General features: G+C 54.4%; 44 protein-coding genes (1 of these 44 running past the window's edge). 27 read left to right on the top strand and 17 right to left on the bottom strand.

Annotated elements, in window-relative coordinates; translation table 11 throughout:
* The 5 genes from ACYVHB_RS00220 to ACYVHB_RS00200 all read right to left on the bottom strand — a co-directional run.
* Positions 1–956, bottom strand: partial view of a SusC/RagA family TonB-linked outer membrane protein gene (locus tag ACYVHB_RS00220; protein WP_461048478.1) — the 5' portion only. Its footprint begins 2,197 nt before the window's first position; the window shows 956 of its 3,153 coding nt (coding positions 1–956); the start codon lies at positions 954–956; its stop codon lies off the left edge, out of view.
* Positions 957–979: 23 nt separating this feature from the next.
* Positions 980–1,918 (bottom strand): carbohydrate kinase family protein, encoded by a 939-nt coding sequence (locus ACYVHB_RS00215; RefSeq protein WP_461048476.1) that lies wholly within the window; start codon positions 1,916–1,918, stop codon positions 980–982.
* A gap of 12 nt (positions 1,919–1,930) precedes the next feature.
* Complete coding sequence (locus ACYVHB_RS00210) at positions 1,931–3,256, bottom strand: sugar porter family MFS transporter (RefSeq protein ID WP_461048474.1); 1,326 nt, start codon at positions 3,254–3,256, stop codon at positions 1,931–1,933.
* Between the two features lie 279 nt (positions 3,257–3,535).
* Positions 3,536–4,678, bottom strand: coding sequence for a DUF3616 domain-containing protein (locus ACYVHB_RS00205; RefSeq protein WP_461048472.1), 1,143 nt, complete (start codon positions 4,676–4,678; stop codon positions 3,536–3,538).
* Between the two features lie 160 nt (positions 4,679–4,838).
* Complete coding sequence (locus tag ACYVHB_RS00200) at positions 4,839–7,580, bottom strand: substrate-binding domain-containing protein (protein WP_461048470.1); 2,742 nt, start codon at positions 7,578–7,580, stop codon at positions 4,839–4,841.
* 89 nt (positions 7,581–7,669) lie between these two features.
* On the opposite strand from ACYVHB_RS00200, the gene ACYVHB_RS00195 reads away from it, so the two are divergent.
* From ACYVHB_RS00195 to ACYVHB_RS00140, 12 genes are all read left to right on the top strand, one after another.
* Entirely contained in the window at positions 7,670–8,437 is a 768-nt protein-coding gene (locus ACYVHB_RS00195; RefSeq protein ID WP_461048468.1) for a sulfite exporter TauE/SafE family protein, read from the top strand.
* Between the two features lie 193 nt (positions 8,438–8,630).
* Positions 8,631–8,981 carry a PadR family transcriptional regulator gene (locus tag ACYVHB_RS00190; RefSeq protein ID WP_461048466.1) on the top strand — a complete coding sequence of 117 codons (351 nt, stop codon included), beginning with the start codon at positions 8,631–8,633 and terminating at the stop codon, positions 8,979–8,981.
* 10 nt (positions 8,982–8,991) lie between these two features.
* Positions 8,992–9,516: a hypothetical protein gene (locus ACYVHB_RS00185; protein ID WP_461048465.1), complete on the top strand. Its 525-nt coding sequence runs from the start codon at positions 8,992–8,994 to the stop codon at positions 9,514–9,516.
* Positions 9,517–9,623: 107 nt separating this feature from the next.
* Positions 9,624–11,501: a serine hydrolase domain-containing protein gene (locus ACYVHB_RS00180; RefSeq protein ID WP_461048463.1), complete on the top strand. Its 1,878-nt coding sequence runs from the start codon at positions 9,624–9,626 to the stop codon at positions 11,499–11,501.
* 507 nt (positions 11,502–12,008) lie between these two features.
* Positions 12,009–13,952 (top strand): KUP/HAK/KT family potassium transporter, encoded by a 1,944-nt coding sequence (locus ACYVHB_RS00175; RefSeq protein WP_461050000.1) that lies wholly within the window; start codon positions 12,009–12,011, stop codon positions 13,950–13,952.
* A 105-nt stretch (positions 13,953–14,057) separates the two neighbouring features.
* Positions 14,058–15,119 (top strand): NAD-dependent epimerase/dehydratase family protein, encoded by a 1,062-nt coding sequence (locus tag ACYVHB_RS00170; RefSeq protein ID WP_461048461.1) that lies wholly within the window; start codon positions 14,058–14,060, stop codon positions 15,117–15,119.
* 598 nt (positions 15,120–15,717) lie between these two features.
* Positions 15,718–16,473: an SAM-dependent methyltransferase gene (locus tag ACYVHB_RS00165; RefSeq protein WP_461048460.1), complete on the top strand. Its 756-nt coding sequence runs from the start codon at positions 15,718–15,720 to the stop codon at positions 16,471–16,473.
* Between the two features lie 67 nt (positions 16,474–16,540).
* Entirely contained in the window at positions 16,541–18,031 is a 1,491-nt protein-coding gene (locus ACYVHB_RS00160) for a Gfo/Idh/MocA family protein (RefSeq protein WP_461048459.1), read from the top strand.
* 220 nt (positions 18,032–18,251) lie between these two features.
* Positions 18,252–19,040, top strand: coding sequence for an OBAP family protein (locus ACYVHB_RS00155; RefSeq protein WP_461048457.1), 789 nt, complete (start codon positions 18,252–18,254; stop codon positions 19,038–19,040).
* 79 nt (positions 19,041–19,119) lie between these two features.
* Positions 19,120–19,824, top strand: a complete 705-nt coding sequence (locus tag ACYVHB_RS00150; protein ID WP_461048455.1) for a TIGR04282 family arsenosugar biosynthesis glycosyltransferase — start codon at positions 19,120–19,122, stop codon at positions 19,822–19,824.
* 99 nt (positions 19,825–19,923) lie between these two features.
* Entirely contained in the window at positions 19,924–22,959 is a 3,036-nt protein-coding gene (locus ACYVHB_RS00145) for a TonB-dependent receptor (protein WP_461048454.1), read from the top strand.
* Positions 22,960–23,071: 112 nt separating this feature from the next.
* A complete protein-coding gene (locus ACYVHB_RS00140) occupies positions 23,072–24,064 on the top strand; it encodes a nucleoside hydrolase (RefSeq protein WP_461048452.1) in 993 nt (330 codons plus the stop codon).
* A gap of 105 nt (positions 24,065–24,169) precedes the next feature.
* Here the strand turns inward: ACYVHB_RS00140 and ACYVHB_RS00135 are convergent, their stop codons facing one another.
* Positions 24,170–25,309: an FG-GAP repeat domain-containing protein gene (locus tag ACYVHB_RS00135; RefSeq protein WP_461048450.1), complete on the bottom strand. Its 1,140-nt coding sequence runs from the start codon at positions 25,307–25,309 to the stop codon at positions 24,170–24,172.
* A 72-nt stretch (positions 25,310–25,381) separates the two neighbouring features.
* Here ACYVHB_RS00135 and ACYVHB_RS00130 point away from each other — a divergent pair, with 72 nt between their 5' ends.
* The 10 genes from ACYVHB_RS00130 to ACYVHB_RS00085 all read left to right on the top strand — a co-directional run bounded on the left by ACYVHB_RS00130 (position 25,382) and on the right by ACYVHB_RS00085 (position 38,644).
* Positions 25,382–26,404: a glycoside hydrolase family 113 gene (locus ACYVHB_RS00130; protein WP_461048448.1), complete on the top strand. Its 1,023-nt coding sequence runs from the start codon at positions 25,382–25,384 to the stop codon at positions 26,402–26,404.
* A gap of 115 nt (positions 26,405–26,519) precedes the next feature.
* On the top strand, positions 26,520–27,311 hold the full coding sequence (locus ACYVHB_RS00125) for an META domain-containing protein (RefSeq protein WP_461048446.1): 792 nt from the start codon (positions 26,520–26,522) through the stop codon (positions 27,309–27,311).
* Positions 27,312–27,473: 162 nt separating this feature from the next.
* Entirely contained in the window at positions 27,474–30,941 is a 3,468-nt protein-coding gene (locus tag ACYVHB_RS00120) for a ThuA domain-containing protein (RefSeq protein WP_461048445.1), read from the top strand.
* Positions 30,942–31,088: 147 nt separating this feature from the next.
* Complete coding sequence (locus ACYVHB_RS00115) at positions 31,089–31,817, top strand: DUF6503 family protein (RefSeq protein ID WP_461048443.1); 729 nt, start codon at positions 31,089–31,091, stop codon at positions 31,815–31,817.
* Between the two features lie 436 nt (positions 31,818–32,253).
* Positions 32,254–32,736: a GNAT family N-acetyltransferase gene (locus tag ACYVHB_RS00110; protein WP_461048441.1), complete on the top strand. Its 483-nt coding sequence runs from the start codon at positions 32,254–32,256 to the stop codon at positions 32,734–32,736.
* A 446-nt stretch (positions 32,737–33,182) separates the two neighbouring features.
* Positions 33,183–33,767 carry a DUF6624 domain-containing protein gene (locus ACYVHB_RS00105; RefSeq protein ID WP_461048439.1) on the top strand — a complete coding sequence of 195 codons (585 nt, stop codon included), beginning with the start codon at positions 33,183–33,185 and terminating at the stop codon, positions 33,765–33,767.
* A 633-nt stretch (positions 33,768–34,400) separates the two neighbouring features.
* On the top strand, positions 34,401–34,724 hold the full coding sequence (locus ACYVHB_RS00100) for a TfoX/Sxy family protein (RefSeq protein WP_461048437.1): 324 nt from the start codon (positions 34,401–34,403) through the stop codon (positions 34,722–34,724).
* A gap of 408 nt (positions 34,725–35,132) precedes the next feature.
* Positions 35,133–36,233, top strand: a complete 1,101-nt coding sequence (locus tag ACYVHB_RS00095) for a Nif3-like dinuclear metal center hexameric protein (RefSeq protein ID WP_461048435.1) — start codon at positions 35,133–35,135, stop codon at positions 36,231–36,233.
* A gap of 122 nt (positions 36,234–36,355) precedes the next feature.
* The gene (locus ACYVHB_RS00090) at positions 36,356–37,111 is read left to right on the top strand and encodes a zinc ribbon domain-containing protein (RefSeq protein ID WP_461048433.1); all 756 of its coding nucleotides are present in this window, start codon (positions 36,356–36,358) and stop codon (positions 37,109–37,111) included.
* Between the two features lie 60 nt (positions 37,112–37,171).
* Complete coding sequence (locus tag ACYVHB_RS00085; protein WP_461048431.1) at positions 37,172–38,644, top strand: tetratricopeptide repeat protein; 1,473 nt, start codon at positions 37,172–37,174, stop codon at positions 38,642–38,644.
* A 77-nt stretch (positions 38,645–38,721) separates the two neighbouring features.
* Here ACYVHB_RS00085 and ACYVHB_RS00080 read toward each other — a convergent pair whose 3' ends face one another.
* From ACYVHB_RS00080 to ACYVHB_RS00065, 4 genes are all read right to left on the bottom strand, one after another.
* Entirely contained in the window at positions 38,722–39,909 is a 1,188-nt protein-coding gene (locus ACYVHB_RS00080; protein WP_461048429.1) for a phosphoglycerate kinase, read from the bottom strand.
* 255 nt (positions 39,910–40,164) lie between these two features.
* On the bottom strand, positions 40,165–40,263 hold the full coding sequence (locus ACYVHB_RS00075; RefSeq protein ID WP_461048427.1) for a type II toxin-antitoxin system VapB family antitoxin: 99 nt from the start codon (positions 40,261–40,263) through the stop codon (positions 40,165–40,167).
* Positions 40,264–40,286: 23 nt separating this feature from the next.
* Positions 40,287–41,510 carry a hypothetical protein gene (locus ACYVHB_RS00070; RefSeq protein WP_461048425.1) on the bottom strand — a complete coding sequence of 408 codons (1,224 nt, stop codon included), beginning with the start codon at positions 41,508–41,510 and terminating at the stop codon, positions 40,287–40,289.
* Positions 41,507–42,484, bottom strand: coding sequence for a DUF2157 domain-containing protein (locus ACYVHB_RS00065; protein ID WP_461048424.1), 978 nt, complete (start codon positions 42,482–42,484; stop codon positions 41,507–41,509). The genes ACYVHB_RS00070 and ACYVHB_RS00065 overlap by 4 nt, the downstream gene beginning before the upstream one ends.
* A gap of 29 nt (positions 42,485–42,513) precedes the next feature.
* Between ACYVHB_RS00065 and ACYVHB_RS00060 the strand changes: the two genes are divergently transcribed.
* Positions 42,514–44,202 (top strand): VRR-NUC domain-containing protein, encoded by a 1,689-nt coding sequence (locus ACYVHB_RS00060; RefSeq protein ID WP_461048422.1) that lies wholly within the window; start codon positions 42,514–42,516, stop codon positions 44,200–44,202.
* Positions 44,203–44,242: 40 nt separating this feature from the next.
* Here ACYVHB_RS00060 and ACYVHB_RS00055 read toward each other — a convergent pair whose 3' ends face one another.
* From ACYVHB_RS00055 to ACYVHB_RS00040, 4 genes are all read right to left on the bottom strand, one after another.
* On the bottom strand, positions 44,243–45,640 hold the full coding sequence (locus ACYVHB_RS00055) for a glucoamylase family protein (RefSeq protein WP_461048421.1): 1,398 nt from the start codon (positions 45,638–45,640) through the stop codon (positions 44,243–44,245).
* Positions 45,641–45,755: 115 nt separating this feature from the next.
* Positions 45,756–47,273, bottom strand: coding sequence for a RagB/SusD family nutrient uptake outer membrane protein (locus ACYVHB_RS00050; protein ID WP_461048419.1), 1,518 nt, complete (start codon positions 47,271–47,273; stop codon positions 45,756–45,758).
* Between the two features lie 18 nt (positions 47,274–47,291).
* A complete protein-coding gene (locus tag ACYVHB_RS00045) occupies positions 47,292–50,435 on the bottom strand; it encodes a SusC/RagA family TonB-linked outer membrane protein (RefSeq protein WP_461048417.1) in 3,144 nt (1,047 codons plus the stop codon).
* A gap of 100 nt (positions 50,436–50,535) precedes the next feature.
* Entirely contained in the window at positions 50,536–51,279 is a 744-nt protein-coding gene (locus ACYVHB_RS00040; protein WP_461048415.1) for a class I SAM-dependent methyltransferase, read from the bottom strand.
* A gap of 174 nt (positions 51,280–51,453) precedes the next feature.
* On the opposite strand from ACYVHB_RS00040, the gene ACYVHB_RS00035 reads away from it, so the two are divergent.
* Positions 51,454–51,861, top strand: coding sequence for a c-type cytochrome (locus ACYVHB_RS00035; RefSeq protein WP_461048414.1), 408 nt, complete (start codon positions 51,454–51,456; stop codon positions 51,859–51,861).
* A 76-nt stretch (positions 51,862–51,937) separates the two neighbouring features.
* On the opposite strand, the gene ACYVHB_RS00030 is transcribed toward ACYVHB_RS00035, so the two are convergent.
* Entirely contained in the window at positions 51,938–52,402 is a 465-nt protein-coding gene (locus tag ACYVHB_RS00030) for a hypothetical protein (RefSeq protein ID WP_461048412.1), read from the bottom strand.
* A 220-nt stretch (positions 52,403–52,622) separates the two neighbouring features.
* Here ACYVHB_RS00030 and ACYVHB_RS00025 point away from each other — a divergent pair, with 220 nt between their 5' ends.
* On the top strand, positions 52,623–52,856 hold the full coding sequence (locus ACYVHB_RS00025) for a DUF3820 family protein (RefSeq protein WP_461048411.1): 234 nt from the start codon (positions 52,623–52,625) through the stop codon (positions 52,854–52,856).
* Between the two features lie 394 nt (positions 52,857–53,250).
* Here ACYVHB_RS00025 and rlmB read toward each other — a convergent pair whose 3' ends face one another.
* On the bottom strand, positions 53,251–54,075 hold the full coding sequence (rlmB, locus tag ACYVHB_RS00020; protein ID WP_461048409.1) for a 23S rRNA (guanosine(2251)-2'-O)-methyltransferase RlmB: 825 nt from the start codon (positions 54,073–54,075) through the stop codon (positions 53,251–53,253).
* Entirely contained in the window at positions 54,048–55,502 is a 1,455-nt protein-coding gene (locus tag ACYVHB_RS00015) for a GWxTD domain-containing protein (RefSeq protein WP_461048407.1), read from the bottom strand. The genes rlmB and ACYVHB_RS00015 overlap by 28 nt, the downstream gene beginning before the upstream one ends.
* Before the next feature lie 181 nt (positions 55,503–55,683).
* Between ACYVHB_RS00015 and ACYVHB_RS00010 the strand changes: the two genes are divergently transcribed.
* Both ACYVHB_RS00010 and ACYVHB_RS00005 read left to right on the top strand, forming a co-directional pair.
* Entirely contained in the window at positions 55,684–56,451 is a 768-nt protein-coding gene (locus ACYVHB_RS00010; RefSeq protein ID WP_461048405.1) for a class I SAM-dependent methyltransferase, read from the top strand.
* A gap of 88 nt (positions 56,452–56,539) precedes the next feature.
* Entirely contained in the window at positions 56,540–57,403 is an 864-nt protein-coding gene (locus ACYVHB_RS00005; RefSeq protein WP_461048403.1) for a sugar phosphate isomerase/epimerase family protein, read from the top strand.
* The last annotated feature ends 268 nt before the right edge of the window (positions 57,404–57,671 follow it).

Genomic DNA, 57,671 nt, shown 5'->3' with positions numbered 1-57,671 from the left:
TCCGTATCGCCGACGGGTACAGTCTGGTCGCCCCCCACGAACGGCTTCACGGTCACGCTGTTCAGGACTGGATTGGTGAAGTCTTTGTTCCAGTCGAACCCGTAGATGTCGCCGTAGCCCGACGCCGGATCAACTTTATCATTGACGGAAGCCTGCCACAATGCCCGCCCCCGGTCAACCGCGTTCAGCACCTTGAACCGTTGGGGTTTCTCGGACTGCGCCGAAATGCTGGTGTTGAACTGCACGTTCAGCCGACCGTCAGTATTAGCGCCGTTTTTGGTCGTCACGACAATAACCCCATTGGAGGCCCTCGATCCGTAAATAGACGATGAAGAGGCATCTTTGAGCACCTGAATCGACTGAATCGCCGTGGGATTCAGGCTCTGGAACACCTGCGACCGCTTGGTTGGCATCCCGTCGATGATATAGAGCGGATCGTTGTTGCCCAGCGAGTTAGCGCCCCGGATGAGAATGCGGCTGGCCTCGCCCGAGGGCGTTCCCGACTTTTCGATGTACAGCCCCGGCACCCGGCCCTGCAACGCCTGCATGGGGTTGCCCGACGTGGTATTTTTGGTCGCGGCCACCTCCACAATAGCCACCGCCCCGGTCAAATCTTCCCGGCGGGCGGTGGTATAACCCAACACGACGACCTCGGCCAACTGCCCGCCTTCCGCCAACAAAATCGTGACGTTCGTGACACCCCTGACCGGCACCTCCTGCGCAGCATAACCAATGAAGGAAGCCGTCAGGCTGCTGGCACTCTCGGGCACCGAAATCGAGAAATTCCCCTTAGTATCGGCAACTGTACCGGTGGTCGTTCCCGGAATGATGATACTGGCTCCAATGAGCGGCTCCTTCGTCTTGGCGTCCTGGACGCTCCCCGTAATGGTGCGCTGGGCCAGCGCCAATGACACCGTCAGCAGCCAGGCCAGTAGAGTCGATAAAGAATTTTTCATGAGTTTATTGGGACGGTTATGCGTTAGTTGATCGGATTCAGAGAAAGCTCATCTTCGCGCGGTGCGGTCAAAAAAGGTTGGCTATCAATCGTTTGCTCAGTAAACGTGGGCGTAGCGCCCGGCTGCGTGGCAACGTAGGCACCCATCGCACAGGCGAATTCCAGCGTCTTTTTCGGGGATTCGCCCTGTAGGGTTTTATGGAGAAAAGCGGCCAGAAAGGCATCCCCACTGCCAATAGTATCCGCCACCTCGACCGGGAAGCCCACCTGACTGTGTAAGCCTGTTTCATCCAGGAGTACGGCTCCGTCTTCGCCCAGCGTCACGCACAACGTATTGAGGCAGTACCGGTCGCGCAGTTGCCGCATGGCGTTGTGCAGGTCCGCCTGCCGCAGGTCGTTTTCTTCGCCATACCACCCGGACAGTTCGCCCAGCTCGTGCTCATTCAGTTTAGCGATGTCGGCCTGGTGCAGCAACTCCTCAACCGTAGCGCGGTCGTAGTGGGGTGCACGCAGATTTACATCGAACACCTTCCGGCGGGCCACCGCCAGCAACGCCAGCAGGGTTGCGCGGGTTTGGGGACTGCGGGCCGCTAAGCTGCCGTACACGAACAGGTCGCTTTCCCGAACGACGTTCAGCAAGTTTGGTTCGAGCTGGATGTAATCCCAGGCCACAGGCTGGACGATTTTGTACGTCACCTCGTTAGCGTCGGAAATATTCGCTTTAGCCACGCCCGTCAGGTGGGTTTGGCCTACTTGAATCAGGTCGAGCGGTATACCTTTTCCCGCCAGAAAATCCAGCAGTTCGCGACCCAAGTCATCGCTCCCGACGCGGCTGATGAGTTGGGCGTTCAGGCCAAAGTTGCGCAGGTCGGCCGCTACGTTCATGGGTGCGCCACCGGCTTGCTTACTGGTGGGCAGCACGTCCCACAAAATCTCGCCGAAACAGGTGATGGTTGGTGTCATAATCGGACTGAATTAATGGACGAAAACGGTCCGTTCGATTTGTTCTAAGCTGGTGCCTTTCGTTTCGGGCATGATGCGCAGCACGAACAGCAGTTGCAGCACCATCATGGTCGTGAAAAACAGGAAGGTATTGCCCCCACCGAAGCGCTCGGATAGGTACGGAAACGTGAAGGTGATGATGGCGGCCATGAGCCAGTGGGTGAAACTGCCCAGCGCCTGCCCACTGGCCCGCACTTCGTTGGGAAAGATTTCGGAAATAAACACCCAGATGACCGCCCCCTGCGAGAAACCGAAGAACGCGATGTAGGCGAACAGCAGCAGCGGTACGGTCATACCGCTGAAGTCCTCGACGTAGAAAGCCCGCGCCACTAATGCCAGCGTCACGATCAGCCCCACCGACCCGATTTTCATGAGCGTCCGTCGCCCGTAGCGGTCGATCAGGTTCATCGAGATCAGGGTAAAAATGAGGTTAATCAGGCCAATGCCCGCCGACGACAGCAGCGACGAACTTTTGCCCAGGCCTGTCATTTCAAAAATGCGGGGAGCGTAATAGATGATGGCGTTGATGCCCGACACCTGGTTGAAGACGGCGAACAGCACGGCCAGCATGACGGGTGTCCGGTAGTTGCCCGAGAACAACCGGGTCGAAGCCGTTGCGGGTGTGCTGCTCTGCTGAATGGCGATGAAGGTCTGTTCGGCCGTTTCGGGGTCGATCATGTTCAGCACCGCGCGGGCCTGGTTGACGTCTCCTTTCTGGAGCAGCAGCCAGCGGGGACTTTCGGGAATGTTGAGCACGGCGATCAGGAAAATCAGCGAGGGTAGCGCCTGAACGCCCAGCATCCACCGCCACGGCTCGGCACCGGCATCGGCCAGCAGGAAGTTGGACAGGTAAGCCACCAGAATGCCCAGCACGACGTTGAACTGAAACAAACCAACCAGTTTACCGCGCGATTTGGCGGGCGATATCTCCGTGATGTACATGGGAGCCGCCACCGACGACGCACCCACGCCCAGACCACCCAGAAAGCGAAACAGGAGGAATATTGACCAGGTGGGGGCCAGTGCCGTGCCGAGGGAAGCCAGCAGGTACAGGATAGCAATCCAGAACAGGGTTTTCTTACGCCCCAGTCGTTCGGCCGGGATGCCGCCCGTCATGGAACCAATCACTGTACCGATAAGCGCGATAGACACCGTCAGGCCATGTTCCCACACGCTCAGGCCCCACAGCGTTTGCAGCGACTGCTCAACGCCGGAGATGACGGCCGTGTCGAAGCCGAAGAGAAAGCCGCCCAGGGCGGCCGTTATGGACCAAAGGAAAATACGTTGTTTTTGACTCATGGCTGACTCGAATCGTCCGGCTGGACATTAATTTCGAGTCAAAATTATAGGTATTACGTAGGATAGACTTACAGGAATCGTTCAAATGCTTTCGATGTGAACGATAAACACTATACAATTGATTATCAGTATTTTACATAAAAATAAGCGTTATATATTTCGGTATTGTTACGGCCGTTTTCGATTTTGTTACATGAATTCTATTAGTAAAAAGAGTAAAGTACGCTCAAACTTGTATCACGGGCGGGGGACGTTGAGCAGACCGGGACGCTGAACTACTTACAACAAGGCAAACATATCGGCCAATACCCCGTTCTCCCCTACTTTTCGCCCGGCAGCGGTCGCGTCATACACAACCAGAATCGAGGTGACGGCCTGTTCGTCGGGCCGAAACAAGGTCATTCCTTCGGCGTGGTCATCGCCTTGCCCGAAGGGAATGGACCGCAGCAGCACCAACTGATCGCGAAAAACGAGGCTTTCGCCCACGGGCTGCGCCCCGCCCGGCCAGCGGTAGAGCGTAACCGGCCCATCGAGTTCCATGGTAGGCCCCGCTAAAATGAGCAGGTCAGCCCCCTGCACAATCAGGTCGCGGATGCCCAGGCCGTCCAGTTGCAGAAAGTGTTTGCGATAAGTAGGGTGGTTGGGATTATGAGGATTGCCGGGGTTAATTGGGATGAGTTGGAGCGTGGCCGGGTCCGTGTTGGCTACCTCCAGTTCCAGCACGACGGCCCAGCCGCGCAGTACCGGCCCCCGCAGGCCCAGAAAAACCCGGTTGCCCCTAACGGCCAGCCCTTCAATATCAAAGCCGTTGTCTTTACCGGGAACGACCAGGAAGTTTTTCAGGTGCCCGTCCTCTCGCAAGGCCTGCGTAAGCAGGTTGCTTTGGGCCGTGGCGGGCAGTTGGGCAGCTGTGCGCAGTGTACCGTCTTCAGACAGCACCTGCTTCGTTAAGGTGTGGGAAGTTCCTTCTGTGACCAGCGGAATGCGTGCCAACAGGAACCGATTCGACACCTGATCTGGCTTAGCGTCGGCTAATCGTTCAAAGTTTTTCTTAATTGACGATTGCGACTTGACTTTACTTCGCTTGAGACTGTGCGAACCAACCACCCACAGGTACCCATCGTGGAAGTCCAGCCCTTCCACATCAACCTCTTCCACTTCTTCAGCATCCGGTGCGGGCGGTATTGGCAGGGATAGATACTCTGTTAGCGGAAACGATTGATGCGCCCCGTATTGGTATCGTCCCTCCGCATCCCTGCCCTGAAATGAGAGCCGCTCCACGCTGATGGTTTCATCGTTGGCGACCCAGAGCGTAGGCCCCATTTGCACGACCACCGACAGACCATCGCGCAGGGGTTTGGCCAGGTCCAGCAGCGGAGACGCCTGGCTAAATGTTAAAAGAGCAGTTTCTACGGGTTTCATGAGCGAATCGAAACAGGATGGACGACAGTACAGCAGTCAAAGTAATTATTATTTGTGATCGGTTGGCCAATCGTTGAGTGAGCGGCTGATTGCGTATTCATATTGTATGTACAACTGTAGCAGGGTTGTGAACAGCATATAAACACCTTGCGGAACTCGATTATGCGCTCACAGATGGTGATTTCCGATACTCGGAGGGTGTTTTTTGAATGTGCTGTTTAAAGAACGTAGTGAAGTAGGCTGGTGAGCCAAAGCCGGTTTCGTAGGCGATTTCAGCCATCGTCTTATTGGTTTCGGTCAGTAGGCGTTTCGCCTTCTTGAGCCGGATCTCAGCGATATAATCAACCACATTCATGGCGAGCAGCGCCTGCACCTTGCGGTAAAGCTGCACACGGGAAACGCCCATGTCGTGACTTAACTTCTCCACACTGAACGACGCATCGGCTAAGTTTTGCTCAATCAGCGCCGTCAGTTCGTTCAGAAACCGTTTGTCGGGCTGGTTGGCAGAACCGGACCCCGACAGAAAATCGGATGCGTACCGGCGCTGCCACTTTTCGCGGTTGGCCAGCGTCGTGCGGATGGTTTCGAGTAGATACGCGCTGTTGAAGGGCTTGGTCAGGTACGCGTCGGCCCCGGCGCGGGTGCCTTCAATCCGCTGCTCCATCTGCCCCTTGGCCGTTAGCAGAATAACCGGAATGTGGGAGGTGCGCAGGTCGGCCTTCACGCGCTGAGTCAGTTGCAGGCCGTCCATTACTCCCGCCAATGCCGTCGATTCGTCGGCCAGCATGATATCACTGATAATCACGTCCGGTATGGTTTCCAAAACACGCTCCCAGGCTTTTGAACCGGATGCTTCTGCAATGATCTCGAATTCGACACCCAGCCGGGCGGACAAGAACGCCCGTAGATCATCGTTGTCTTCCACAACCAGTATCGTGCCGGTCCGTTTGCCAGGCGGGATGGGGGCGGTAGTCTCTTCATCGTCCACGTCGACCATCATGCGCTGCCGGGTTGGGGAGCCGTTCATTTCCTCGGGCGATAAATGCCCATTACCCAGCGGCAACCGAATGGTAAACGTCGTTCCCTGACCTTTTTCCGATTGCACCCTGATTTCGCCCTGATGCAGTTGAATGAATTCCATCGACAGGGCCAGCCCCAGCCCTTTTGAGAGGTTGAAGGGCTTCGTTCCGCTAAAAAACAGGTCGAAAGCGTGGGCCTGTTCGTCGGGGGTCATGCCCTCGCCATTGTCCCGCACCTGAATCGCTACCTGCGCATCGACCACATCCAGCCTGACGTGAATCAGCCCGCCTTTGGGGGTGTATTTGAACGCATTCGACAGTAGATTAACGATCACCTTGTCCAATTTCTCCGCGTCGAACCAGACGGGCAGAATGGGCTTTGTGGTCAGCAGTTGCAGGTCGATCCGCTGCTTTTCGGCTTTTGGCCTGAAGTCCTGAACAATATCCTGGACAAAGGCAAGCAAGTCCTGCTCCGAAGTGTGAAGCCGTTGTTTACCGGCATCCGTTTTGCGCAGGTCCAGCATCTGGTCGATCAGCCGCAGAAGCCGGTACGCGTTTTTCTGCACCAGCGACAAATTACTTCGCAGCTCGTGGGGGCTGACATTCTTTTTGCTCAGCAGATCCTCGGTTGGCGTCAGAATCAGGCTAAGGGGCGTGTTGAACTCGTGGGAGATGTACGAATAGAACCGGAGTTTTTCTTCCGTAGCCAGCCGGGCCTGGGCCGACACGGTTTCGATCTTGTCTTTCTGCTCCCGGATCTCCTGATTCTGCTGTTCCAGCGTCTGGTAAGCGGCCTGTTTGGATCGAAACAGGTACAATGCCCACCCTCCCAGCAGCATGACAACCAGCAGACTGGCCAGCGTCAGGTACAGCGTGTTTTTCTGCGAAGCGTAGGTCCGGCTGAGTTGGTCGATGCGCTGAATCTGCTTCTCGATGTCGGTCTGCTGCTCAATCACTTTCTCGTTCTGGAGTTTCATAATCCGCACGTTCGACGAATCGATGAGGGTAATGGGCAGGCGATTTTCGCGTTTGAACGGTTGCTTTTTTAGGATTGCAATAGCGGCCCGGATGGACTCTTTACCACCGGTTGGGTACAGGACGGTCGCGCTCAAAATGCCCCGGTCAACGAGGTCAATGCCTTCGCTCTTGCCCGGTAAGCCATCGACACCAATTATTTTCACCCGCTGTTCGAGCTTCAGCGTCTGGCAAACTTTATACGCTTTCAGGGCCGTGCGGTCGTTCTGCGCAAAAATGAGTTGAATGGTCGGTTGGGCAGTCAGTAACCGGGTCAGCTTTTCGGCAAACGAGCGCTTATCCCAGTCGCCTTCCAGCTTGGCTACCAACCGAATACCGGGATGCGGGCCGATGGCTTCGACAAACCCGCGATGCCGATCAATATCCGCCGACGAACCCGGCGACTCACCAATTTCCACCACGTTCCCCACGCCTTTCAGTAAGGCATGCGTGTACATACCCGCCGTGCGGCCAACGTCAACATTGTCAGCGCCGACGTAGGCGGTGTACTGGTCCGAAGCGGTACGCCGGTCCACAATCACGACCGGAATTCGCTGCTGATACGCTTTTTCAACAATGGGCGTGATGGGTTGAGCGGCATTCGGCGAGACGATCAGTAAGTCTACGCCTTGGTCAATGAGTTCCTGAATCTGCTCAACCTGCTTAGCACTTTGTCCGCCAGCATCTTTAACGATGAAATTTACTTCGGGATTAAACGACAGTTCCCGGTTCATGTTTTCCTGCATTGTTTTGCGCCAGTTGTCGGCGCTGGTACGCTGCGAAAACCCAATGGTGTAGGGTCTGCTCTGTTGCTCAGAACAGGCAGTCGGCAACAGGAAAACAAGCAGGTAGAAAAGGGTATGTTTCAATTTTTTCTCCGATTTATCTAAAGCAGTCTGAGTGCTCAAAAATAACTAAATCGCCGGTTAATCAATTATAGAATTGAAACACTACGCTGATGCTCATCGACTGGCCAACCATCTTCACCTACGCCCTGCTGTTTTTTGCCGCGCTGGGCGGGGGAGCCATGAACGCCGTGGCCGGGGGTGGTACGTTTCTAACCTTCCCGTCGCTCACTTTCTCGGGCCTGTCGCTACTGTCGGCCAACGCGACCAGTACGGTAGCCCTCTGGCCGGGAACGGTGTCGAGCGCCATTGCCCTGCGGGCGCAATGGGCCACCTACGGCCGTCGGCTAATTGGGTTGCTGCTGGTGAGTTTGGTGGGTGGGCTGGCGGGTGCCTTGCTCCTGCTGCGCATCTCCTCCGACGCGCTGGAAGCTGTTTTTCCGTATCTGTTGCTGACGGCTACGCTGCTGTTTGCCTTCAAGTCGCGCTTAGAACAGGGCCGGGCGGGCAACGGGGCGGCTCCGGCCTGGCTTCAGATGCTCGTGCTGTTCGGGGTGGCGGTGTACGGCGGCTTTTTCGGGGGCGGCATGGGCATCATGTTCATGGCTACGTTCAGCCTGCTGGGGATGCCCGACCTGCGCTACGCCAACGCGCTGAAGGTGCTGATGACGATGATCGTCAACGGCATTTCGGTCATTACGTTTGTTGCGGTGGGCGTGGTAGTGTGGCCCTCCGCGCTGGTGATGGTGGGTGGTTCCATTCTGGGCGGCTACCTTGGGGCGCTCTACGCCAAGCGGGTGTCGCCCGCCCGCCTGCGGCAGATCATCGTGACCATCGGGCTGGTGCTGACGGCGTATTTCTTCTGGCGGGCGTGGGGCTGAGCAGCTACTTGGAATTGTGTTTTTGTGTGTACCTGTGTAGGTGCGTGAGTCGCCACAATGGGAAACTGTTTAGGATTGCCCCCATTAGGGGAACCATCAACGAACTACGGATTATAAATTTCAGGCAAAATAAGCTTGCACATATAACATTCTTATATATATTCGCTTCATCAATATACTAAATCTGTCACTGATGGAGCAAGCGAACAGTGAATTTCTGCGCGGCACCCTTAAAACGATTGTGCTGAACCTGTTAGTCAGACACGGGCGCATGTACGGCTACGAGATAACGCAGGCCGTGAAAGAACGCACCCAGGGTCAGCTCACGCTGACATTTGGGGCACTCTATCCCATCCTGCACAAGCTGGAGCAGGAAGGCCTGCTGCTGACGGAGTCCGTTGAGGTGGACGGACGAATGCGTAAGTACTATTCCCTGACGCCGAGCGGCAGCGAAACGGCTCACCAGAAAGTTTCGGAGTTTGAGCGCTTCGTCGATATGATGCGCCTGTTGCTGCCCCCCCCTACCCTCGCCCTCAATAACTAAACCGGCTACCATGGAAAAGCTAAACCCGCAGCACGTTGCCCGGCTCCACGATCACCTGATTCGGACCGGCACCAACCCCGCCCTAATTAACGAACTTCTCGATCACCTCGTTTGTGAGGTCGAGCATTACCAGTGGATTGGCCTGCCGTTCGAGTCGGCGATGGACAAAGCCCTGCTCGAAGCCGACGCCGGGACGGTCCGTGACCTGCACCAAACGTACCAGCGTGAGTTGAGCCGGGACGGAACCCAGCCCGAACTGGCCAGCAAAGACGATATCGTGTTCGAGTTCCGCAACAAAGCGTACGGTGCCTACGCGCTGCGGCAGGCCTACCCCCAAACCCTGCGCAACGCGATTATTATGACGCTCGGTTTATGCATGATGGGGATGACACTGCTGCATATTATGGGGCGGGGCACTTTCTCCTATTTCAGCCTATGGGGCGGCATCTGGCTAATGGGTTTAGCTGGTGTCACTTTCGCCTTGTTTAGCTGGCACCTACAACACGAACGGCAGCGGACCTTAACCATGCACTGACGCATTGCAACTGGGTGTTTCAGCGTGTGCGTGTTTTAGCATCTACGCCCGCAGGCACTCATACACCTACACCCCCAAAACCTACACACTTCCTTTCTTACACCCGTATGACTCGTTTATCAACTGGCTTTTGGGCCAGCCTGCTACTGCTATGCCCGTTGGTTCCGGCATGGGCACAATCCGGTCGGCCCGCTCAGACGCTGGCCCAACTCAAGGATACGCTCCGGCAAGTCATGGAACACCAGCATATTCCGGGGATGATACTCGTGCTGACCACCCGTGACTCGGTACTTTACGCTGGCGGGCTGGGTTACGCTGATGTGAGCCAAAAAACTCCCGTTAACGACCGGCACCTGTTCAGGATGGGTTCGGTCACCAAAATGTTCACTGCCCTCGGCATCCTGAATTTAGTGCAGGCCGGTAAGCTGAAACTTGATGACCCGGTGCGGAAGCTGGCTCCTGAACTGCCCATCGACAATCCCTGGGAAGCCACCCATCCCGTGCGTGTGATTCATCTGCTCGAACACACGGCCGGTTTCAGCGACAAAACGCCCAATAAATCGTATAACCCCGGCCCAACCGACCTGCGCGGGTTAGAAGCCGTGCAAATTTTTGCGCCCTCGCTGCATTCCCGCTGGAAACCCGGTGAACGGCATTCCTACGTGAACACGGGCTATAACGTAGCTGCGTATCTGATTGAAAAACTGTCGGGCAAACCCTGGGAGCAGTATATGACCGAAACCGTGTTCCGGCCGATGGGAATGACGCGCAGCAACGTTACGCTGCGGGCCGATGCATCCGGGCGCTATGCACAGGGCTATTTCTGGCAGGACGGTGCGTACCACAAAACGCCTTTTCTGCCGCTGTATCAGGGCGGCAACGGATCGCTCAATTCGTGTGCGGCCGACATGGCGACGTGTTTGCAACTGTACCTCAACGACTGGAGAACGCCACAGGGCCAGCAGTACCTGTCGCAACAGGTGCTAAACGAAACCGAACGACCCCACACGACGCTGGCCGCTAAGGCAGGACTGCGTACGGGGTATGGGCTGGGCAATTTTAGCTTTGACGGCGAAGACGGTTTTCTGTTTCATGGCCACTCAGGCAGCATTGGTGCGTTTGTGTCGTCCGTGGGTTACAACCGGGAATTAGGCGTGGGTTATGCGTTTGCGATGAATACCCACCAGAACCTATTCCCGATTGAACGGCTTGTACGGTTATTTCTGACCCAGTCCGAAACCGCCCCAGCACCAATCACCCAGCGGTTGGATGTCAACGCCATTAAACCCTTTTTAGGCTACTACCGATTCGACAGCCCCAAGAATCAGATTACGGGCTTTCTGGAGCAACTGCGCTTTAGCTTCAGCCTATGCTTACGGGGAGACACGCTCGTGGAGAACGAGTTATTAGGTGGCTCATTTCCGCTGGTAGCGACGGGCTTCAATACGTTCCGAATGCGCTGGAACCATCACCCCGAGACCATGCTGGTTACGGATTCTGACGGACAACGGGCCGTTATGGAAAACGGACTATATTACCGGCAAGTGTCGTGGTTTGCTGCCTGGATGCCCATTATTTTGTTGCTAACGAGCCTTTTTCTGATGGCTACCGCGCTGATTGCCGGTCTGGCCTGGCTCGTAATGATTCTGATGAGACGCATCCGACGCCCGGATGCCTGGGTGCGTCTGTTACCCGTTGTCGGCTTTATTACTCTGATCGTCACCGTTTTTCGAGGCTTAATTCGGTTTGATGCGCATACTATTGAAGGGACCAGTATCCTACTGGATTCATGGCTTATTTTCGTTGGCACCCTGATCTTCCCACTGTGCATTCTGGCCGCTTTGATCTTATTGGTACTACGCTGGAAACACATGCCGGGCATCCTGTTGAAAAGTTACCTGGTACTCATTCTGCTGGCCGGTTTCTACGTAGCCGGGCTGATGCTGGTTAACGGCTGGCTGGGCATCCGAATCTGGGCGTTATAGTCAGAATACCGCCCGACAATTGTGCGATGATTTGGCCACGGAGCCGGAGTAGAAATGCAACGGAGAGCAGCTTGTTTCTGCGGGTACAATTTCTCAAAAAAAGAGACGGCTCACTAAGCGAGTGAGCCGTCTGCTAAATACACCTAATTAAAACCCAGCAGCTGTGCTGGTTCCAATCCAGTATATACGTACCTATCCATCCCGTCGATTCATTTGCCGCCCATAGAAAGCAACCCAACCTGACACCAACGCACCCCAGTTGTTTTGTTGAAGGGCATCGCCGTAGACTGAGCACAGCGTTACCAGGAACGCTGGTCAAATTACTTTTCTCGCTCCCAACAAGTCTTTTCGACGGCAAAAAGCGTGTTTATCGTTCGTACAGGGCAAGTTTTCTGTCAGCGCAACAAACCAGCAACTTTCACCCGGCGTCACGTCAATCAATATAAACAACGGCTATCTTTGCGCCGTTTTACTCCGTCCCGGAACGATAAGGCGAAAGCCTGTTTTATGGAAGACAAGAAGCATTCAGATGCCGTAACGGCCGCCGGTTTATTAGTGGCGATGGGCATTATCTACGGTGACATCGGTACGTCGCCACTGTACACGCTTCGGGCTATTATTGGGGCCGAGAACATAGTCCGGGCCGACGTTGTGCGCGGAGCGCTCTCCTGCATTTTCTGGACCCTCACGCTGCAAACCACCGTTAAGTACGTAATTCTGATCCTGCGGGCCGACAACCGGGGCGAAGGCGGCATTTTTGCGCTGTACGCGCTCGTTCGGCGGCACGCCCGCTGGCTCACCCTGCCCGCCATCATCGGCGGTTCGGCCCTGCTGGCCGACGGCATTATCACGCCCCCCATCTCGGTGTCGTCGGCCATTGAGGGACTACGGCAGATTTACCCCAACATTGAAACGATTCCCATTGTCATTGCCATTCTGACGGTGCTGTTCCTGATTCAGGCCTTCGGTACGAGTGTCGTTGGCACCACGTTTGGCCCAATCATGCTCGTGTGGTTCACGATGCTGGCCGCACTGGGCATTGCGCAGCTTGCGCAGGCTCCGGGAATCCTGCTGGCCATTAACCCTTATTACGCCTGGTGGCTACTGACACAGTACCCGGAAGGATTCTGGCTGCTGGGGTCGGTGTTTCTCTGCACCACCGGGGCCGAAGCGCTCTACTCAGACATGGGCCACTGCGGGCGCACTAACATTCGGGTGAGCTGGGTGTTCGTCAAAACGGCGCTGCTGCTCAATTATTTTGGGCAGGGAGCGTGGCTGCTGAGTATCGAAGGGCAAAAACTGTCAGATCGTATTCCGTTCTACCAGGTTATGCCGGAGTGGTTTCTGACCATCGGCATCGTTATTGCTACGGCCGCGACGGTCATTGCCAGTCAGGCGCTCATCAGCGGCTCATTTACGCTCATCAGCGAAGCTATCCGACTCAACTTCTGGCCCAAAGTCCGGCTCCGGTATCCGAGCGTTCAGAAGGGTCAGCTCTACGTGCCGAGCGTGAACCTGCTGTTGTGGGCGGGCTGCGTGGGCGTGGTGTTGTACTTCCGCGAGTCGAGCAACATGGAAGCGGCTTACGGCTTAGCCATCACGCTGACTATGCTGATGACCACGCTCCTGTTCTCGTATTACCTCTACACCCACAAATACAACTCATGGGGCGTGGTGCTTTTCTTAGTCGTTTACCTGGGCATCGAAGGGTCTTTTTTGGTCGCTAACCTGATTAAGTTTCCCCACGGCGGCTGGGTATCGGTATTCATTGGGGCCTCCATTGCCAGCGTAATGTACATCTGGCTACAGGCGTTCAAGATCAAACTTCGCCTGACCGAGTACGTCCGTATCGACCAGTACACGCAGTCGATTAAGGAACTCAGCCGCGACATCAGCATTCCCAAATACGCCACGCACTTAGTGTTCATGAGCAACGCGGGTCGGCAGTCGGAAATCGAATCAAAAATCATTTATTCGATCTTCCAGAAACGCCCCAAACGCGCCGACATCTACTGGTTTGTCCACGTCGACACCACCGATGACCCCTACACGATGGAGTACAAAGTGAACACGATTGCGCCGGACGATGCCTATAAAGTGACCTTTAAACTTGGCTTCCGGGTTGAGCAACGCATCAACCTGTTCTTCCGCAAGGTGATTGAGGACATGGTGAAAAACAAAGAGGTGGACATCACGAGCCGTTACGAATCACTCAGCCGCCAGAACGTAATCGGCGATTTCCGGTTTGTGGTGCTGGAGAAATTCCTGTCGTTCGAGAATGAGCTACCCGCCCGTGAGCGGCTCATCATGAACATCTACTTCACGGTTAAAGGGTTCACCACACCCGAAGACCGTTGGTTCGGCTTGGACAGCAGCTCGGTCAAAATCGAAAAAGTACCGCTGGTCATCCGCCCAGTGGAGAATGTCAAATTAAAGAGAATAGCCACGTAGAGACGCATATTTGGGTCTCCTGACCGGATGGTTTTATTACTGACGCACAGGAGACGCAACGTATTGCCGGTCCGCCGGTGCGGTCTCTACGTGAAAACCGAAATTATGAAACTTCTCATCACCGGCGGGGCCGGATTCGTTGGCTCATCGCTGGCCATTTCGCTCAAGAAAAATTACCCATCCTACGAGATTCTTGCCCTCGACAACTTAAAACGGCGCGGTTCGGAACTGAGCCTGGCCCGGTTGAAAGCGGCCGGTATCGAGTTTCTGCACGGCGACATCCGCAGTAAGGAAGACTTCGACGCCCTGCCCGCCGTCGACACGGTCATTGAAGCCTCCGCCGAACCGAGTGTATTAGCCGGTCTGGACGGAACACCCGACTACCTCATCAACACCAACCTTTTCGGCACGGTCAACTGCCTGAACTACGCGTTGAAGCACCGGGCCAACTTCATTTTCCTGTCCACGAGCCGCGTTTACCCAATCAAAACGATTGAAACGCTCAATTTTGCCGAGGCCGACACGCGCTTCGTGCTGACGGATGAGCAGCCGGTGCCGGGTGTTTCGTCGCGGGGCATCGCCGAAGATTTTCCGCTGACCGGGGCGCGGTCGCTCTACGGCACGACCAAACTGGCGTCGGAACTGCTGATTCAGGAATACAACGAGTTCTACGGGCTGAAAACGGTCATCAACCGCTGCGGGGTTATCACGGGTCCGTGGCAGATGGGCAAAGTCGATCAGGGCGTGATGGTGTTGTGGATTGCCAAGCACTATTTCGAGCAGAAATTAGCGTACATCGGCTACGGCGGCACCGGCAAACAAACCCGCGACATGCTCCACATCGCCGACCTGTACCGGCTCATCGACTGGCAGTTGCACAACCTCGACGCGGTGAACGGCGAAATTCTGAATGCGGGCGGGGGCAACGAAAGCAGTGCGTCCTTGCAGGAGTTAACGGCCATCTGCCAAGAGGTTACGGGCAAAACCATCCCCATCACGTCCGTCGCCGAGAACCGGGCCGCCGACATCCGGCTTTACATCACCGACAACACCAACGTGACGGCCCGCACCGGCTGGAAACCCGAACTCGGCGTCCGCGAGATCGTCACTGACATACACGCCTGGCTAAATGAGAATAAAGATGTGCTGGAGCCAATTTTGAAGTAAGAAAACCAAACCGCCGATTGCAGAAATGCAGTCGGCGGTTTGGTTTTAAGCTTACAACCTTAAATCTCATCCGGTTGCAGTTGGTAGATGCGAACTTATGTAGCCGACATACAACTTTCTTTTTCAATTATCAGGGAAGAAATGAATGTTCCGGTGGGTGAAAATGTTCTCAATCGTTTGGGCAGATGCTGACAAATCTGGTTAAAACCACCAACGAACATACCAACCGTTCGCTCAAAACAACTTGCTCTCCGTAAGTACCTTATGTACATTCGCCGATTAAAACAGCGTTGCCTGTGATCTCCCTCGTTTAGGCCCCAAGCGGCCAAACCGCTGATGCGGTTTCATTTTCTTTCGTTTCGCAAACTACCCCATGGGTAGCCGATGCTCCTGTGCATCCTCTCCGCGACGTATCTGCTGATACGGACTGAATTCCTGTACACTTATCTATTTCCTGAAGAATTAAGGCTGATGTATGATCAGTCGGGTTTACCGCGAACTTTCGGCAGGGGTTGCAACCGTCTTGCGCGCTCCTGCGAGGTTAGTCGATAATCTCACAGCACAGTTGTTGACCATTACTTCCAAAAATCTACAGACAATGAACACGACAATTAAAAACGAATGGTATAAAGATTTTTTTTCGGGCCTGAACTGCGAAATGTGGACCAAAGCCGTTTCGGCAGAATGGACAGAAAACGAAGTCGATTTCCTGGTTACCGCGCTGGCTATCAAACCTGACGACACCGTTTTAGACATTCCCTGTGGAAATGGCAGGCATGCCATTGAACTGGCCAAACGAGGCTTTAAACTGACCGGTATTGATATTTCCGCCGAATTCCTTCGGGCGTTACAGGAACGAATAGACGCCGAACGGTTACCCATTCAAGTCATGCAGGGCGATCTGTTAACAACGGCAATCGGGCATTCTTTCGACGGAGCTTATTGCATGGGCAATAGCTTTGGATACGTCAGTTACGATGGGATGAACGTATTTGTCGGGAAAGTAGCAGCCGCCTTAAAACCTGGTGCCCGCTTTGTGATCAATTCTGGTCTGATAGCCGAGAGTATTCTGCCTAATTTCCCTAAAACGAACCAGTACGTGCTTGGCGATTTGATCATGGACATCAGCAATTCTTACGTAGTTGGTGAGAGTTACATGGCTACTGAACTTACCTACACGAAAGCGGACCGGTCAGAAACGCACTACTTCAAACACTATGTGTACACGCTGGCTGAAATAAAGCGATTGCTGAAGCAGCACGGATTGCGAACGATTGCCGTCTACAATTCGACGGAAAAGCTGGCGTACGAACTGGGCGATCAACAGATATATCTGGTAGCGGAAAAATCATAATGGCTGATGGGGTAAATTTAGCCGCATAGTCCCTTATCAGTTCGTACAACTCCTAATACGTTTTCCCATGAATCAATCAGATAACTCAACACCTGGGCAAACCAACTCGGGCACCACCCGGCGTCAATTTATTCAGACCGGTGCGCTGGCCGCAACCAGCTTTTTCATTGTGCCGCGCCACGTGCTCGGCGGGCGTGGTTTCATTGCTCCAAGCGACAAGCTTAATCTTGCGGGTGTGGGCGTGGCTGGTAAAGGCTTCTCAGATACCAACAACGCGTTCAACAAAGGAGCCAACAACATGGTGGCCCTCTGCGACGTAGACTGGAGCCGCGATCAGGTCAAGAAAAACTTTGAGCAGCATCCGAACGCCAAACGTTACAAGGACTTCCGCGAGATGCTCGACAAGGAAGGCAAAAACATCGACGCCGTAACCGTCTCCACCGCCGACCATACCCACGCCGTGATCGCCATGGCGGCCATGCAGCGGGGCAAGCACGTGTACGTGCAGAAGCCGCTGACCCATAACATCTACGAAGCGCGGATGCTGACCGAAGCCGCCCGCAAGTATAAAGTCGTGACGCAGATGGGCAACCAGGGATCATCGAACCCGCAGCAAAAGCAGATGGTGGAATGGTATGACAAAGGGCTGATTGGCAAGGTGCATACCGTTGAACTATGGACCAACCGCCCCGTCTGGCCGCAGGGCATTCCCGTGCCGCAGGCCGCTGCCGACGTACCGTCCGATCTGGATTGGGACACCTGGATTGGACCCGCTCAAAAAGTTGGTTACTCGCCCGCGTACCATCCCTTCAAATGGCGCGGCTGGTGGAACTTCGGGGCGGGGGCACTCGGCGATATTGGCTGCCACATTATGGATGTGCCGTTCCGCGTGCTGGGTCTTGGGTATCCAACCGAAGTGGAGACGAGCGTTGGTTCGGTATTTCTGAAAGACTGGACGCCCGAATACATTCCCGAAGGATGCCCGCCCTCGTCGCGGGTGGAGTTAAAGTTTCCGGCCTCGGCCAAAAACAAGCAGGCCGTGACCATGAACTGGTCCGACGGCGGCATCCGTCCGACCCGGCCGGAGTTCCTGCCCGAAAATGAACCAATGCCGGAAAACGGCGAAAACGGGGTGCTGCTGATTGGTGACAAAGGCCTGATGGTTTGCGGCATGTACGGCAACGACCCGAAGGTGTATACCAAAAGTGGCGAAAAGATCGAAGGCGACCCTAAATCCGAAGCTGTGAAAGCCATGCCCGAGAACGGACACCAGATACTCTGGACGGAAGCCTGCAAAGCGGGTTTCAACAGCAAGGAGCATAAAGCCCTTACCTCGTCGTTCGACTTCGCCGGACCGCTGACCGAGTCGGTGCTGATGGGCAACGTCGCCATCCGCAGCTACATGGTCCGCACGGCCAGAGCTGATGGGAAGGGCTTTACGTTCACCGGACGTAAGAAGCTGATGTGGGATGGTAAAGGCATGAAAATTACCAACTTCGACGATGCGAACCAGTTCGTTAAGCGCGACTACCGCGAGGGCTGGTCACTAACGGCGTAGACTTTACGGTGATGTATCCTGGTGGTGCGGCATACCGACGGCCACGTCCGGGCGTAAACAAATCTTTCTTCGCCTGGACGTGGCCGTCGGTATGCCGCACCACCAGGATACACAAAACCGCTCCTTCCGGGCGGTTTTTGTGGTTTACAGCCCTTTCCTCATCTTCCTGAACAACGCCGATGGACAGCCGTTTTGTCGGTGAACACAACGAGTAAACAGGATGAAACGAATGCTAAATTGGGCAGTGCTGGCCGGGATGTTGCTGGGCTGCGGGGGTGAGAACACGTCCTCCAATGTTAAGTCGCCGGGGAGCGAGAAGACGACGAAGACTGAAGTGCTCGAAGCCGGAGCGACGGCGCTACAGGACAAAACGCCCATCGACCGTATCGAAATCTACCTCAACGGATTTCACTTCTACAACGGTCAGATCGACGGGCAGATGGAAGCGCACCACTACTGCACCAAGCTGAACGAAGACCTGACCCAGTGCGTGATTTACGATGGGAACGGCAAGGATGCTAAACTAATGGGCGTTGAGTACATCGTCTCCGAGAAGCTGTTCAAGACCTTGCCAGCCGATGAAAAAAAGCTGTGGCACAGTCACCGCCACGAAGTCAAAAGCGGGTCGCTGATTGCGCCGGGGCTGCCCATTGCCGCCGAGCACGAGCTGATGGAAACCGTCGTCTCAACCTACGGCAAGACGTGGCACACCTGGCACACCGATCAGGACCTGACGCTGCCGATGGGTAACCCCGCCCTGATGATGGCCTTCACCAAAGACGGCCAACTGAAACCTAATCTGCTGGCCGACCGGGATAAGCGGTTTAAGGTATCATCGGCCGAAAAACGACAGAATCGCGCCGACATCCCCGCCCCGCCCGTGCAACCCGGTGCCGACGCGTGGCAAACCGGCGAAATCGTTCAGCTACCGGCGTTGACCGGCCACAAACACCGGCCCGTTAAGCAAAGCAGTTTCGCCGGTCAGAAGCCGACCAAACCTGTGCAATAAAAATTATTAAGTACGCCGAATAATCGTACCGGCACCCGGTTGCGTATGTTTGTAGAACGTTTAACAGTGACTGTAAGCTTTGTCCAATACGACCGCCATTCTGATTTTTGCCCAGCCCGTTGCGCACGATGCAGGCCGCAAACGCCTTGGCAGCCAGCCCGGCCGCAACCGGCGTGTGCTAAGTGAGCTGAACCGGCGCGTCAGGCATACGGCGGAGGACACCAATTTATCCGTGCTGCTTTCGGCGGACCTGATCGACCATAGCGGCACGTTTGGGGGGCAACTTACCGACGCACTGCGGGCTGCGTTCGCCCTTGGCTTCGGGCGGGTACTGGTTATTGGCAACGACTGCCCCGCCCTCACCACAACCCACCTGACGCAGGCGGCCAACCAGCTACAGTCGACTCCGGTGGTGCTCGGTCCCGACCGGCGCGGGGGTCTGTACTTGTTTGGGTTGACGCGGGCGGTATTCGAGCGGGCTTCGATAGCGTCCTTACCCTGGCAGACCGACCGGCTGGCACGGGCCGTTTGTCAGGTGTGTGCCGCGTGGCCCGTGGCGACGCTGCCCCACCTAAGTGACATCAACTACCACGATGACCTGCGCCACTACCGGCCCACCTCACCCACCGTTGCGTCGTTTATTGCCCAGCTCCTGAGACTCGGAGCCGCTGAGCAGACCGGTATCTTCAGCACTCCATACGCCCGGCCCGTCACCCTGTACGCTGGTGGCACCGGCTCCCTGCGGGCACCACCCGCTCCCTGCGCAACCGCCATCACTGCGTAATCTCCTCCTGCATTTTTCGGCGTACCCGCATTCTGAACCCGGCCACGATAGCCGACGGTTTTGCGCGTACCAATTTTTCAATTCCATTATTCAGTAATCATGAAACTATCGTTTACCCAATTAGTGGTAGCTGCCAGTTGCTTTCTGACAACAACCACATTCGCCCAGTTAAGCAGTACGTCGGCGCAGCTTGACGTAAGCGTGACGGACCTGCTACTGCGCCGACCCGTAATCAATACGTTGGTTTATCTGCAAAACAGCGCGACAAAAACCCTCGATTCGACCCAAACCAACGAGCAGGGGAAAGCCCGGTTCAGCAACCTGTCGCCGGGAGGCCGGTATCGGGTGTTTACCCGCGCTAACGCGAGATACATTGAAGACGAAGTGTCGGACGTGGGGATCCGGGTAACCGGGCTGACGACGGTAACGCTGCAACTGCCGCTCCGGCGCGAAAGTACCCTCGACGAAGTGGTGATTAACGACCGGCGGCTGGCCCGGCTCAACACCCAAAACGCCGAAGTGTCAGCGTTGGTCTCGAAGCGTGAGTTACAGAGTCTGCCGCTCGAAGGCCGCGACATTACGCGGGCGCTCTACCGCCTTCCTAACCTGACGCTGGCCACGCAGGGCTACGCCGAAGCACCTAATGTTGCTATTAACGGGCTTAACGGCGTTTACACCAACTACCTGATCGATGGGATGGACAACAATGAGCGGTTTCTGGGTAATATGAAATTTAACACGCCGGTGGGTTTCGCCGAAGGCATCACGGTTTATACCAACAACTACTCGGTTGAGTTTGGCAATACCAGCAACGGCGTCATCAACGTGACGACCCGCTCCGGATCGAACCAACTGACGGGCGAAGCCTTTTACCTGACCCGCCCCGGCTCGGTCATCGACAGCCCGTCGCGCTTTGCCACCTCCGATTTGTCGGGCAACTCGGTGAAAGACGGTTTCCAGCGGCATCAGCTTGGCTTCGGCCTGGGCGGTGCCCTGAAGGCCGACAAGACGTTTTTCTACGTTAATGTCGAGCAGACGTTCGACCGGAAGGACAACCGCTTGGTGGTGCCCGCGCTGGGCGTTAACGAGATCGTGACGGGGTTCAACCGGTTTTCGTACGTATCGGGCAAGCTCGACCACGTCTGGAATGGCCGGTTCAAAACGACCCTGCGGGCCAACATTGGCTCATTCGACATCGACCGGCAGGGCGGTGGCTTAGAGGGCGGTATCCTGTTCCCGTCGGCAGCATCAGCCCAGAAAAACCGGACGTACCTGATCGCGCTCAAAAACGCGTATGTGATTGGCAGCCGCAACGGCGGACCGGACATCACGGGCGAAACCAACTACCAGCATTCGCGCTTCCGCTGGAACTACCGCGAGCCGGTGAATCCCACCAATCCGTCGGCCACGGTACGCGGGCCGAACGGCGTCCCCATTGCCACCATTGGCCAAAGCGGTGCCATTTTTGACGATATCGAGAACACCGACCAAATTCAGCAGAAGTTCACCCTCCGGCGCGGAAATCACACGCTCAAAGCCGGAGCGGAGTTTATCACCTCGGATTATGCGCTGTTGGGTGGCGCCAATCCCTACGGCACTTACGACGTGCAACTAACGCAGGCACAACTCGACGCGCTCAAAGCCCGCAACATCGGCTCGGCGCTAGACGTGACCGACATTCCGCGCGACGTGCAGGTGCGGACCTACGACGTCGAACTGCGGCCTACTACGTTTGGGACGCGGCAGAACGTGTACAGTATTTACGCCGAAGACCTGTGGAGCATCCGGCCGGACCTGAACCTGACGTTTGGTCTGCGCTACGACTACGACAATTTAACCAAAGGGGGCGGGACGAAAGGTGATTTCAACAATATTGCACCCCGTGTTGCTTTTAATTATCAGTTGAACGACCGGACCGTCATTCGGGGAGGCTACGGCATGTTCTACGACAAAATCAAGTACTCGGTCTACAGCGATAACCTACAGTTCAGCAGCAGCAGCGCCGACTTCAAAAAGCAATTAAGTGAATTGAAGCGGCTCGGCATCCTGCCCGGCTCAACGGATCTGGACAAGGTTACCTTTCCCGGCAACCTGAACGCCCGCGCTACCACCCCCGTGACGTACCTGAACGGCCCAACCTCCGACCAGCTTCAGGCCCGGCGCGACCAGCAGTTCAGCAATAACTTCCGAATTATGAACCCCGATGGCTTTCAGAGTCCGTACTCGCACCAGTTTTCGCTTGGTTTTCAGCGCAAGCCAACGGCCAATACGCTGTTTTCGCTGGATCTGGTCCATGTGGCTACCAATGACCTGTTCTATATCTACAACCTGAACGCGCCCGCGCCGTACCCGCTCACCAGCGCCACCGATGCCAAAGTACGCACCGTAGCGCAGGCCGACCTGACGCGCCCCCTTCCAATTCGCACGGACCGGCGCGGGGCCTACGCGGTAGTAAACGGCAGCGATACACTCCGGGGTATTTCGCGCAATATTTTCGAGACCCGCACTGACGGTTACGCCCGCTACTGGGCCGCTAACTTCGTGTTTCAAAAACTCAGAGGCAGCAGCCAGTACGCGTACCGGCTGGGCTATAATCTCTCGGTAATCAGGAGTAACACGACGGGCATCAACACGCGGGCACAGGATTCTAACAACTACGCGGCCGAGTACGTTTTTGACGATAACGACCGGCGACACGTGTTCTCGGGCATCTTCTACTATTATCCGTTGCGCAACTTAGTCATTACGCCTACGGTACTGCTCCAGAGCGGGCTGCCCATTACGCGCGTGGCCGACGCCACGAAGTTCGGGGGCGTGGTCGACCTCAACGGCGACAGCGAAAGTTATAGCCTACCGTCGGACATTCAGCCCGGCGAAACGCGCAACAATGACCGTCTGCCGTGGGCCAAAACCGTCGATCTGTCGGTAAAATATACCGTTCGGCTACTGGGTCGGCCACGGCTCGAAATTTCGGCCGACGTGTATAACGTACTGAACACGCAGAACATATCAGGCTTCAACGTCGTACGCGGCTCCTCGAACCAGTTCCAGATTGGTCCGCGCGGGTCGGGCATCACCACGCGGTCAGCCGCCCCGCCCCGGCAGTTTCAGTTTGGTGCGCGGTATGTATTGTAAATTGCTTGCCGACCCCACCCCACCCCCCCCGTCAGGAGAGGGGCTAAAGTTGCTGAACCTCAAAGCCCTTTCCCTTTCTTCAAGGGAGGGGTTGGGTGAATCCTTAAAAATTATGAAACTCCTACTTCTGCTTCTCCTTCCCACCCTTCTGCTCGCCCAGCCAAAACCCCGGCGGGTGTGGTTCGACACGGACATTATGATTGGTTTGCCCGAACGGGCACCCCGCGAGGTAGACGATGGCGTAACGCTAATTATGGCCCTGCGGCAGGCTGACAAAATCGAACTGGCTGGCATCAGCACCGTCACCTACGTGGACTATGGTTACGACGTAACACAGAAGATTCTGGGCTGGTATAACCGGGACGCGTCGGGCAAAGCCCGCAAACCCATTCCGGTGTATAAAGGCTCGCAGAGTGGCGCGAATACGGGCGTTGAAACGGATGCGTCTCGGGCCATTGCTGACGCGCTTCGCAAAGAGAAGATGCCCATCCTGGCGCTGGGACCGGTAACAAATGTGGCAACGGTCGTAAAAAACCACCCGGAACTGGTTTCTCAAATCGAGGAAGTGATCGTGTGTGCGGGCCGGACACCGGGTTTTCCATTCCGGCCGGGTCTGGAAAAGGTGACCGTCGGCGACTATAATTTTGAGCGCGACACGCTGGCGTTTCGGGTGCTGTTCGACGCGGGTATTCGGGTGGTGCTGTCGGGGTTCGAGTGCAGCGCCTACATCCTGCTGGGCAAAACCGACATCGACTTTCTGGAACGCTCACCCAACGAAGGCGATAGATGGCTGTATGCCCAGCTACGCCCGTGGCAGGTCCGCGCCCAGACGCTGTTCGGGGTGGAGGGATTTATTCCGTATGACACCACACCCCTCGGTTACCTGACTCATCCACAGTATTTTAAGTACCATCGCGACATTCCGGTGCGCATCAACATAAAACCCAACGATGCTACCATCGGCGCATCGGCCTCGGTGCGCAGCAAACCGTTTCTGGAGGTTTCTCAAGACTACAAAGACACCAAATGGCGGGCGGTCTACGCGTATAAAACCCTGCCCGGCTTTGAAGAAATCGTGATTGAATCGCTGAAGGGGGGAAACTGAGTTTATACAGGTTCATGGTTTGTAGTTGGCTGACGCCGGAGGGCTATCGCGTCAGCCAACTACAAACCATAAACCACGAACCACAAACCACAAACCTGTATAAACTCAGTTTCCCTCATTGAAAAACACGGCCAGCCCGTCTTTGCCAGCGACGACAATATCCTTACGGCCGGTTTTGCGCAAATCGGCGACGGCGAAATAGATGCCCGTTCCTTTGCCAACACCCGCCGGACCGTAAGCAATGTCGTGCTTGGCGAACTGCTTCCGGGCGTTGTCCCACGTGAAATAATACAGGCCAACGGGATCGTCGGAACCGGGGTCATTGTCGTTGTGAGCGCGGTAGCGTTTGCCGGTGAGGAGTTCGGGGCGACCGTCGCCGGTGATGTCGAGCCATTCCAAGCAGTGATACTGCGAATTTTTGTCGTCGATGAGGTGTTTGGTCCAGCCACGTTTACCGCTGCCGTCGCGGGTTTGCTGGTACCAGTGCAGGCCGTAGCCGTGCCCCTGCCCCACAATTAGATCATTGAGCCGGTCACCATTCACGTCGGTTACGATGATGGGTACACTGGCCGTGCCGAGACTAAACTCCTGATGCAGTGTCCACGGGCCGTTGCTGGTGTCCCGAACCGGGCGGCCTGACGGGGCTTCGAGCCAGCCGTTGCTGATGATGAAGTCGCCCCGGCCATCGCCGTTGATGTCGCCGAAGCCAAGGCCGTGGTCCTGCGTGGGCGCCACCACTACGGTTTGAAACTGGTTGGGCGCGGTGCGTTTGAGGTATTTAAGCGGATGTTTGGGATTGTTGGGGACAATTTCGGGCGTACCGTCGCCGTCGATGTCCCACGCCCGCGCCGTTTCGACGTTACCAACGTTAGCAATGTGGTGGGCAGGCCATTGTTCGTTCTTACCGGGATTTTCGAGCCACCGGAGCTTTCCGCCAAACCAGCCGCCCGTCACAAAGTCCATGCGGCCGTCGCCGTTGACATCCATCGGAATGGTCGAAAAGTCGTCGTAGTACTGATCCTGCCGGGTTTGGCTGCCAATCAGGTGCCGACGCCGGAAACGTGGCCCTTCGTACCAGAAATCGCCGGAGATAATGTCGAGTGTATCGTTCTTGTCAACGTCGAACACCGCCACGGATTCGTAGCTTTCGGCGGCCACGAAATAACGTCGGAAACGAAGCGTCGGCTCGGGGGCGACGGCCCCAATCAGGAGTGTGATCAATAAAATTCCGGTGATGCGGTCCATATCGAAAGGGGAGAAAAAAGAGCAAGGCAGGCAACGCGTTTTTTTACCGTAATTTATGCTTTCCCCCAGTCCATGATGATGTTCCGTTTCTTCCTGATTGTAGCCGTGCTGCTCAGTTGCCAGGCGGCTCCGCCCTTTCGGTACACCGGCCCGAAGTTAAAAGGCGTCAACCTCGTGGCTCCCCCGCGCCAGCCCGACTCCACAGCCCTGGCCCCGGTGCGGACGATGGGGGGCGAGTGGGTAGCCATTGTGCCCTACGGTTTCTGCCGAAAGGGTGATCCGCATTTCTTCTTCAGCCAGAACCGGCCCAAAGAAGAAGGCAAAAAATACGGGCAGTGGTGGGGTGAAACGCCAGCCGGTGTGACCGAAACGGCGCGAATGGCGCGAATGCAGGGCTTAAAAATCATGCTCAAGCCGCACGTCTGGATGCAGGGCGGCTCGCACCTCGACCTCGAATTTACGACCGAAGCTGACTGGCAAACGTTTGAGCGCGACTACGCTCAATACGTACTCTACTTCGCCAAAATCGCCGATTCGCTCAACGTCGACCTGTACTGCATTACTACTGAACTCGACCGCTTCGCCATTGCCCGGCCCGCCTTCTGGTCGTCGCTGATTGGGCAGGTGAAGCAGATTTACAAAGGCAAACTGACCTACGCGGCTAACTGGGACCGCTACAAGAAAATACCGTTCTGGAGCCAGTTGGACTATGTGGGCGTGGATGCGTACTTCCCCCTCTCCGACGCCCGCCAGCCATCGGTGCCAATGTTGGTGCAGGGTTGGAAACAGCACCTGAAACCATTGGCGAGGCTGAGCAACCAGTATCAAAAACCGATATTATTTACCGAATTCGGCTACCGAAGCTGCGATCACACCGCCCGTCGTCCGTGGGAGTCGGAAACGGATTGTGTGCCCAATGAAACGGCCCAAACCAACGCCTACGCAGCGCTAACCGAAGCCGTTTGGCCGCAGCCGTGGTTTGCCGGTGGCTTCGCTTGGAAGTGGTTTATGGAAACCGACCTCCGCCACCGGGAGCGTGACCAATACAGCCCGCAGGGAAAACCAGCAGAAAAGGTGCTGACGAATGGGTGGTAGCTGTACGATGTCACTCGACCAGAATTTATCCCGGTGTCTCCCGCCCCACAACCTGCACTAAACTTTTTCGGGCCTGCTGAGTCATACTAACGAAACTACCTCAGCCACAAGCGCCATGCGTATTCTGATAATCGGTCTTTTACTGGCGACAGTCGCCTGTAGACGTCCATCCACCCAGATCAAAGCCACCCTCACGCCAACCACCGTGAACAGTCAGCAACCAGCCGAACTACCCGACTTTAGCACCTACCTCAAAGCGGGCGATGAACTGGTGGCGATGGGCAATGAGCCGTTCTGGTCATTGACGATCAACCCCTCAAAGTACACCCTGCGGTTCAAAACCCCCGATGGCGACTCCATCAACACGCCGGTTCCCGAACGCATCACCGACCCGGACGGAAGCTTCCGGTATTCAGCCGAGGTAGAATCGGGCAAGCTGACCGCTATTTTCCGGGCCGATAGCTGCGTCGATTCCATGTCGGGACAGCGGTTCGATTACCGCGCTGAAGTGACGGTTCGGGGCAGGAGTTACGTGGGCTGTGGGGTATCGCTGCGGCAGATGACGCTGTTGCACGACATCTGGGTACTGACCGAATTGAACGGCAAACCCGTTGTGGCCGGGAGCGCACAACGCGAACTTCCCCGGCTGGAGATCATGCTGACCGAAGGTCGCGTAACGGGAACGACGGGCTGCAACCGGCTCAATGGCCGTGTCAAAGCCGATACGCGCCGGATTCAATTTGGACCGCTGATAACGACTAAAATGGCTTGCTTAGATGACGCGGGCACTACGGAAAGTGATTTTCTGGCGGTATTACGGGAGCCACTCACCTACCGGGTTGGAGAGGGTAGGTTAACGTTGCTGCGAAACAACACGCCGGTACTGGTCTTCAGAAAAGTAGATTGAAACGGATTGATGTCTTTATATTTCAGGCGAATGCCGGGCAATAACGACAGGTTTTTCGTACTTTTGATTCTTGATAAAAGCCAAACAAACAGCGGAATAAGTGAACCGCTCAACTGCTTCTGAAAAGGCTTACTGAACCAATTTGCATAACTCCCTATCTCTATGAAAAAATTACGGCTTCCCTCCCAGGCTCTGTTGCTGGCGGGTGTGCTGGCGGTGTCTATGCCCGGTATGGATACCCCCGCGCAGGCACAAACGACGCCTAAACGAACGGCCAAATCAGCGGTGGCCCCAGCGGCAACACCCATGGCGCTGAATCGGGTACTGGTGTTTTCGAGAACCAAAGGCTACCGTCACGGCTCCATTCCGGTTGGGAAGCTGGCGATTATGAAACTCGGTCAGGAAAATGGCTTCGCCGTCGACACCACCGAAAGCGCCGATAAATTCACCGAAGACAACCTCAAACAATATGGGGCCGTTATCTGGCTCAGCACCACCGGCGACGTGCTGAATGATGCGCAGCAGGCGGCTTTTGAGCGCTACATTCAGGCGGGGGGCGGCTACGTGGGTATCCACGCGGCTGCCGACACCGAGTACGACTGGCCGTGGTACAATCAGTTGGCAGGAGCGTATTTCCTGCATCACCCAAAGCAACAAAACGCTGACATTCAAATTGTTGACAAAAATCACCCGTCTACCAAAATGCTCCCCGACCGCTGGAAGCGTTTCGACGAGTGGTACAGCTACAAAAGCATTGCTAAAGATTTGAAGGTCCTGGGTAAGCTGGACGAGAAAACCTACGAGGGCGGCAAAAATGGCGATGACCATCCGTTTATCTGGTACCACGATTTTGAGGGTGGCAAGGCGTTCTACACCGGTGGTGGCCACACGGACGAATCCTACAGCGACGCCCTGTTTTTGCAGCACATGCTGGGCGGTATTAAATCGGTGATGGCCACGAGTTTAAAGTTCGGCCAAGCCAAAACGATGCCGTATCCCGAAGAAAACCGCTTCAACCGGGAGGTTCTGGCCGACAAACTCGATGAGCCAACCGAACTGGCCGTGCTGGACAATGGCAAAGTGCTGTTTGCCGAGCGCAAAGGAGCCGTTAAGCTTTGGGACCCCAAAAAGAAAACCGTAAAAGTGGTTGCCAACGTACCGGTTTATTTCAAGTTCGAGTATGGCCTGATGGGCTTGAACGTCGACCCGAAGTTCAACGAAAACAAGTGGGTATACCTCTATTATTCACCCGTGTCGGGGGATACGGCCAACCGGCTGGTGCGCGTCAAATACGACGACACTCGCGATACGCTGCTCTTAAATACGGAACAGAAACTGCTGACCGTGCCCGTGAAGCGGACCGGTTGCTGCCACACGGGCGGCTCCATCGCCTGGGACCGTCAGGGCAATTTGTACCTGTCGGCTGGTGACGACACCGACCCGTTCAAATCGAAAGGCTTCAGTCCGTCGGATGATCGCGCGGGTAGTGAAGGAGCCAACGCGCTGCTGACGTCGAGCAACACGATGGATTTGCGCGGCAAAATCATGCGCATTAAACCCAATGACGATGGCACGGTCTCCATTCCTGAGGGCAACCTGTTCCCGAAAGGCACGCCGAACGCCCGCCCCGAAATCTACGTGATGGGAAACCGCAATCCCTACCGGATTGCCGTTGACCAGCGCACGGGCTTCTTGTATTGGGGCGAAGTGGGACCGGACGCGGGCGAGAACGACGAGAAGCGTGGTCCGCGTGGTCACGATGAAGTAAACCAGGCGCGGAAAGCCGGTTATTTTGGCTGGCCGCTGTTCGTGGCCGACAACAAGCCTTATCGCCAGTTCAACTTTGCCGACAGCACATCGGGTCCGGCCAATGATCCGGCCAAACCGATTAACTACTCGGTTCATCAGAAGGGCTTACGCGAGTTGCCCCCGGCCCAGAAAGCGTTTATTTATTACCCCTACGCCGATTCGCCGGATTTCGGAGCGATTGTCGGGAAAGGTGGTCGTAATGCCATGGGCGGACCGGTGTATTATTACGATGATTACCCGGAAACGTCGGTGAAGTTCCCCCGCCATTACGACGGTAAATTCTTTGCCTACGAATGGATGCGCGGCTGGATCAACCCCGTGACGATGACCAAGGACGGCGACTTTGTGAAGATGGAAAGTTTCATGCCCAACACCAAGCTTGATCACCCCATGGACATGCAGTTCGCCAAGGACGGTTCGCTCTACATGCTTGAATACGGCGCAAACTGGTTCGCGCAAAACGACGATGCCCGGCTGTCGCATATCACCTATAACGCCGGAAACCGGAAGCCCGTAGCCGTAGCCAGCGTGAACAAGGCCGTTGGCGCGGCTCCCCTGACGGTCAAATTCGACAGCAAAGGCTCAATGGATTACGACGCAGGTGACGGCATCAAGTACGAATGGACGTTCGGGCCGGGCATCCCTAAAAGCACCCAGGCTAACCCGACGGTCACCTTCAGCAAGCCGGGTCTCTACCGCCCCACACTGAAAATAACCGACACTAAAGGCAACGTGTCAACTAAAGCGGTGGACATCAAAGTTGGCAACGACGCCCCTAAAGTTGACGTGGCCCTGAAAGGCAACAAGACCTTCTACTTCGCCGACAAACCCGTTGACTACGAAGTGAAGGTGACCGACAAGGAAGACGGTACATTAGCGGGCGGCAAGATCAGCCCGGAGGATGTCGTGGTAACGGTTAACTATCTGGAAGGCTTCGACAAAACGATGCTGGCGCAGGGTCACCAGGCCAATACGGGTTTCTCGGCGGGCAAACGCCTGATCGAATTGAGCGACTGCAAAGCCTGCCACAGCATCACGGAGAAGTCCATTGGACCCGCCTACGTGGCGGTATCGCAGAAGTATGCCAAAGAGCGTCGGGAGGCTATTGTTGGTCAATTAGCGGCTAAAGTCATCAAAGGCGGGGGCGGTGTCTGGGGCGAACAGGCCATGAGCGCCCACCCGCAGTTGAAAGACGACGAGGCCAAAGAAATGGTGCGCTACATTATGTCGCTGAGCGATAAAAAGCAGATCGACAAGCAGCCGGTGAAAGGTACCTACGTGGCTAAGGCAAAGGAAAAAGAGGGATCGTACATCTTCTCGGCGTCCTACACCGACCGGGGCAACGGGATTATGGGTCCGCAGACGGGGTCAACGAGTGTTGCGCTGCGGTCGCCGATGGTGAAGGCTGTTTCGGCTGACGTGAAGCAGGATATTTTTCAGTATGATATTCCTAAAGTAGGGTTAGCGGCCATTGGCACAAAATCGGGCAGCTACTTAGCGTTCAACGACTTCGATCTGACGGGTATTCAGGCCATGTCGGCGATGACGTTCAGCGATAAAGAACAGACGGCCGGGGGAAAGCTCGAAGCCCGGCTGGATTCACCCACGGGAACGCTACTGGGCGAAGCCGACGTGAAACTGGGAGCCTCGGGTCCGGTAAGCGTACCATTCCGTCAGTCTCCAACCGGCCTGCATACCCTGTACCTGGTATTTGTTAATCCCAATGCCGGGCAAAAGGCGTTATTTGGGGTAGACAAGCTGCAGTTCATCAATCAGTCGCCGGGGAGCGTCAGTACAGGTAGTGGAGGCCAGGGAAAATAAATTGTGTTTAAGTATCCTGGTGTCTTAGTGTATGAGTACCCTTGTTGTTCAAACACGTACACACAAGTACTTAAGATGCGCCAAGACCCGATCAGCAATGACCGGGTCTTTTTTTGTAGGTTTACGGCTCACCTAACGCCACCGACTGTGCCCCAGATCCTTCTCTGCTTCATCCTGTTATCAGCCTTCGCCTGCCAGCCCGCCACCGACGTCCGGACCATCATCGACGAAGCCATCAACGCGCACGGTAGCGACGCCTATCAAAATAAACGCGTTGAGTTTGACTTCCGGCAGTTTCACCTGACGCTGGAACACCAGAACGGCCGGTTTCGCTACGAACGTACGCATCGCGATTCGGCGGGGGTGCAGATTCGGGAAGTGCTGACCAACGATAGCCTCACCCGGTTTCAGAACGGACAGCGCCAGACGCTCGACACGGCGCAAACGGGGCGCTACAGCCGGGCGGTCAACTCAATTGCATATTTTGTACTGCTGCCTCAGAAACTGTCCGACCCCGCCGTACTGGCCGATTACGCGGGCGAAAGCCGGATCGACGGGCAGGCGTATGACAAAGTCCGGGTGCGATTCCGGGCCCAAGGGGGCGGCAAAGACTACGGCGACACGTTCTTCTACTGGTTCAACCAGCAAACGCACACGATGGATTATTTAGCCTACAGCGAAGGCGGACCCCGTTTCCGCAAAGCCATCAATCCAAAAACGGTGGGCGGCCTCCGCTTCCAGGACTACATCAACTACAAAGGCGATGAGAAAGACACAACCTCCGTTGGCACTTACGACCGCCGGTACGAAGCCAAGCAACTCTCCGAACTCTCGCGCATTGAGCAAAAAAATATCCGGGTAACGGCGCTACCGTAAAGCGGGGTGTGTACGTGTTCAACCTGTGTATCCGTCAGTGGTCAGAATCAAACGACGAACTGGTTGGAAGTCTTACGGCTAATTTGTTTCTTTACTATTGAGTAAACATAATTGCCTGTAGTTAGGTAAGCGCGCAACTAAATGTAGCTGACATTGACCAAAATTTAGTTCCGCGACTTGGCGTACATATAGGCGTTGGGTGATTCCAATAAAATGTGCTCATTCGGCGGGTTCCGTGCGACAGGTAGAACATCCCAGAGGTGAAGTTTCGGCTTCCATTTCCGGGTTCCGGCTGACAAGCCAACCGTCCCGCAGGTTGGGCTTCTAAAACAGTAAGGCGGGTCGCGTTCGACAGGGCAAACGCCCCGGTTGGTCAGGATCGACAAAACAGAATGAGTTTAAACGAACAATCAAAATGATAGAAACACCGCGATTAATGATTAAACCGTTATCTTATGAACAGTTAATGAAATATGTTAAGTGCGACAATTCTTTAGAAGACGAATTAACTCTAAATCCCACATCCAGAATTATTGCGCCCGAATTAAAAGAAGCCTTTGAAAAAACTATTTTACCTAATGTAGCAAAAAATCCAAACACTTATTTATACCACACACTTTGGACGGCCATTTCAAAAACCGAAAATAAAATGGTAGGAGATTTGTGTATAGTAGGTGAACCAAATTCAGATGGAGAAATTGAAATTGGTTATGGTACTTATGACGAATTTCAGGGCCAAGGCTTTATGACAGAAATTGTTAGCGGAATTAGCGAATGGGCAAAAAACCAACCCTTAATAAAATCTGTAATTGCTTCAACAGAAAAGGACAACATACCGTCTTTTAAAGTGCTTGAAAAAAATGGCTTCGCTAAAGTTGGAGAGACAGAAACCCTGTTTAACTGGAAGCGTAATTTGTAATTTTTCTTCATGTTTGCTGTTTGCCGGGTCTCGTGCGATAGGCAGCACGTCCCAAAGTCAGGCGTTCAGCCCAACGACAGGGGGTGTAAAGGTGCAGCTTGTTTGCTTGATCGAAGTTGCTTACTCACCATCAGCCCCCTGGGGTGTTGGGTGCGTGTCCATAAATTGGCTTGCGGGGCGGGTTCCGCGTGACAGGCAGCACGTCCCAGAGGTTAGGCTTTTGGCTTGTTCGGCAGGTTTCGGTCGACAGTTTGAACGCCCTGGTTGGGCAAGTTTTGGTTTGTATGCCAGTGTCCTTGCGACAGGGCGAACGCCCCGACAGTTAGGCTTGAAGCAATACAGCAATACAAAATGCGAAATGCGTATTTTGTATTGAAAGTGCGGCAATCGGCGCGGTAGTGGCTATTTTAGGGCAATCCTTCGAAAGGACCTAATGACTTCAAAAAATGGACTATAAAAGCATTGCTGATAAAATAATTGAACTGCAAAATGCCGACTTAGCATTAAGAGACAGACTTATTCAACATGGACAACTTAGCGAAGGGTATAATGAAGAAATGAAAGAGTTGCACAATAGAAATGCTAAAATATTAAACGACATTATTGACGCAATAGGTTATCCGACAATAGACAAAGTTGGTAAAGAAGCAAACGAAGCGGCTTGGTTGATAATACAGCACTCAATCGGACAGCCCGAATTTATGAAAAAGTGTGAGGACCTATTAGGAATTGCGGTTAGTGAAAATAAAGCAGGCAAGAAAAATTTGGCTTATCTAACTGACCAAATAGCAGTACTTGAAGGTAAACCGCAACTTTACGGAACTCAATTTGATTGGGACGAGAACGGAAATTTAATTCCAAATCTTTTTGACTACCTAGACAAAGTAAATAAAAGGAGAAAGTCAATTGAAGAGCAAACCAAAATTATGCAAAGACGAGTGAAAGACGAAAGCCAAACGCCACCTATAGACTTTGAGCAACGACAACAAGAAATAGAAGCGTGGAAAAAAAGTGTCGGTTGGACAAAGTAAAAACAGCCACTAACATGGGGTTTTATGTAAGTTGGACTTGACAAACAAAATTTCAGCAAATTGCAAAACCGGGCTTCAGGTCGGGCTGGACAAACATCGCCGAACTTTTGTTCTTAACTTCAGCAAAATAATTTCAATCAGTAGCGGACCGAGCGGACGGAATGCTAATTCCCAACCTGCATAAATCCCCTGTTCGTTAGCGGTAAGCGTGAAAAACCGACAACCATCAACAAAACGAGAAATTAACAAATAAAAAGAAATATTATGTTAGGGCTTAGAACAACAATTTACAAAGTTTCAGACATTCAAAAAGCGACTGAATGGTATTCAAACGCATTTTAAACTAATCCTTATTACAACGAATCCTATTATGTTGGTTTCAACATTAGAGATTACGAACTTGGACTTCAACCACAAGACAACCCGACATTTAATAAAGTTGAAAGTGTAGTTTCTTATTGGGGAGTAGAAAATATTCAAGCGACTTTTGACCGACTAATTGAATTAGGGGCGACCGAAAATGAAAAACCATATAGCGTTGGTGGAGATTTAATGACAGCGACTGTTAAAGACCCATTTGGAAACGTAATTGACTTGATTTACAATCCTCATTTTCAACTAAAAGATTAACCAATGGCATCCGACGCAAACTTTGTAGATTTTGTATTAGAACAAATCAAAAATTCAGGAGAAATAACTGCTAAAAAGATGTTTGGTGAATACGGCATTTATTCAGACGAAAAACTATTTGGGTTAATATGTGACAATAAACTCTTTATTAAGCCAACAAATTCAGGACGAAAGTTTATAGGAAATGTTGTTGAAGCACCGCCATACGAGGAAGCAAAGCCAAGTTTTTTAATAGAAGACAAAATTGAAAACAGCGAATGGTTAAGTGAATTAGTTAGAATATCATTGAATGAATTACCAGCACCTAAACCGAAAAAGAAAAAATGACAATAATGAAGCGAATGCCCCGGTTTGGTCGGGTTGACAAGTGGGGCAGGTTGCGGGCGACAGGCAGAGCATCCCGACAGTCGGGCTTTGACAGGCTTGGTACAAAAGATTGACGGTGCCTTGGTTAGCTTCGCCCTCGGTACAAAAGGTTGGAACGTGCGTTATCATCGCTCCGCGTGGGCGGCTCTCCGGCGACAGGCAACACGCCCCATGTGTAAATGTCTCGCTACGCTCGTCATCACACATGGGGGCGTTGGGTGAATCTCCGAGTTGCATCTATAAACTGGGTTGATGCCGACCGTGCGAATGCTTATTGAGGTAATTTTGGCCTGCATTTTCGGGTTTTGGCTGACAGGTCGCGTGACTACCTGTATATTCCGTAGTTTTCGAAATAATACCTTCGACCCCATGCCTCAGATCTGTCACCTCACCGCTTACATAGAGCAATTAGCTCCCCTCGCCTACCAGGAATCGTACGACAACGCGGGCTTGATTGTGGGCGACTTCGGTACGGAGATTACGGGTGTTCTGGTGACGCTCGACGCCACCGAAGCGGTTATCGACGAAGCGATTGCCAAAGGCTGTAACGTTGTGGTGGCGCACCACCCGATTGTGTTCAAGGGTTTGAAAAAACTCAATGGTCGGAACTACGTGGAGCGAGCGGTTATCAAAGCCATCAAGAATGACGTGGCGCTCTACGCGGCCCATACCAATTTAGACAACGTCGTGGGGGGCGTCAACTTTAAAATTGCCGAGAAATTGGGGTTACAGAACGTGCAGATTCTGGCCCCAAAAACCGGAGTGCTGACTAAGTTAGTTACCTTTGTGCCAGTAGCCGACACGCAGCGGGTGCTCGACGCGCTCCACGCGGCTGGGGCCGGTCAGATTGGCAAGTACACGAACTGTAGCTTCCGGGTCGAGGGGACAGGCGCGTATCAGGCCGGTGCTGATGCCAACCCGGTGCTGGGCGAAATCGGTGAGTACCACCACGAGGCCGAACACCGGATCGAGGTGATTTTACCAACGCATCAGCAGGATAAGTTGCTCGCAGCCCTGCGGCAGGCGCATCCGTACGAAGAAGTGGCCTGTTACCTGACGCCGGTAGCCAATGCCAATCAGGACGTTGGGTCGGGCGCGGTGGGCAACCTGCCCGAAGCGATGGATGGGCAAACGTGGCTGACATACCTGAAAGAGAAGATGAATTTGAACCTGATCCGGCACACCCATCTGCCCGACCGGGCCATTAGCCGGGTAGCCGTTTGTGGGGGCGTGGGAAGTTTTCTGCTGCCGAACGCCATCCGGTCCGGGGCTGACGTGTTCGTGACGGCCGACTACAAATACCACGAATTTTTCGACGCCGACGACCGCATCAGCATCTGCGACATTGGTCATTATGAGAGCGAGGTGTTCACGAAGGACTTGATTCAACAGCATTTGGCCGAAAAATTCGCTACTTTTGCGGTGATTTTATCCGAAACCAACACAAATCCGGTCCGGTACTTCTACTAAATGAATAGTGTACAGTGAAAAATGGTTGCTGTGTAATGCACCCCTGACGATTCTCATTATTCATTAACCATTTTTCATTATACACTACTCATTCTCCATTATACATTAAAAAAATCCCCCGAATGGAACTGACAATTGCGCAAAAATTAGATGCCCTTCACAAACTACAAACCCTTGACTCTCAATTAGATGAACTGGTTAAAGTTCGCGGGGGACTGCCTGAAGAAGTCCGCGACCTCGAAGACGACATCGCTGGTTTTGAAACGCGAATTGGTAAGTTTCAGGCCGAAATAAAAACCCTCGACGAAGAAATTGAACGCAATCGCGTTGCCAAAAAAGACGCCGAGAAGCTAATTACCAAGTACAAAGATCAGCAGATGAACGTCCGCAATAACCGCGAGTTCGACGCCATATCGAAGGAAATCGAGTTGCAGTCGCTCGAAATCGAACTGGCCGATAAACGCATTGGTGAAGCGCAGTTTCGGGTTCGGGGTAAGGATGAAGAAATTAAAACGACGCAGGCAGCCCTCAATGAGCGCAAAGAAGATCTGAAAGCTAAAAAGGCCGATCTGGACCAGATTACGTCGGAGAGTCAGGAAGAAGAAAAGGGAATCGTTAAAGGGCGCGACCAGCAGGCTACGACTATTGAGCCGCGACTGCTGAACTCGTATAACAAAATTCGGGGCAATGCGCTCAACGGACTGGCCGTGGTGATGGTGAAGCGCGGAGCTTGCGGAGGCTGCTTCAACGTGGTGCCGCCCCAACGCCAGGCCGACATCAAAGACAAAAAGAAAATCATTGTCTGCGAACACTGTGGCCGTATTTTCGCCGACGTAGAAGGCATCCCGGAGCCAGCACCGACCGGCAAAGGCAAATAAAATAATCAGCATTGGGTACAGAAGGTCGTCAGGTTGGCGACCTTTTTTCATAAGCTTATTATGCGTTACGGGCTGATTTTTCTGCTGACGATATCCGTTGCCTGCGGACAGGATTTTGCCTGGACACCGGGACAGCAACGCGCCTACGCCGACCTTCAGAAATTAAAGATTCAACCCGCCCGGCAGCCACTGACTCTCGACCCAGTTGGTAACCCAATAGGATCAGGTGTCCGTATTTTTCTGGACGATTACGCCGACATGCTCACGCTCGTGACCTCAGACGACGACCAGTTGTTTGATCGGTTAAACGACCGCGAGAATGATCGGCTCGATACATTGAAACAGATGGACGATGCCTCCCCCTGGCAGCGGGTAATGCAGGCAGAAGTACGGTTGCACTGGGCGTTTGTGAAGCTGAAATTTGGCAGAGAGTTGAGCGCCAGTTGGGACGTTATCCGCGCCTACAAACTACTCAGCGAGAACCAGAAACGCTTTCCCAACTTCCTGCCAACCTACAAATCGCTGGGAACGCTGCACATCATGATCGGCTCGGTGCCCGAAAATTACGTGTGGGTAGCGAATCTGCTCGGTCTGCATGGTACCATTCGGCAGGGGCAGCAGGAACTACGACGGGCGAGGCAGGACGCTCAGTTCGGTCTCGAAGCCCGGCTAATCGACCTGATGGTCCGCGCCTACATCCTCAAGTTTACCGATGCCGACGGACTAACGCTTCAGCGACTGATACGGGACAATCCCGACAACCTGCTGCTGCATTTTTTTGGTGCGATCATCGAGCAAAAAAACGGCCACAGTGAACAAGCACTTACTTACCTGACCACCCGCCCAACCGGCCCCACTTACCAGCCGTTGCCGGTCATCGATAATATTCTCGGCGATATCTACTTACAAAAAGGCCAGTATGACACGGCAGAAAGTCATTTCAGGCAGTTTCTACGGACGTACAAAGGCCAGAATTTCCTGAAAGATTCGCACTATAAACTGTTCCTCTGCCACTGGTTAGCTAATCAGACCGATGCTCAATCCCGCCCCTTTTTGGCGAAGGTGACACGCGTAGGTCGGACAACGGTGGAGTCGGATAAGGCCGCCCAGAAATTTGCGGAAGCGTATTTGCAACGTGGGGCGTCGCCCAACCAGAAAATCCTGATGCGGGCGCGGTTAGCCTCCGACGGTGGCTTCACCGACAGTGCGCTGACCTACCTACAACCGTACAGCGAAGCACGCTTTACTACCGTTGCTGAACGCGCCGAATACAATTATCGCCTGGGACGCATTCACCAACGCCGGAATGATCCTGACGAGGCTATCCCCTACCTTAACCGCGCCCTTGCCCTGAGCGAGACCGATCAGTTAACCTTTGGGGCAACGGCGGCTTTGCAGTTGGGCTACATCTACCAACAAAAGAACGACCGCCCCAAAGCGCGTTCGTTCTTTCAGCAAGCCCTCAGCTTCAAGCGCCACGAGTACAAAAACAGCGTGGATAACAAGGCAAGGGCGGGGATAAATAGTTTGTAGTTTATGGTTTGTAGTTGGCTGACCGCACCGGCGGACCGGCATCCAGTTCATGCGTCAGCCAACTACAAACCCTATAACTATTCAAGTGCCGCCACCCCCGGTAGCGTTTTGCCCTCCATGTACTCCAATAAAGCACCGCCCCCGGTGGAGACGTAGCTGACGCGGTCGCCGTAGCCCGCCTGATTTACGGCCGAGGCTGAGTCCCCCCCGCCGATGAGCGAGAACGCGCCGTTTTCTTCGGTAGCGCGTACGACCGCTTCGGCGATGGCATCGGTGCCGTGGGCAAAATTCTCGAACTCGAATACGCCCATCGGGCCGTTCCAGAGAATCGTTTTCGACTGCATCACTACGTCGGCAAATACCTTGATCGACTCGGGACCGATATCCAAGCCCTCCCAACCGTCGGGAATCTGGCCGGTGGCAACGGTTTGCCGGTTGGCGTCGTTCGAGAAAGAATCGGCGCAGAGGTTATCGACAGGCATGTAAATCTTGACGCCTTTGGCTTCGGCTTTTTTGAGCAGCATCAGTGCTAACTCCTGCTTGTCGGCTTCGAGCAGCGATTTCCCAATTTGCCCACCCATCGCTTTGGTGAACGTGTAGGTCATACCCCCGCCAATGATGAGGTTATCGACCTTATCGAGTAGCTTTTCGATGATCAGAATTTTGTCGGAGATTTTGGCCCCGCCCATAATTGCCGTAAACGGGCGTTCGGGCGCGTCGAGTACTTTTTTGGCGTTGTCCAGTTCGGCTTGCATCACGTAACCGGTCACGCGGTCGGTGAAGAACTGGCCCATAACAGCCGTGCTGGCGTGGGCGCGGTGGGCCGTTCCAAAGGCATCGTTAACCCAGACATCGCCGAGTTTGGCTAATTTTTCGGCAAACGCCACGTCGCCTTTTTCCTCTTCTTTGTAGAAACGCAGGTTTTCGAGCAGCAAAATCTCACCCGGTTGCAGACTGGCGGCCTGCCCCGTCGCCGACTGACCGATGCAATCATCGGCGAATTTGACGGTACGACCGAAGGCTTCGTTAAGCGCGGGCAACACATGTTTAAGGGAATATTTGGCTTCGGGACCACCCTTCGGCCGACCGAGGTGCGACATCAGAATGGCCGACCCACCATCGTTCACGATCTTCATGATCGTGGGGATGGTAGCCCGGATGCGGGTATCGTCGGTGATGGCGAACTGATCGTCGAGGGGAACGTTGAAGTCCACGCGGACGAGGGCTTTGTGGCCGGAAAAGTTGTAAGCGTCGAGGGTTTTCATGCGACTATATCTGGTCGTTGGTTGCGGGGCCAAACATAGGGCTTTTTCAGCAGATCGACCTCGGAACCCTATCGTTTGCACTTACACAGCCGCGATGCGCAGGGGTGAGTGTTGGGCGATCCAAACCGATGTGTCTACTAAAATTGGCTCCATCTAAATCGATGGGGTTTGCGTGGCATCTGTGTCATCCCAAAATTCTACTTTTCCCCGCATTAGCGATATCAGATCATGTCGACGATTCATGTTAATATATTCCTATAACGCCAGTTCAACAACCGCTTTTTTGGTCTTAACGCCACTCATCTCCATCGCCTTCTTAAGCAATTCATCGTCAATGTCGATATTCCTTCGCATAGCTTTCGTTTGTTTTATACACATTAATACTTCCCTTCGCTGCCACCGCCCCCGAAGTGGCCACCGCCAAATTGAACGCCTTCTTTGGGTTGCTGCTGTGCTCCGGTTGTCGCCTGCATAGCCACGGCCGTACCCACGTTGACAAAAAACTGGTCGGGTGATTCGTAGTCCGGGTCGTCGGTGAAGCCGTTTCGATAGCTGAGTACGCGTTCCTCTGCCGTTATGGGCTGGCGCAGGAACCGGATGATTATCACCGCCAGGCCAATCAGCACCAAACCACCCAGCGTCAGTGCCACGTTGAGCGGCAGCAACCCGGTGTACTCATGCACCGTTATTACAGCTGCAATCAGGCCGAGACCGCCCAAGATGATCAGCATTCGGTTTTTGCGGCTTAAGCCCTGCTGCAAATAAGCCGCCGGAATGGCAAACGTGAGAAACCAGAACAGTCCCGGCAACGCAATCTCCGGTATGCCGGACCACGGCGCATCAACAGGAACCAGCTGACCGGGTGCGGGGTCCAGCAGCAGTCCATTCAGTTCGCGTACGACGAAGTAGTTTCCAGCAGCGGCCAGCACAATCAACGCTACCCACTGCGCCAGATTCAATGCATCAGCGTAGTACGGTGATTTGCCGATTTGCTGTACCGTTATGAAAAGCCCACCCGATACAGCCATCATCACAAACGGCAGCGCGGCTTTACCCCAACTGAACTGGAGCATTCCATCAAACACGAACGTGTAAAACGTGGCCAATGCAATGAACGCAATAAGCGTATCGCCGTAATACCACAGCACCAATAGCAGCAAGGGCAGTGTGAGCAGGCAGTACGTGGCGATAGTCAGATCAGTAGGCAGGAACTGATTGAACCCGAAGGCCAGAAAACCCGTCAGCATCACGACAAACGCATTATCGACGCCGTTTCGGTAGAGTTGCCGCCGGTTGATGAGCAGCCGACCAACCAACCCAATCGCGATACCCGATCCGATATTGAACAGCCCGGAAGTCGTGCGGTCGTCGAGCAGACTGCCAATCGCGGTGGCTGGCAGCAGATAGCAACTCAGGATGGCGACAACCGTGAACAGAAATAAACCGACTTCGAGAAATCCGTTCGTTTGTCGAAACTCAAACGGGAAGGAACGCCGGACCGCGTCGATTTGCACGTCGGTCAGTAGCCGTTGCCGGTGCCACTGCTCCGCTTGCTGCACCACGGCCCGGTTGCGCACCCACGTTTCGTTATATGCCCTCATTTGACCGTATTTCGTTTGGGTAACTGACGCAGCAGGTAACTAACCAAGGCGCTGCCCGTCAGGATAAAGTACCAGTAGTCGAGACCCGACCCGCCCAGGAAACCATCGAGCAGGTAATGAAAAACCAGGAACGTAACTCCGATGTAGCCGTACACACTGCTCATCAGCAAAAATAAAAACAGTTGTCGGCGTCGCGCCAGTTGATCGAACGTAATGCACGCCCCCGCCAGTCCCAGCGCAAACCACAGCCGAAGCCCCTCGAAGTTGAACAATCCGCCCAGCAGGGCAATCATCAGCAGGTTACCGGCAATGGTCAGGTGGGTTTCAGTGAAATGCGGTTTTATGCGTCGTTGTTCGAGTACCAACGCCCCCCCGATTAGTATCAAGGCAAGGACGATGGCCGAAAAAACGGTCGACTGGTCGAAAAAGTTGGTTTTGACGTACAGTTCAAGGGGCCGGACCGTGACGCCCACCCACGAAATGAGCGCGGTCAACCCCATCCCCAGCACACCCCGGTGATCGAAGCGGTACGACAACGGCAGAAACAGCAGGGCGGGTAGCAAGGTGACTAATCCGTAGCGTTCGCCGAAGACGTTATAGGCGTACTGTGCGTACCCTTCGAGCGTCAGGAATAACAAACACGCCAGCAGCAGCGCGTAATCACCAAAGGTCGAGCGGCTTTTTGTCTGGTCAAACGTCCAGTCCGGGCGGTGTTGCCAAGCAAAGAGAAAGCAGGCCCCACAGCCAACCGCCATCGCCGTAAGCAACGCGCCGTGCCCAATCTGGTCGAAGTTATCGTAGACCAGCAGCCCCAGACCCGAACTCAGCAACAGGATACCAATGTAGAGTACCGAACGCAACTCCCAGTGCAGCGAAAACGGCTTCGTCTGCTCAAATTCAGTGATTTTCGTTCGCTGATCGGGTGGTATAATCTGCTGGTTTACTAACTCGTTCAGTACGTCAACTGGGGACATAAATGGGGATTTTTTTGTTATTTACGTACATGATCGGACGACAAAAAGTTTTACTGACACCCCGCTACTACCTCGACAATTTCCAGTACGTGCTGGACTTTGTCAAGCGACTGTATGGTGGTTTACTGAACGAAGCCGAGTGGGATTTCGTGCGCCGGTTTGAGACGCTCAGTCTGGACGCCCAGTGCCTGTACGTACGCTTCAGTAACCGCAAAGGACTTTTCTTTCGGGTCAATAAACTACACTACCGCGAAATTAACGACTTACCAGCCGCCGTTGGCGAATTGCTGCTGGCTGGTTTCATCGAACGGCTATCGACGCATCACGAGATCATGGGTAACGACGCACTGGGCGTTTTTACGAAGCCCGAACTGCTCGAACTGCTGCCGCTGGAACCCGAAGAAGTTCGGTCGCTGAACAAAGAAAAGAAAGAGAGCGTGGTCCGGTACGCGCTGCACGAATTGAACTTCGCCGAAATTGTGACAAGCCTGACCACCCGCGAAACGGTGGTGCGCATGAATTTCGAGGCCGAAGGGATGATGGTCAAATACCTGTTCTTTGGCAACCGGGGTGGCAGCATGACCGACTTTGTCGTGCGCGACCTCGGCATGGTCAATTTTGAGCGCTACGATGAAAGCAAGATGACGGCCCGCTTCCGCACTCGTAAAGAGGTGGAAGATAAATTGCTGATCTCGCTGACGAACGAGGAGTTTTACGAACTCAAAACCGCCGAAGCGCCCGCCGACGACATCTACAACTGGTTCCTGAACTGGAACGAAACCCGCCCCGAACTGACTGAGATTGCCATTCCGGGCTATCAAAAGCTGGTTTGCCGCGTAGGTGCGTTCTTAGAGCGGCAGAAGTTGCCCGAACAGGCACTGTCCGTCTATGAGCTTTCGGATCGCGTACCGGCGCGGGAACGGCGGGTGCGGCTGCTGTTTAAAAACGGGTCTACAGACGAAGCCCTCGCCCTCTGCGACGAAATTGCGGTGCAGCCACTGAACGCTGAGGAGCGCTATTTTGCCAACGACTTTCGCGAGAAAATTCTGAGTGCGGGGGCGAAAAAGAAATCCCGCAAAGCTACTACCCGCTTTTTATCTGATGCCGAGAGCGTGGATATCCCGGCCGCCTACCGTCACCATGTTGAAGCGGGGGTGATGAACCATTACTTAGAGCAGGGCTACGACGCGGCTTTCACCGAAAACTACCCGTGGCGTGGGCTGTTCGGACTGCTCTTCTGGGACATTATTTACGACGCCAACGTATCGGCCATTCACCACCCGCTGCAACGCGCCCCATCAGACTTTTACCTGCCCGATTTTTACCTGAAGCGCGAGGACCTGCTCAAGAAACGGCTCACCGAACTCGAAACCAAAGACGACTGGCGACGGCACACGGGCCGGACATTTAATGCCAAATACGGCATCACTAACGTCCTGGTCGACTGGTCGGATGAATTGCTGGGGCTGGTGCATCGCATGATCGAGTTGCTCGATCTGGCCCAACTGCGGTTGATTCTGCTCGAGATGGCTCGCAATGTCCGCGAGCACACGCGCGGCTTCCCCGACCTGCTGATCTGGAACGAACGGGGCGACTATGATTTCGTGGAGGTCAAATCACCGACCGACCACCTCGGGCCGCAGCAACTTCACTGGCTGGAGTTTTTCCAGACCATCGGCGTGCGCGGCAAGGTGATGCGGGTGGTTTGGGAAGCGTAACCTAAAGACACAAGATTTAACCGCACCGGCGAACCAGTCTCTATTGGCCCAACCACCCGCCCGTAAATCCCGCCTTCGTCAGGCCACGGCGAATGTGTGGGTTCTTTTTCATCAGGTTCCAGACGAATCCCGTCCGCAGATTTTCGGCCATGAGCAGAATTGGCCCTTGGTCAATACCGAGGTAATCGACATCAAACCAGCCTTGTTGAGTCGAGCCGTTTGCGTATCGCGATGCATAACGATAGGTCGGGTTGAAAGCGTCGCGGAAGCCGTAGTCACCGTAGAGTTTCGCCCCGTATTTTGTTTTCATTGCCCGCAATGTCGGTACGCAAATCTCCGGCGCGAACGCCAGCGATCCGCCAGCGGCCGTAGAGGCAATTGTCCCATCGTCCACAATTTGCGTTGAAGCGGCTCCCCTCGCCCGGTACGAAAAAAATTGCCGACCACCAACGGTCGTGTCTTTGGGGCCGTCGCAGGCGGTCAGGCCCCAGATCATTGGGCCGTAATCCTGCCATTTGCCCGGATTAGCCACGCAGTACGCCTGGTTCGCGTAGGTAGCCCGGCGCGAGTTTTCGGCGTAGTCGATTCCCCTGCCCCGCATGAACTCGTCCTGAATACCCCGAAAGTCAATCCAGCAGTGCGAATACTGATGCCCAAACAGCGGGTCGAAGTTAACGTGCGGCTGGTCGTAGAACGTGGCCCACGGGTACGATTTCGTCCAGGCAGGCCACACCTCCGGCCCAACGGGGTGCGTGGGTGAGCCGAGCGCCAGTACGTAGAGCAACATCGCTTCGTTATAGCCGGTCCAGTCGCTTTTGATAAAGCCCGTTTCGGGGTGCCAACCCATCGACACAAAAGGCTGTCTTGTTTGAAACCACGTCCAGTCCACTCGACTGTAGATCTGGTCGGCAAGTTGTCGAATCTCTGTTTCGGCGGGCGTATTCTGGTCGAAATAGGATTGTGCACTCAGGATGCCGCCCAACAGCAGGGCCGTGTCAATTGTGGACAGTTCGACCTGTTTGAACCGCTCTCCGGTCTTCCTATTCAAAAAATGGTAGAAGAATCCTTTGTAGCCCGCTACGCCCGTTGCCTTGTCAGACTGTGGGGCATTAGCAAAAAACCGTAGTGTCTTGAGCGTCCGGTCGGCGGCTTGCTGGCGGGTCACGTAGCCCCGCTCCACGCCCACCAGATACGACGTTAATCCGAAACCTACGGCCGCAATGCTGGCAAAGGAAGGCGTAGGGGCGCGGTCGGGCACCAGGCCATTTTCGGGATTGGTTGTATCCCAGAAATACCGGAACGTATCGCGTTGCAGACTATCCAGAAACGCCTGGTCAGCCGCCGTTAAAGCAGCCGTTGGTGCTTGCTGGCTTTTAGGCTGGCAACAGACGATGGATAGCGAACTACAGAGCAGGATGGTCGTTAGGAATTGGTTCATTCAGATTAAATAGGTGGATTCGAAATGGACCGCGGATTTTTATGATTCTTGTGATTTGTCAAGATCATTCTTAAATCATAGAGATCATAATCATAAAAATCCGCGTTCCATTCCATCAATATCCCGGATTTTGCGTTAGTGCGCCCCCGCTCAACTGAATCTGATTCTGCGGAATGGGGAATACTTCATTTTTACCTTTCACGAAGGTTTTCCCGTGAGCCGCGAATGCCTGCACGGCTCGCCCCGGCTGCACGTCTTCCTGCCGAATCAGATCAAAAAAGCGGTCGTGCTCCATCCCCAGTTCAACCCGCCGTTCATGCCAGATTCCCGCCAGATCAATCGTTGTCTGAGCAGGCAGGCCAGCGCGGGTGCGCAACCGATTGATGTCGACCAGGGCGTCGGCGTTTCGGCCGAGGGCCAGCGCGGCTTCGGCGTGAATCAGCAGGATTTCGCCTAAGCGCAGAATGCGCAGGTTTTTGGGCAACCGGTCATTATTACCGCAGTTGCGTTCGGCGGTGCGGCTGTGGTAGGATTTGTAATTGTAACGGTCATTTTCGACCGAGTCACGGCTGGGCACCCGGAAACCATCCCAGAGCACGGTACCGAGTGGGGCGAGGTTGATAAACATAATCGTTGCGCCCCGACGCAAATCTCCCACTTCGTACTCCGCCACCATGCTCTCCGAGGGTGTGCCAAAGCCAAAACCCAGATCGGACCAGCCCCGTTTGCCTCCCGCGCGGGGTCCCTGGCAAACGCTGTAAAGCTCAATGGCAGCGTCACAGGATAGATTGATGCCGGTTTGTACCTCGAAAATAGACTCGGTGCTGTTGGCCCCAACTTCCCGCCAGATACTGGCGTAGTTTGGCAACAGGTCGTAGGTGCCTGCCTGATTTTTGATGATCGAATCGGTCAGGTTGTAAGCTTGCTGCCAGTTTTTCTGGTACAAATACACCTTCGCCAGCATTCCCATCGCAGCCGCTTTTGTCGCCTTGCCCGTCTGCGTTTGTGCTTTAACCGGAAGATTATTGACCGCAAACCGCAGATCGCTGACGATGAGCGCGTACACTTCCTCCCGGCTGGCCCGCGTTTGCAGAGCCGTATTGTTGACTTCCCCAACGGGTGGCACGGCGTCGATGAGCGGAACCCCGCCGAAGAACCGCACCAGATTGAAATAGAAGTACGACCGCAGAAAACGCACCTCGCCTTCGAGTTGATTACGCGTATCCTGCCCGGCCGGGCTGAGCGGAATCAGCGCCAGCGCCTGGTTTGCCCGCGCAATGGCCCGGAAATAGGTAGCCCAGACATTGTCCAGATTACCGACGCCGGGCGTGGGATTCAGGTTATCGAGCGTCCCGAAGGAGTTGGCGCCGTCGGCAGGTGAGCTGCCCTTATCGGCATCGTCCGACGCGATGTTGGTCATACCCACATAATCGAAGCCGTGCATATTGCCATTCCACATGCTGTTGTAAATGCCTGTAACCAAACTTTGCGCAGCCGCCGGATCGTTGCGCACGGCGGCCTCGCCTATCTGCCCCTGCGGAGGAGTGTCTAAGAAATCATCACAGGCCGTTATGCCCACGACCAACAGGACGATGAGCAGAAGAAAACGGGTGAGTTGTCGGGTATAATTCATAGTAGTTGAGTCGAAAGATTAGAAGCCTAGGTTGAGTCCGATGGCAAACGTCCGGGTGGTTGGGTACGAGTTGAGTTCGATGCCAGAATTTAATACCGAACTACCCGCTGGCAAGTCCAGATTCCCGCCGGGCAATTCGGGGCTGAATCCGCTGTATTGCTGAATGGTGAACAGGTTTTGCGACGTCACATAGATCCGGGCGGTGCGGAGCTTGGCTTTTTCCTTCAGTCCGTTCGGGATGGTGTAACCCAGCGTCAGGTTGTTGAGCCGGAGAAACGACCCCGACTCAATAAAGTAGGTTGAGGCCGGAGTTGCCGCCGTGAGCAGGCGCGGGTCGGTTGCCGACGGCCGATTGGCCAGCCAGCGGGCATCGGCGTAGGCGGCTTCGATGTTGTCGGTATTTTCGAAGCGGAATGCTTTTTTACCGTTGTAAATCTGATTACCTGCGTTGCCGTACACATCGGCCGTCAGGTCAAATCCTTTGAAATTCAGCCCTAGGTTGATGCCGTAGTAGAGTTTGGGCTGGTACGATCCGGCATAAATCCGGTCGTCGTTATTGATTACGTTATCGCCGTTAACGTCCTCGTAACGAAGGTCGCCCGGCCGCACGTCCGCCCGGTTTCCGAACACCGGTGCCCCGTCAATTTCGGCCTGATTCTGGAACACACCCGTGGCGTTCAGCACGTAGAAGCTACCCACCGGCTGCCCATTGTCGCTGCGCGTGACGAAGCCCTGCTGCCCAACGCCCCCGCCCAGCAGGGCCTGCCCGCCGTTGAGTCCGACAAGCCGGTTTTGGTTGGTGGTCAGGTTGCCACCAATGCTATAGCCCAGCCCATTGCCCAGCGTTTCTTTCCAGTTGAGCACAAACTCGAAGCCCCGGTTACGAAACGACGCAATGTTGGTCAGAAACTGATTGTCAGGATCGCCGAAGATGGCCGGGATCACGCGAAACGCCAGCGCGTCGCGGGTGGTTTTGCTGTAATAGTCGATTTCGCCGGTCAGCCGGTTGTTGAACAGGGCAAACTCCAGACCCACGTCGACCTGCTGCGTACGTTCCCATTTGAGCTGCTGGTCTTTGATGTCCTGAATGGCCGTTCCCAGCGTCAGGCCATTGTTGTAGAAGTACGGGATGTTGACGGTCGCCGTCAGGATGTAGGCATTGCTCCCGATGTTATCGTTGCCCAGAATCCCCCAGCTACCCCGAAATTTCAGGAAATCGAACAGCGACTGGCTCTTCATGAACGACTCATCCGAAATGACCCAGCCAACGCCCGCCGTTGGAAAGTAGCCCCACCGCTCCCGAAACTTGGAACTGCCATCGGCCCGCAATGACGCGTTGAACAGGTATTTATTCTGGAGACCATACGTCACCCGCGTCACGAACGACTGACGGGCCTGAAGGTCGCCCCCGCTGTTGTTAGACAACTGCTGATTGGGATCACCCAGCCCCAAATACCACTGATTGGGATCGTTGGGAACGTTGATACGGGCGCCTTCGATGAAATCCGACGTGAAGTTCTCGGTTACCGATCCCAGTAGAAACGTGAAATCGCTCTCGCCAAACGTCTTGTCAATCGTCGCGGTGTTGTCGATGATGTACCGGACCGATTTGCTTTCGTTCAGGCTCAGCTGGCTGTTTTGTTGCCGCTGATTGCCGCCCGCCGTAACAAACGTATTTGCGTCGTTTTGGAACGCCCGCAGGTACGTCCGGTCGCGGTTGAAAATCAAATCCGTGTTGAACGCCGAACGCAGCGTTAGCCACTCGACGGGTTTGTAGTTCAGCGCCAGATTTCCCTGCAAGCGGTTGTTGATGATACGACTATTGCGGGCTTCTAAGCTCAGAATCGGGTTGGCAACGTTGCCGAACGCCGATAGGTTACCGTACCGATCACCCTCTTTGGCGGGCACAATGGGAGCCGCCCGGTATAGACTTTGGTACGTACCGTCTAAATTAACGCCCCGTTCGTTTCCCCTCGAAAACGAAAGCTGATTGCTAAACGTCAGTTTGTCATTGATCTTCACCTCGTTGTTGGCCCGGATCGTCAGCCGCCGGAAATCGTTGGTGTTGACCACACCGAAATCGGTGAAGTAGCCCGCGCTGAAGAAAAATGTGTTACGCTCGCTCCCGCCCGAAATGGATAGGTTGTGGTTCGACTGGGGCGCGTTTCGCAGCGCGTAATCATACCAGTTCGTTGTCTGAGTCGATGTTAAGGGCGGATTGTTGACATTCTGGTTCGGAGCCGCGTCGGTCAGGTAGCTGACGTACTGCTCCCGATTCGCCATCTGGACTAAGTTAGCCGGTTGCCGAACACTGAAATTGGCGTCGTACTGCACCTGCGTCGCGCCCGATTTGCCCCGGCGCGTTGTGACGATGACGACCCCGTTAGCCGCCCGCACCCCGTAGATAGCCGCCGACGCATCTTTGAGCACTTCGATGCTCAGAATGTCGTTGTTGCTGATGTTGCGAATATCGTCAGTCAGCACGCCATCCACCACGTAGAGCGGACTCACCCCGGCCAGCGCTGAACCGACGCCCCGCACCCGAATCTGGGGCTGCTCATTCGGACGACCCGACGCGATAATCTGCACCCCGGCCAATTTACTCTGCAAGGCCTGCGTAGGCGTCTGAACCGGATATTTAATGATTTCCTCACCCTTCAATTGCGCAACGGCCCCGGTCAGGTCGCGTTTGCGCTGGGTGCCGTACCCGACCACGACGACTTCGTTCAGCGTCTGGCTATCCTCGGCCAGCGTGACATTTATCGCTGTTTGATTACCCACGGCTACTTCCTGCGTGGCGAAACCGATAAAGCTAAAAACCAGCACGGTCTGCGGGTCAGCCGTGAGTTGAAAAGTCCCGTCGGTGCTGGTTGTGGTGCCGCGTGTTGTGCCTTTGACCGTTATGGTAACGCCGGGCAACGCCTGCGCCTGTGCATCGACTACCTTACCCGATACGGCAGCCCCAGTTTGGCTTGCTACGGGAGAAACCGACGCGGGAACGGGGGCAGTTTGTGGGGTAGCTACCGTCTGCGATTCGGGCGACGCGGTGGCGGCTTGCGGTGGCGTGGGCAGACCAATCGTTCCGGGCGGGCTAACCGTCTGCGCCTGACTGGTCGTACGACAAAGCATACCCAGCAGTAGTAAGTAGTGTAGTTTTTTCATACGTGAGTCGAAGGTATACTTATCAGATAGATTTAACTTCAACCCAAACGAATGCCATTTGTTCTCAACAAAATACTAAAGCAACGGCTGGTTACAACGATTACAACACGTGGCCTAACCGCAGGAACACGGGAAACTGCACCTCCCGCTCGCTATCGCCCCAAACCGGCTTAAGGGCATCTGCCAGCGCAACAACCGGGTCTTCCTCGTTCTCGTGAATGTATTGCCGCACGGCCGACCACGTTCGCAGGTAGTTCAGGAACCGCTCCAGCGACCAGTTGCGCCGAACGATGAACTCCGCCCGCTGCGCATCGGCGAACGGAAACGGCAGCGTGGCATACCGGTTGTCGATATACTGGCGTTGCGGGTCCCAGTACGGCCCGACGTGGTTCCGATAGAAATCAATTAATATCGGGTCGAGATCCGTAGAAATATTTACCAATCCGTAGCCCCATTCGGCAATGACTGCGCCGGGTTTAGCCACCCGCCGGACTTCCTGGTGAAACGCACCGACATTGAACCAGTGCAGCGCCTGCGCAACAGTGATCAGATCGAAAGTGTGATCGGCGAAGGGCGTTTGCTCGGCGGGACTAACCCGGTAGCGAATGTTCGGTTTCTGAACAGCCAGAATCAACTGCGTTTCGCTGATGTCGGTAGCGTCGACCTGCGCGAAGAAGTCAGCCAACGCACCCGCGACCTGCCCATTGCCAGTGGCGCAGTCCCAGGCCGTCATGCGCTGCGGCACAGCCTTCAGAATAAACTGATACAGCTCGTCGGGGTAGTCGATGCGATATTGTGCGTAGAGGTCGGCGTGGCCGGAGAAACGGTCGATGGGTGGTAACATGCCGGATAATTACGGATAAATTTTAAACGATTTCGGGAAACAATTGTCAAACGATTGTTTTAATAGGAAAATGCAAAGCCCGGATTGGCTTATCGCCCGGAACCGTCTATTTTTGTGGGGTTAGCCCCTACCCTGTTGTTTTTGTTTAATTAATCAATCGCTTACCCGCTTCTCATGAAAAAATCGTTTGGATTCCTCCTCGCTACGGTTGCGCTCACTGTAGCCTCGTTCAACGTTAACGCTCAGGCGCCCGCTGCCGATATTCCGGCAGACATGAATGCCCTGATGAGCAAATACACTTGTATTGCGTGCCACCGCCCCAATCAGCGCTTAGTTGGGCCTGCCTATGCCGATGTGGCTAAGAAGAATTATTCCAACGAGAAAATCGTCGACCTGATTTATAATCCGGTTCCGGCCAACTGGCCTGGCTATCCGCCCATGGTGGCGATGAAGCAGGTGCCGAAGGACGATGCGATGAAGTTAGCCGTCTGGATCAACTCGCTCGACGGTGGGGCCAAGAAATCATCGACCAAAAAGACCAGCACCAGTTCATCGAAAGCAAAGACAACCAAGAAGGCATAATTATAAAAAAGCATCCCGCCTTCGGCGGGATGCTTTTTTATGGTCTTTACTCAGGAAGACCAAGCGGTACTCCGCTTTACTGACTGACGATTAATTTTCTATCAATAGGCAGTTCGGGTGCTTTCCGGGCCGGGCGGCTTCCCATTGTGACGTAGCTCATGGCTGGTGGCTCAATAGCAAACGTCTGCGTGTAGCGATCATTCTGTTTGCTAAGTTCGACCGTGTACTGACCCTGCGGCAGATACGACAAGTTCAGATACCGACGATAGCGGGCAACGGATTCGAACGCGCTGTAAACAGCTTGTCCCTTCTCGTTTCGGATCACCACCCGAACTTGTCCACCCGTCAGGTTATTAAAAATAACGTTAATAGTCGATGGCGAGTTGCCCACCGGATAAACAGTAGCCTCTAATTGAGTTGGCGATTCGGTCAGTTTCTCCCGCCCAACAAACGTTTGCGCGTGCAGTGCCGACGCTGACAACAGGAGAGCAATGAGCACAACGAAGGTGCTACGGCTCAAGATAAAGCGTTTACTAATCATGGTTGTATTGGTTAAAAAAGAGGGATAGAAGCAGAAAGCCTTGTGCCGCCTGTCGGTTGTTTACTGCGCAGGAACAAGACTGACAGTCAGCCGTGCGCCTACGAAACAGTTAGTCGCGCTGACAATTAGATAAGGAAACATCCTGACCGAAATCAGTAGAATGACACAAACCGTATTGATTTTTGCACGGCACGAGAAAAGCTAATAAATACCGCACATCATGGATGAACAGGCCCACGGCAACTCCGCCCTTTTAACCGAATTACTGCACTATCCAATGCCCTACGGCAAGCACAAAGGGCAGTTAATCAGGCATTTGCCAATGTATTACTTGGAGTGGTTCGCGCAAAAGGGATTTCCGGCGGGAAAATTGGGCATGTTGTTGCAAACCATGTACGAGATAAAGCTGAATGGGCTGGAGTACCTGCTGGATGGGTTGAAAAATAAAACGTAGCAGCGGACGATTATAAACCAGCTATAAAATGCCAGTTCGGCCGACCTTAGGACGCAGTCCTGTAGGGACACAACAGCGCAGCGTCGGTAGAAAAACCAGTTAGATTATTCGTTTGGTGTGCCGTAGGGACCGTTCGCTGATCATGAACTATACGAGTGTTACGAAAACGCTTCAATCTGAAAATTACACGGACCTTATCGTTTATGAGGTTTCTTCAAGAATGAGCAGTAGGAGATATTTTTCATGAATGAGTTGCAGAAACGGACAGAGATGCGGTTGTTAAGCATAAGGCTTCTTTGGGGGAAATTTTAACGCATACGATTACGTAAAACAAACAATGCCCGGCTGCATTTTTACAGCCGGGCATTGTTTGTTTTACCGTTATCAGCTCTCCCTACTCCGCCACCTTCATAGTCCGCTGCCGCACGGCTTCGTAGAGCACCACACCCGTGGCGACCGATACGTTGAGTGAACCCACGGCTCCCAACAGCGGAATCTTGACGTGGTTATCGACCATGCGGAGCAGTTCGGGCGAGATACCGTCCTCCTCCGACCCGACAATCACGGCCAGCGGGCCAGTCAGGTCGGTGGTGCGTTCGTAGAGGTCGCGGGCTGATTTTTCGGTACAGGCAATCACCTGGATGCCTGACTCCTGCAAATATTTTACGGTTTCGGTCAGGTCCGGCTCGCGACAAACGGAGATGTGGTTGAGCGCCCCCGACGAGGTTTTCATGGCGTCGGAGTTGATGGCAGCCGCGCCCCGGCCCGGAATCACGATGCACTGAATGCCCGTGCATTCGGCGGTGCGGGCAATGGCCCCGAAGTTGCGGACGTCGGTGATGCGGTCGAGGAGCAGGAAAAACGGTACTTCGCCCCGCTCAAACACGTCAGCAATGACGTTGGACAGTTTTACGTACTGCACCTGCGCAATCAGGCAGACGACACCCTGGTGATTTTTGCGCGTCAGGCGGTCGAGCCGCTCCACGGGGACGCGCTGAATGGTGACGCGGTTCTGGAAGGCCAGATTCTGAATGTCGGGGTTGCTCAGCCCCTTCTCCATGTAAAGCTTGTCGATCTGCTGATCGGACCGGAGCGTTTCCAGCACCGACTGGATGCCGAACACCATCTCGTCCGGTCCGGGGCTGAACTGGGGTTTGTTGTTGTGATACGTTTTACGTTGATCGGGGCGATTTACTCGCGGATTGCGCCGGTTCTCCATGCTTCGACTATCGGGTACCAAATCGGCTGGTATTCAATGTAGCGCACCAGTTCGTAGTAATCCTCGACAAATTGATTTGGTTTTTTGGTAAAGGTAAAGTTAATCTCCGACACGTTCGCCCGGCGATTGTACACCCATACCTCCCGCTCCCGGTTGCGCTGCACGCGGTCGGGCGCACCGAGCACGATATAAATCATGCCTTTGTCGGTTTTCCAACCCTCTTTATAGCTGGTAAACAGCCGATTAGCTTCTTCAACGCGATTAAAATAAGCTTTCAGCGTCTTTTTTGCCACCTCTTCATTTCCCGACATCAAACTCAGCCAATACCGGTCGAACGCCTTTTTGGTATCCTGCGCCTGTGCCAGTTCGCTGATTTCGCTGCTGGTGCTCATGTACAGCACCGGTTTAATGAGTTTTTCGGGACGCGTCATTTTGGGGAAGCGTTTATCGGCCACCACCAGGCCAATACCAGTGGCGTCGGTGGTGTCTTCCATAAAATAATACAAGCCTTCTTTAGGCAGCGCAAACGGCTGGCCGGTCGTAATGGTCAGCGTCGAGTCGGTAGTCAGGGACTTAGAAGCCGGGCGGGCAGCGGTGTTCATGGGCGACGAAGCCGCGTCGAACTCGTGCTTGTAGCGGAACCCATACAGCGTCTTGCTCGTACCGGCTACGTCGCCAATAACGACCGTTTCGCCAACGGTCGTGTAGTTTTGCAGTTGCGGCCGCTTGTCAGCTTCATCGAGCAACGCAAAACGGTCGCTCAGCTTGGTAGATTTAAACCGCAGCGACAGGTCATTACGCGCCTTGGTGCCCGTGTTCGTCTCCGTAATCTCAGTCAGCAAAATAGCGTTGGGTATGTCTTTAGAACGCTTTACGTCGAAGGTCAGCGTTAAATGATCGCCCTGCTGACCAACCGACTGAGCGTTGAGCGGCACAGCTCCGTAGCCCAGCCGTTCGCGGTTATTGTAGTCGGGATACATGACGTAGGCCACCTGAAAATGCTGGCTGAAGTCCGCAGGGTCGACCATTGGATTACCGGCGGGCGTTTTTGCCGTCAGGTCCATATACACCCGAATGGTGTTGGTGTCGACAGTTAGAAACTTAGCCTTGATGGACGTAACGACCCATTCGCCAGCCGATTTCGCGGTTGGCACCGACCCCACGCTGGTCGCTGGTCCATCGACCGACCGAATCGGAGCCGCCGTCGATGGGGCGTCGTCGCGCCGGGTCGGTGAATTGGCTGAGCTGGTTTGCGCAGTCGCGGGTTGCTGCGCCGATTGAGGAGTGTTGCGCTGAGCTTCGGTACGGGCCGGTGCACCGGCCCGCCGGTCATATTCCGCGTTGATGCGGGCCTGCTGGGTTTTCTTGTTCGACGAGCAGGAAGCCGACAGTAGAGTTAAAAGGAGTAGAGCAGAAACGATACGCATAAAGTGATGCAGCTTAAACCTGTAAGGTCTCAGAGACCTTGCAGGTTTTGTGTGAGTCCTTGCAGGTTTGTAGTATAACGAAAAAGAGACTCGTTTTGAGTTGCCCTACCTGTCTGTTTTTCTTTAGCTCTGCAAAAGAGTAGTTTTGCCGTACGAATTCCACGCATAATGTGGCGAACGCATGTACAAAACCACCGAAATAACCTCCGCCGAAATCGCATCGGACAACCCCGTTCATCAGCGTCTGCTATTTCCCTACGTCGAAGCGGCCGGGATTGTGGGCGGCAACGTGCTCGAAATTGGGTGCGGCTGGGGCCGGGGACTCGAATTGCTCACCAAAGCGGCCGACCACTACACGGGCATCGACAAAAACGAAGAACTTATTAACGCGCTCAGCGCCGAGTACCGGAACGCAACGTTTATGGCGGCTAACATTCCACCCCTCAGCACGTTAGCCACCAATACCTTCGACTATATCGTAACGTTTCAGGTGATTGAGCACATTCAGAACGACGACCTGTTCATCAGAGAAGCGCACCGGGTGCTCAAACCGGGCGGCAAATTACTGCTAACGACGGTCAACCGGGCGTTCTCGCTGACGCGCAACCCCTGGCACGTTCGGGAGTATGACGCCAATGGTCTCCAGGCACTGATGGGCAAGCACTTTTCGTCGGTCGATACGCGCGGCATTCACGGCAACGACAAGGTGATGACGTATTACGAGCAGAATAAAGAATCGGTGAAGAAGCTGACGCGTTTCGACGTGTTTGACCTGCAACACCGCCTGCCGCGCCGGTTGTTACAAGTGCCGTATGATCTGATGAACCGCCTGAACCGCAACCGACTGCTTCAGGCCGACGGCATTGCCGCCGAAATTAACTACACCGACTACCTCGTCAGCAATGACCCCGCCGGGAGTTTGGACTTCTTCTACGTAGCGACGAAGTAGCGCGTTAGTTTTTGGGCGTTTGCGTGTGTAAGTTTATGTCTCGTTCAATGATTGAGCGCAAACACTTAACTATTTAAAAACTCACTCTATGTCCCTTACCCGACGTTCGTTTCTTCACCAGGCCGGTGCGTTCACGACTGGCGCAGCCCTGTTACCCACGGCGCTGCAAGCCGCTTTTTCGCCATCAGCGACGGTCAAAAACCCCGGTATCCAGCTCTATTCCCTGCGCGACGACATGGAGAAGGACGCCAGAGGAACCCTCAAAGCCGTAGCCGCGATTGGCTACAAAGAGATCGAGTCCTATCCCGGCAGCAAAGGCTTTTTGTGGGGTATGAAACCCGCCGAATTCAAGTCGTACATGAGCGAACTGGGTCTAACGCCCGTCAGCACACATACCGGCGTCGAAAAAAACATGCCCGAACTCATGGATCAGGCAGCCGGTGCGGGTTTCAAAAACTTCGTGGTCTCGTGGATCGGCAAGGAGAAGCGGGAGAATTTAGATGGTTTTCGGAAAGTGGCCGATGAGTTCAACCAACTGGGCGAACAGTCGAAAAAAGCCGGGCTGCAATTCGGTTACCACAACCACGATTACCCGTTTATCGAGATGGACGGTCAGGTGCCCTTCGACGTGATGATGGCCCGCACCGACCCCAAACTCGTCACTTACGAGCTGGATTTGTTCTGGGTGGTGGAGCCGGGCAAAGACCCCGTCACGTTCTTCAACAAGTACCCCGGCCGGTTCTCAATGGCCCACGTTAAAGACCGCGACCCAAAAAACGCCAAATTCTCAACCATCATTGGTCAGGGTAATCTGGACTTGAGTAAGATGATGACGGCTGGCCAGAAAGCGGGCGTTAAGCATTACTTTGTTGAAGTCGAAGAATACGGAACGCTTACCCCCACCGAAAGCGTCCGCCAGTCGATTGCGGGCATGAAGAAGCTGGTATTTTGATAAATCAGACCTTTGCCAAAGTTCTAAACGTTGGCAAAGGTCTGGCAAAGGTTAGGGCAGTCTTCATAACCGTGATCACAGTACGTTTAGACAGTAGCATCTGTTTTTTAACGGTATAATATCGTACTGTTTGAGTGTCTGGTTAACATAACCTTTACTTATATAACTAAGCGTATGCTACTGATTTCTGTGTACAGTAAATTGGTAAGCTCATGTATATTAGCGTATTACAACGAAATAAGAAAAATAGAAAGTCGCGGCATTTCAA

Source organism: Spirosoma arcticum, assembly GCF_054779955.1.
The sequence above is the reverse complement of the archived record's forward strand: the minus strand, read 5'-3'. Positions and strand labels throughout refer to the sequence as shown.

Coding starts and splice junctions, on each gene's coding strand:
- ACYVHB_RS00215 (WP_461048476.1), bottom strand. CDS start 1,918: ATGACACCAACCATCACCTGTTTCGGCGAGATTTTGTGGGACGTGCTG.
- ACYVHB_RS00210 (WP_461048474.1), bottom strand. CDS start 3,256: ATGAGTCAAAAACAACGTATTTTCCTTTGGTCCATAACGGCCGCCCTG.
- ACYVHB_RS00205 (WP_461048472.1), bottom strand. CDS start 4,678: ATGAAACCCGTAGAAACTGCTCTTTTAACATTTAGCCAGGCGTCTCCG.
- ACYVHB_RS00195 (WP_461048468.1), top strand. CDS start 7,670: ATGCTCATCGACTGGCCAACCATCTTCACCTACGCCCTGCTGTTTTTT.
- ACYVHB_RS00190 (WP_461048466.1), top strand. CDS start 8,631: ATGGAGCAAGCGAACAGTGAATTTCTGCGCGGCACCCTTAAAACGATT.
- ACYVHB_RS00185 (WP_461048465.1), top strand. CDS start 8,992: ATGGAAAAGCTAAACCCGCAGCACGTTGCCCGGCTCCACGATCACCTG.
- ACYVHB_RS00180 (WP_461048463.1), top strand. CDS start 9,624: ATGACTCGTTTATCAACTGGCTTTTGGGCCAGCCTGCTACTGCTATGC.
- ACYVHB_RS00175 (WP_461050000.1), top strand. CDS start 12,009: ATGGAAGACAAGAAGCATTCAGATGCCGTAACGGCCGCCGGTTTATTA.
- ACYVHB_RS00170 (WP_461048461.1), top strand. CDS start 14,058: ATGAAACTTCTCATCACCGGCGGGGCCGGATTCGTTGGCTCATCGCTG.
- ACYVHB_RS00165 (WP_461048460.1), top strand. CDS start 15,718: ATGAACACGACAATTAAAAACGAATGGTATAAAGATTTTTTTTCGGGC.
- ACYVHB_RS00160 (WP_461048459.1), top strand. CDS start 16,541: ATGAATCAATCAGATAACTCAACACCTGGGCAAACCAACTCGGGCACC.
- ACYVHB_RS00155 (WP_461048457.1), top strand. CDS start 18,252: ATGAAACGAATGCTAAATTGGGCAGTGCTGGCCGGGATGTTGCTGGGC.
- ACYVHB_RS00145 (WP_461048454.1), top strand. CDS start 19,924: ATGAAACTATCGTTTACCCAATTAGTGGTAGCTGCCAGTTGCTTTCTG.
- ACYVHB_RS00140 (WP_461048452.1), top strand. CDS start 23,072: ATGAAACTCCTACTTCTGCTTCTCCTTCCCACCCTTCTGCTCGCCCAG.
- ACYVHB_RS00135 (WP_461048450.1), bottom strand. CDS start 25,309: ATGGACCGCATCACCGGAATTTTATTGATCACACTCCTGATTGGGGCC.
- ACYVHB_RS00130 (WP_461048448.1), top strand. CDS start 25,382: ATGATGATGTTCCGTTTCTTCCTGATTGTAGCCGTGCTGCTCAGTTGC.
- ACYVHB_RS00125 (WP_461048446.1), top strand. CDS start 26,520: ATGCGTATTCTGATAATCGGTCTTTTACTGGCGACAGTCGCCTGTAGA.
- ACYVHB_RS00120 (WP_461048445.1), top strand. CDS start 27,474: ATGAAAAAATTACGGCTTCCCTCCCAGGCTCTGTTGCTGGCGGGTGTG.
- ACYVHB_RS00110 (WP_461048441.1), top strand. CDS start 32,254: ATGATTAAACCGTTATCTTATGAACAGTTAATGAAATATGTTAAGTGC.
- ACYVHB_RS00105 (WP_461048439.1), top strand. CDS start 33,183: ATGGACTATAAAAGCATTGCTGATAAAATAATTGAACTGCAAAATGCC.
- ACYVHB_RS00100 (WP_461048437.1), top strand. CDS start 34,401: ATGGCATCCGACGCAAACTTTGTAGATTTTGTATTAGAACAAATCAAA.
- ACYVHB_RS00095 (WP_461048435.1), top strand. CDS start 35,133: ATGCCTCAGATCTGTCACCTCACCGCTTACATAGAGCAATTAGCTCCC.
- ACYVHB_RS00090 (WP_461048433.1), top strand. CDS start 36,356: ATGGAACTGACAATTGCGCAAAAATTAGATGCCCTTCACAAACTACAA.
- ACYVHB_RS00085 (WP_461048431.1), top strand. CDS start 37,172: ATGCGTTACGGGCTGATTTTTCTGCTGACGATATCCGTTGCCTGCGGA.
- ACYVHB_RS00080 (WP_461048429.1), bottom strand. CDS start 39,909: ATGAAAACCCTCGACGCTTACAACTTTTCCGGCCACAAAGCCCTCGTC.
- ACYVHB_RS00075 (WP_461048427.1), bottom strand. CDS start 40,263: ATGCGAAGGAATATCGACATTGACGATGAATTGCTTAAGAAGGCGATG.
- ACYVHB_RS00070 (WP_461048425.1), bottom strand. CDS start 41,510: ATGAGGGCATATAACGAAACGTGGGTGCGCAACCGGGCCGTGGTGCAG.
- ACYVHB_RS00065 (WP_461048424.1), bottom strand. CDS start 42,484: ATGTCCCCAGTTGACGTACTGAACGAGTTAGTAAACCAGCAGATTATA.
- ACYVHB_RS00060 (WP_461048422.1), top strand. CDS start 42,514: ATGATCGGACGACAAAAAGTTTTACTGACACCCCGCTACTACCTCGAC.
- ACYVHB_RS00055 (WP_461048421.1), bottom strand. CDS start 45,640: ATGAACCAATTCCTAACGACCATCCTGCTCTGTAGTTCGCTATCCATC.
- ACYVHB_RS00050 (WP_461048419.1), bottom strand. CDS start 47,273: ATGAATTATACCCGACAACTCACCCGTTTTCTTCTGCTCATCGTCCTG.
- ACYVHB_RS00045 (WP_461048417.1), bottom strand. CDS start 50,435: ATGAAAAAACTACACTACTTACTACTGCTGGGTATGCTTTGTCGTACG.
- ACYVHB_RS00040 (WP_461048415.1), bottom strand. CDS start 51,279: ATGTTACCACCCATCGACCGTTTCTCCGGCCACGCCGACCTCTACGCA.
- ACYVHB_RS00035 (WP_461048414.1), top strand. CDS start 51,454: ATGAAAAAATCGTTTGGATTCCTCCTCGCTACGGTTGCGCTCACTGTA.
- ACYVHB_RS00030 (WP_461048412.1), bottom strand. CDS start 52,402: ATGATTAGTAAACGCTTTATCTTGAGCCGTAGCACCTTCGTTGTGCTC.
- ACYVHB_RS00025 (WP_461048411.1), top strand. CDS start 52,623: ATGGATGAACAGGCCCACGGCAACTCCGCCCTTTTAACCGAATTACTG.
- rlmB (WP_461048409.1), bottom strand. CDS start 54,075: ATGGAGAACCGGCGCAATCCGCGAGTAAATCGCCCCGATCAACGTAAA.
- ACYVHB_RS00015 (WP_461048407.1), bottom strand. CDS start 55,502: ATGCGTATCGTTTCTGCTCTACTCCTTTTAACTCTACTGTCGGCTTCC.
- ACYVHB_RS00010 (WP_461048405.1), top strand. CDS start 55,684: ATGTACAAAACCACCGAAATAACCTCCGCCGAAATCGCATCGGACAAC.
- ACYVHB_RS00005 (WP_461048403.1), top strand. CDS start 56,540: ATGTCCCTTACCCGACGTTCGTTTCTTCACCAGGCCGGTGCGTTCACG.